A 57671-nucleotide genomic window follows, 5' to 3' on the forward strand; every position below is an offset into this window, starting at 1 on the left:
CCAAGGACCCCTACCCGTTCGACCCGGCGGCGGCGGAGAAGCTGCTCACGGACCACGGCTGGGTCTCGCGGGACGGCGTCATGCGGTGCGCGAAGCCCGGTGAGGGCGACGGCGAGTGCGGCAAGGGGATCAAGAAGGGGCAGCGGCTCAAGCTGGAGCTCCTCTCCCAGTCCGGCTCGACCGAGACCTCCAACACCATGCAGGTGATGAAGTCCGCGATGAGCAAGGTCGGCATCGACTTCGAGATCCGCCAGCAGCCGCTCAACACCGTGCTCGGCACCACCGTCCCCTGCAAGGAGACCGACGCCGCCTGCAAGAGCTGGCAGATGGGCTTCTTCGGTTCACAGGGCAGCTGGTACTTCCCGCCCGCCCCCAGCGGCGAGACGCTCTTCGCGACCAACGCCCCCTCCAACATGGGCAACTGGTCCGACCCCAAGACCGACCAGCTCGTCAAGGCCACCGAGTACTCCGGCGACCCGGCCGCCATGCGCGAGTACGCCCAGTACGTCGCCGACCAGGTGCCCGTCCTGTGGACGCCCAACCCCGCGTACCAGGTCTCCGTCATCCGCAACGACCTGCGCGGCGTCGGCCAGAACCCGACGCTCTCCCTCGCGCCCCAGGACTGGTACTTCGTGAAGAAGGGCGGCGAGGGCAAGTGACCCGCTTCCTCATCAAACGCGTCGGACAGGCCGTCATCGTCCTGTTCCTCGTCTCCATCATCGTCTTCGTCCTCCTGCACCTGCTGCCCGGCGGACCGGCCCGCGCGATCCTCGGACCGCGCGCCACCCCTGACGCCATCGCGCACTTCGACCACCAGCAGGGGTACGACCGTTCGCTGCCCGTCCAGTACGTGCAGTACCTCGGCCGGCTGCTCACCGGCGACCTCGGCGAGTCGTACAAGCTCAACCAGTCCGTCGCCTCGCTGATCGGCGAGCGGCTGCCCAAGACGCTCGTCCTGACCGGCCTGTCCATCGTGCTCGCCGCGATCCTCGCCATCCCGCTCGGCATCATCCAGGCCGTGCGCCGCGGCAAGGCCGCCGACTACGCGCTGACCGGCGCCGCCTTCCTCGCCTACGCCACCCCCGTCTTCTTCCTCGGCCTCGTCCTCATCCTGGTCTTCAGCCAGCAGCTCCAGCTGTTCCCCGCCGAGGCGCCACAGGCCGACACGATCGGCGGCATCCTCTCCAACCTGTCCGCGCTGGTGCTGCCGGTGGTCACGATGGCGCTCGGCATCATCGCCGCCTTCAGCCGCTATATGCGCTCGGCCGTACTGGACAACCTCAGCGAGGAATACGTGCGCACCGCCCGCGCCAAGGGGCAGTCCGAGGCCCGCATCATGGCCCGGCACGTGCTGCGCAACGCGCTCATCCCGCTCGCCACCCTCCTCGGCCTCTACCTCCCCACCCTCATCAGCGGCGCCCTCGTCGTCGAGTCGATGTTCAACTACCCGGGGATGGGGCTGCTCTTCTGGAACTCGGCGCAGGGCTCCGACTTCCCCGTACTGCTCGGCGTCACCCTCGTCGTCGGCGTCGCCACCGTCATCGGCTCGCTGATCACCGACATCGCGTACGCCGTCCTCGACCCCCGGATCAGGAGCGTCTCGTGACCGCCGCAGCCGTCGAGGCGACGCAGCCGGAAGCCGCCGTCGCCACCCCCAGCCTCGCCCGCCGCACGCTGAGCGTGTTCGCCCGCAACAAGCTCGCGCTGCTCGGCGCGGTGCTGCTCGTCGGACTCATCGCGTTCTGCTTCCTCGGGCCGCTGATCCACCACACCGACCAGGTGCACACCGACCTGAGCCAGGCCAACCTGGCCCCCGGCAGCGCCGGCCACCCGCTCGGCACCACCGACCTCGGCTACGACATGCTCGGCCGGCTCATGTACGGCGGCCAGACCTCCCTGGAGGTCGGTCTCGCCGCCGGCCTGCTCGCCACCCTCTTCGGCACCGTCTACGGGGCCGTCGCCGGATACTTCGGCGGCTGGGTCGACGCCACGATGATGCGCATCACCGACGCCGCCCTCGCCATCCCCGCGCTCTTCCTGCTCGTCGTCGTCGCCGCGATCATCACGCCCAGCAAGCTGGTGCTCATCCTGATCATCGCCTCGGTGGCCTGGCTCTCCCCGGCCCGCCTCATCCGCGGCGAGGCCCTCGCGCTGCGCAGCCGCGACTACATCCACGCCATGCGGCTGATGGGCGGCGGAGGCGGCAGGGCCGTCTTCAAGCACATCGTCCCGAACGCCATCGGCACGGTCATCGTCAACGCCACCTTCCAGATCGCCGACGCCATCCTCTACGTCGCCTATCTGTCCTTCCTTGGCCTGTCGATCCCGCCGCCCGCCGCCGACTGGGGCTCCATGCTCTCCTCCGGCATCACCTACACGCAGGTCGGCTACTGGTGGCTGATCTTCCCGCCCGGCATCGCGATCGTCCTCGTCGTCGCCGCCTTCAACTTCATCGGCGACGGCCTGCGCGACGCCTTCGACGTGCGGCTCCAGAAGAACTGAGGCAACCACCATGACCGACAAGCTCCTCGCCATCGAAGACCTGCACGTCGAGATCGCCTCCCGCGCCCGCACCGTGCACGCCCTCGACGGCGTCAACCTCGACCTCGCGCCCGGCGAGGCCCTCGGCATCGTCGGGGAGTCCGGCTGCGGCAAGACCATGACCGCGCTGTCCGTCCTCGGACTCCTCCCCAACGGCGGGCGCGTCACCGGCGGCCGCATCCTCTTCGACGGCGCCGACCTGGCGGCCGCCGCCCAGCCCGTCCTGCGCGACGTGCGCGGCAACACCATCGGCATGGTCTTCCAGGACCCGCTCACCTCCCTCAACCCCACCATGACGATCGGCGCGCAGGTCGCCGAGCCGCTGCTGCTGCACACCGGCGCCTCCAAGGCCGAGGCGTGGCGGAAGGCCGAGGAGACCCTGCGGCTGGTGGGCATGCCGCAGCCCGGCGAGCGGATGAAGAACTACCCGCACCAGCTCAGCGGCGGCATGCGGCAGCGCGTCGCCATCGCCATGGCCCTGGTCTGCGAGCCCAAGCTGCTCATCGCCGACGAGCCGACCACCGCCCTCGACGTCACCACCCAGCACCAGATCCTGGAGCTCATCGACGAGCTCCGGGAACGGCTCGGCATGGCGATGATCCTGGTCACCCACGACCTCGGCGTGATCGCCAAGCGGGTCGACAAGGTCGCCGTGATGTACGCGGGCAAGGTCGCCGAACGGGCGGACGTACGCCCCCTCTTCGCGGCCCCCCGGCACCGCTACACCCAGGCGCTCTTCGCGGCCCTGCCCGAGCGCGCCGCCGACGAGTCGCAGCCGCTGGCCACGATCCCCGGCCTGCCGCCGTCCCTGGTCGTACGGCCCACCGGATGCCGCTTCGCGCCGCGCTGCGGCTTCGCCACGGACGAGTGCCGGACGGCGGAGCCGGAGCTGACGGAGACCGGTGAGGACGCCGGGGAGCACGCCTTCGCCTGCTTCCACCCCGTCGACCCGGACACCGACCCCGTCGCCGAGGTCGTGCCGCCCGCGCCGGACGCCGCGCCCGTACGCACCGACGAGACGCTCCTCACGCTCCGCGAGGTCGCCAAGGAGTACCCGCTGAACAGCGGGCCGTTCGCCCGCCGCAAGGGCGCCTCCGCCGTCAGCGCGGTGGCCGGCGTCTCGCTGACCGTCAAGCGCGGCGAGACCTTCGGCATCGTCGGAGAGTCCGGCTGCGGCAAGTCCACGCTGGGCCGGATGGTCGTCGGGCTGGAGGCGCCGACCGGCGGGGAGATCCGCTTCGGGGGCCAGGACATCACCGCCCTCGGCCGCAAGGAGCTGCGCGCGCACCGCCGGGAGGTGCAGCTGATGTTCCAGGACTCGTACGCCTCCATGGACCCGCGGGCCCGCGTCGGCGCGATCCTGCGGGAGCCGCTCGTCATCCAGGGCATCGGCGACCGGGCCGCGCAGGACGCGCGGATCGCCGAACTCCTCGACGAGGTCGGGCTGCCGCGCGGGGCCGTGGACCGCTACCCGCACGAGTTCTCCGGCGGCCAGCGGCAGCGCCTGGGCCTCGCGCGGGCGCTGGCGCTCAGCCCGGCCCTCGTCGTCGCCGACGAACCCGTCTCCGCGCTGGACGTCTCCGTGCAGGCGCAGATCCTCAACCTGATGCGCGACCTGCAACGGGACAAGGGGCTGACCTATCTGTTCATCTCGCACGACCTCGCGGTGGTGCGGTACCTGGCCGACACGGTCGGGGTGATGTATCTCGGCAAGCTCGTGGAGACCGGCCCCGCCGAAGCGGTCTTCGGCGCGCCGCTGCACCCCTACACGCGCGGCCTGCTCGACACGGTCAACGAGCCCGACCCGACGTCCGAACCCACCGGCACCCCGCTCGGCGGCGAGACGCCGTCGGCCGCCGCGCCGCCGTCCGGCTGCCGGTTCCGTACGCGCTGCCCGATCGCGCAGGACGTCTGCGCGACCACGGAACCGCCGCCGGCGGAACCGACGGCGGTGGGCCACCGGGTGGCGTGCCACTTCCCGCTGGTACCGGCGGGCTCCGGCGCGGCGTAGGGACGTAAGGGGCGGTCTCCATGGGGGGCCGCCCCTTACTTGTACGGGCGCATCCGCCGAGCGGCCCGCGGCGTCGGCGAGCGGCCCGCGGCGTCAGCGTGATTCCGACCGGAGCCCCGACGTCCACTTCGTAACCGCCGCGTCGGTGCGAAGTCTTCCCCTGTCCACCTCCCGTCGCTACGGTCCCCCCGAGTCTCCAATGGCACAGCACTGGACCATTGGCCATCGACTGGGAGGTCGAGCTTGTCATCCGAGATAACGCGTAGACGCGCACTGACCCTCGGCGCGGGCGCCGCCGCCGTGGGTGCGGCCGGGTCGCTCCTGCCGCCGTCGCTCCAGCAGGCCCTGGCAGCCGAGCCGGAGGCACTGGCGGCGGCCGGGCACAGGGGCGGCAGGGCCGACGGCCTCGGCGACATCCGGCATGTGGTCGTCCTCATGCAGGAGAATCGTTCCTTCGATCACTACTTCGGAGCGCTGAGAGGCGTACGCGGCTACGCCGACCGCAACGCCGTCAAACTTCCCAGCGGCAAGAGCGTCTTCGAGCAGCCCGGACCGCTCGGCGTCGGGACCGTACTGCCCTTCGCCGTCCGCGACGCCGCCGCCGCGCAGAAGAAGGACCTCCAGTACATCGGGGCCCTCGACCACAGCTGGGAGGGCGGCGGCAAGGCGTGGCGCGGCGGCTGGATGGACGGCTGGGTCACCGCCAAGACCGCCGCCACCATGGCGCACTACGACCGCGCCGACGTGCCCCTGCACTACGAACTCGCCGACACCTTCACCGTCTGCGACGCCTACCACTCCGCCATCCACTCCTCCACCAGCCCCAACCGCAACCACCTGGTCAGCGGCTGGACCGGCTTCGAGCCGAACGGCGGCGCGCGGGCCGTCGGCAACGACGCGTACAACGAGGACACCCACCCCGGCTACGCCTGGACCACCTACCCCGAGCGGCTCCAGCGGGCCGGCCACAGCTGGCAGGTCTACCAGGAGTGGGACAACTTCACCGACAACAACCTGGAGTTCTACGCGAGCTTCAAGGCCATCGCCCGCAAGGCCCTCGCCAAGGTCGACGGCGCGCAGAACATGACCGCCTACTACGGCAAGCTGGCCGCCGCCGACACCGCCGGCCGGGCGAAGCTGGAGAAGCTGCTCGCCGAGGGCGTCGCCGCCCTGACCGCCGACGAGCGCAGCCTCTACCGGCGCGCCCTGCACCGCGGCGAACCGGGCTCCACCGCCACCGCCTTCGCCGCCGACGTCGCCTCCGGCAAGCTCCCGCAGGTCTCGTACATCGTGCCGTCGGCCGCCGAGTCCGAGCACCCCGGCTCGTCCTCGCCGATCGCCAGCGCCACCATCGTCTACAAGGTCCTCGACGCGCTCGGCAAGAACCCGGACGTCTGGCGGCACACCGCCCTCTTCCTCACGTACGACGAGAACGACGGCTTCTTCGACCACGTGCCGCCGCCTGTTCCGCCGGACGGAACGAAGGACGAGTTCTGGAAGAACCGCCCCGTGGGGCTCGGTATCCGCGTCCCCATGGTCGTCATCTCGCCCTGGACGGTCGGCGGTTACGCGTGCTCGCAGCTGTTCGACCACACCTCCATCACCCGCTTCCTGGAGCGCTGGCTGGGCGTCCGGGAGCCCAACATCAGCGAGTGGCGGCGCACCGTGTGCGGCGATCTGACGGGCGCCTTCGACTTCTCCCGCGGCCGTCCCCGGCCGGCTGTCGACCGCCCCGGCCCGATCCCCCCGTTCACCGGCCGCTGGAGCCCCAAACCTCCCGCCGACCAGAAGATGCCGCACCAGGAGGAAGGCGTCCGCCCGGCCCGGCCGCTGCCCTACCAGCCCGACGCGCACGGCTCGTACGACCGTGAGGCGGCCGTGTTCCGCCTCGCGCTGAGCAACACCGGCGCCGCCAGTGCCCACTTCGCGCTCTACCCGTACGCGGGGGAGTACGCGACGCCGCGCCACCGCGACGTCCTGGGGACGGCCACCTGGGACGTACCGGTCAAGAAGGGCGCGTACGACTTCACGCTCACCGGCCCCAACGGTTTCCGCCGCGAATACGCCGGGACCGACCGGGGCGCCGCCGCCGGACTGCACGTCAGCACCACCGTCGACACCCGGCGGCGCGAGCTGCACCTGACCCTGCACAACCGGGGAAGCGAGCCGCTGACGCTCACGCTGGGCGTCGAGGCGTACGGGCACGCGCACGCGCGCCCGCGTGCCGTGGCCCTCGCGCCCGGCCGCAGCCGCACCGTGCCCTACGAGGCGGCGCGGGCGCACGGCTGGTACGACCTGCTGCTCACGGTCGCGGAGGACGGCTCCTTCCGGCGCCGGCTGATGGGGCACATCGAGAACGGGAAGGAGTCGGTCACCGGCTGACGCGCCTTCCATGGACCGCCTGAGGACGGGCTATGGGCCGTCTGTGCGGGGACGCTCAGACGGCTCTCAGAAAGTACCCCTACGGTGTGCGGCCATGGACACGGACAGCACCAAGACGAAGACAGCCAAGACCGGCGCAGAGGCGGACGGCCCGGCCGACGAGACGCCCCTGGCCCTGAAAAAGGAGGAGGGTGCTGCCGAGGCAGGCATTTCCGAGGTCACCGAGGCGGAGCCCGATGCCGACGGGCGGAACAGCGCTGAGGACGCCGAGCACGCCGAGCAGGCCGACAACGCTGAGGACGCCGACGCGCCCGAGGAGGACGCGGCCGCGCGGCCGCCCTCCTCCGGCGTGTTCGCCGGGGCCTCGGCCGTCGTCTCCGCGGCCCTCGGCTTCGCCGCCCTGAGCGGCACCTGGCTCGGCACCCTGCTCGCCGAACGCAAGACCCTCACCGGCCAGATCAAGGTCCAGTCGGGCGGCTCGACCGACCAGATCGGCGCCGTCTACGGCGCCCCCTGGCACACCACCGCCCTGGTCAACGGCGGCTTCGCCCTCATCGCCCTGCTCCTGGCGGCCGCCGTGCTCGCCTCCCGCCCCCGCACCTCCCCGGCCGGCCCCCTCGCCCCCTGGGTCCGGGCCGTCGCCTGGGGCGGCGTGGCACTCGGCGTCATCGGCGTACTGATCTCCGCCGGCATGTACTTCGACCTCTTCGGCGCGCTTCCCAAGGTGCCCGCGACGAGCGGACGCTGAGCCGCCGAGCAGTCCTTTCCAAGGGGGCTTTCTAAGGCCCCTTCGGGGCGAAAGACGCGGCACTCGCCCGATGTGCCGGGTCTCCCTGGGGGACGACGCTTCTCGCACCGCGAGAAACCGTCCCACCAGGGAGACCACGATGTTCCCGTCACGCGCGCCATGCCCGTAACACCCGCCGCGACGCGGGCGACGGGCTCGGCGAGGGGGCGCGCTGGCGCACCGGCTGCGGTTGTTCAGTGCTCCGGAGAGCGCCTGAGCCGCGGCTCCTGGCGCCCCGGGTCCGGTCAGTGCTGCTGCGGCCGTATGACGACCTGGCCCGAGTCGAGGTCTATCGGGCCGTGGCCCGATGAGCCGTCGCCGACGTCCTCTCGGGTCAGCTCAAGGCGGTTCCGCTCCTCCTCGGTGTGCTTGCGGCCCGGAGCGAAGATGGCCTCGAAGATGTTGAACATCTGAACCCCCGTGGGATTGGTGGCCCCTCATACATTGTAGACGGGAGGCCGTCAAATGGGCCGGGTGCGCCGGGGGACGCACGTCGGACCAGGTCACAAGGGTGATCGCCGGAGTCAGCTGATCTTCAGGCGGAGGATGCGGTCGTCCTCGTCCGTCGGGTCGCCGCGGCCGTCGGTGTTGCTCGTCATGAGCCACAGGGCGCCGTCGTCCGCGGGCACCACCGTGCGCAGCCGCCCGTACTCCTTCTCCAGGAACGACTGGGGCCCGGCCGCCGGACGCGCGTCGTCCAGGGGGACGCGCCACAGGCGCTCGCCGCGCAGGCCCGCCATCCACAGGGAGCCCTTGGCGTAGGCGAGGCCGCTGGGGGACGCCTCCGAGGTCTTCCACTGCTCCACCGGCGGTACGTAGCCGCTCTTGTCGCTCTTGCCCTCCACCACCGGCCAGCCGTAGTTCTTGCCCGGCTCTACGAGGTTGAGTTCGTCCCAGGTGTCCTGGCCGAACTCACTGGCCCACAGCCGTTTGTCCGCGTCCCAGGCGAGGCCCTGCACATTGCGGTGGCCCAGGGAGTAGACCACCGAGTCGGGGCGGGGGTTCCCCTTCGCGGGGCGGCCGTCGGGCGTCATCCGCAGGACCTTCCCGCCGAACGACTTCTCGTCCTGCGCCAGGTCGCGCCGCCCGCTTTCGCCCGTACCGGCGTAGAGCATCCCGTCCGGGCCGAAGGCGATCCGCCCGCCGTTGTGGTTGGAGCCCTTGGGGATGCCCCGGAACACCGTGCTCGGGGCCCCGAGCCGGCGACCGGCCGGCTTCTTCTCGTCATAGGGCATGCGGGCGATGCGGTTGTCGGAGTCGGTGGTGAAGTAGGCGTACACCATGTGGTCCGAGGCGTAGTCCGGGGAGAGCGCGAGGCCGAGGAGGCCGCCCTCGCCCGCCGCCGCGACGCCCGGCACGGTGCCCAGCTCCGTCTGCTTCCCGTCCTCCGCCCCCACCCGGACGATCTTGCCGGTGTCGCGGGAGGAGACCAGCAGGTCGCCGCCGGGCAGCGGCACGAGCCCCCACGGCGACTTCAGCTTCGTGGCGACCGTGCGCTCCACCCGCACCGACCCCTCGGCGGGCGCGGCTGCCGCGGCCGGTGCCGAAGAGCCGTTCGCGGAAGGGGGCTTGACGCCCTCCGCGCCGGTGGCCTTCCGCTCGCCGGGGGAACCGTCGCCCCCCGGCGAGCAGCCCGCCGCGAGCAGCAGGGAGGCGGTGGCCAGCGCGGCGGTGACGGTGGGACGTCGCACGGTGGGTTCCTCTCGCCGGGGGCGGTGCACCAGGGCGCGGTCCTGTTCCTTATACACCGGGACACGCCAGGGCCCGCCCCGCGTCCCGCTCCGACGACCCCGTACGGGCCAAACGCGCCCGCGCGGCGCGCTCCGGCGTGCGCCCCCGGAACACTTCCGCCCGGCGGCCCACTCGAACGCGGCTCAGACCCAGGAGTCGCGCACCGGCGGCAGCGCCGAGATCTCCGCGAAGTCCTCATGCGTCAGCCGCAGTCCGGCGGCGCCCGCGTTCTGCACCGCCCACCGCTCCTTCTTCGTCCCCGGCACCGGCACCACATGCGGGCCCTGCGCCAGCACCCACGCCAGCGCCACCTGCGCCGCCGTCGCCCCGTGCCGCTCCGCGATCCGGCGCAGCCCCGCCACGATCGGCTGGTTCGCGGCCATCATCTCGGCCGTGAACCGCGGATGCCGGGCCCGTACGTCGTCCGGTTCGAACCCCTGGCCCGGCGTGAGCGTCCCGCTGAGGAAGCCGTTGCCCAGCGGCATCGCCGCCAGCACCCCGACGCCGCGCGCGCCGCACCACGGCACCAGCGCGTCCAGCGCCTCCGGCGACCACACCGACAGCTCCGCCTGCACACAGCTGACCGGAAAGATCTGCTGAAGCCGCGCCAACTGCCGGATCGTGGTGTCGTACAGACCGCCGCCCGACCGCCGGTGCGCCCGCGCACCCACGGCGCACAGCCCCAGCGAACGGACCTTGCCGGCCGCGACCAGCTCCGCCATCGCCCCCCAGGTCTCCTCGATCGGCACCTCGGGGTCCGGCCGGTGCAGCTGGTACAGGTCGATCGCGTCCGTCTGGAGCCGCCGCAGCGACGCGTCGCAGGCGCGTTTCACATAGCCGGGGCGGCCGTTGGAGACGATGTGCTGCTCGCCGACCAGCAGCCCGCACTTGGTGGAGACGAACACGTCCGAGCGCCGCTGCCGCAGCACCCGCCCCAGCAGCAGCTCGTTGGTGAACGGGCCGTACATGTCGGCGGTGTCCAGCAGGTTCACGCCCGCGTCCAGCGCCGCGTGCACGGCGCGCAGCGCGCCCTCGCCGCTCTGCTGCGAGGCGGTGTACGCCCAGTGCATGGGCATGCAGCCGAGGCCGATCGCGCCCACTTCGAGCGCCGACGCGCCGATTCTCCTGCGCTCCACCTGGCCTTACCCCTCCCGTTCCCGGCCACCCAAACTAACCTCTGCCGACCGGTCCGTTTCGCATAGCCTCATGTCATGAGTGCAGATGACAACGGCTTTGCCCGCCCGCTGGCCTGGCTCCCGCTGCCGGCCGCGGAGATCGACGGACTCCCCGAGGAGCTGGACTACGCGCAGTGGGACGGCGAGGCGGAGTACCCCACCGACCCGGCGCGCTGCGCGTTCTACGCCGTCCCGTACCTCAAGGCGCCCGATGTGTGCCTGCGGCCGCTGCCGGAGATGACGGGCGTACGGGTGGTGCAGACCCTCACCGCCGGCGTCGAGCACATGCTGCCCGCCGTCCCCGGGCTCCCGGCGGGCGCACGGCTGTGCAACGCCCGCGGCCTGCACGACACGAGCACCGCGGAGCTCGCGCTGACCCTGATCCTCGCCTCCCTGCGCGGCGTTCCGGACTTCGTGCGCGCCCAGGACGCGGGGGAGTGGCGGCAGCGGTTCCGGCCGGCGCTCGCCGACAAGACCGTGCTCATCGTCGGCTACGGATCGATCGGCAGCGCCATCGAGGACCGGCTCGCGCCGTTCGAGTGCGAGCGGGTGACGCGCGTCGCGCGCTCCGCCCGTACCACCGCGCGCGGGCCGGTGCACGCACTCGCCGACCTGCCCGAACTCCTTCCCGAAGCCGACGTCGTGGTCCTCGCGACGCCGCTCACGGAGGAGACCCGCCACCTCGCCGGCGCCGCCTTCCTGGGGCGCATGAAGGACGGCGCGCTCCTGGTCAACATCGCGCGCGGCAAGATCGTCGACACCAAGGCGCTGCTGGCCGAGACGGACAGCGGCCGGCTGCGTGCCGCGCTGGACGTCACCGACCCCGAACCGCTGCCCGCCGGACACCCGCTGTGGACCTCGCCCGGCGTGCTCGTCACGCCGCATGTGGGCGGCCCGTCGTCGGCCTTCGAGCCGCGGGCGAAGAAGATCCTCCGCGAGCAGCTGCGGCGGTTCGCGCAAGGGGATCCGGTCCTAAACGTCGTGGCGACCGCCACGTGAGGCCACGCACAGGTACCGTCCGCATGCACCCGGTATTCGTAACCCCGCTGGTAGTCACGCTGTGTAGATAAGCTATGTCCCTGAGTGACGAGTCTGGTGTATCGTCCCGAGCGGGGGCTGCGCCGAGCACCGTACGGCGGCAGCGAAGGACCGGAACTCAAGGGGGGCGACGGGCGATGCACGGCCTATGGACGAACCACCCGACGCACAGCGTTCACCCATCACGACTCTGCCGCGCGGCGGATCGGATCGCGCGACGCGGGACGGCCGCGCGGTGAGCGCCGCATCAGGCGTGGCGCTGCCCCGGCAGCCGGCGCGCGGCGGCACGGGGCTGCTGCCGCAGCTCCTCCTCGCCCTCGTCTGCGGCGGTTACGCCACGGGCGCGGCATTCGGCTGGGGGTCGCCCGAAGCCGCCCTGGCCATGGGCGACTTCGGGCTCAGCGGCGCCGCCGTGCTCGCCTCCGCCTCCTGCTTCTGGTACTGGCGCAGGCGCAGCAGCCGCTTTCGACCCGCCTGGCTCCTGTTCGCGGCCTCCTCCGGCATGGCCGGCTTCGGCAACGCCGTCTGGGGGTGGTACGAGGTCGTGCTCAAGGAGCCCGTGCCCAGCCCGTCGCTCGCCGACTTCTGCTTCCTGCTCTTCGCGCCGCCCGCCATCGTCGGGCTGCTGGTGCTCGCCAAGCGGCCGGTCACCCGCGCGGGCTGGGTCTGCCTGGCCCTGGACGCCTGGCTCATCGGCGGCTCGCTGCTCACCCTGTCCTGGAGCCTCGCGCTCGCCCACACCGCGCACTTCCAGGGCGAGAGCGTGGCCCAGGCGGCGCTCTCGCTCGCCTACCCGCTGCTGGACATCGTGCTGGTCTCGATGGTGCTGGCGCTGCACTTCCGCCGCTCGTCCGCCAACCGCTCGGCCATCAACACCGCCATCGCGGCGCTCGCCCTCACCGTGCTGTGCGACGCGCTGTTCACGTCGCCGCTGCTGCGCGAGCACTACCGCTCCGGGCAGATCCTCGACGCCGGCTGGTTCGCCGGCTCCATGCTGATGGCGTACGCGCCGTGGGTGGCCCGCGACGAGGCCGCGCAGCCTCCGTCGCCGGGCCGGGTGACCCACCACTCCGGACGGCCCATCGCGGGCTCCCTGGCGGCTCTCACGCCCTATCTCGCCGCCGCCGTCTGCACCCTGGGCATCCTGTACAACGTCCTCGACGGCCGCCGCATCGACCGCGTCGTGCTCTTCACCGGCTGCACGGTCGTGCTGGCCCTGGTGGTCCGGCAGGGCATCATGCTGCTGGACAACATCTCCCTCACCCAGGAGCTGGCCCACAAGGAGAACCACTTCCGCTCCCTGGTGCAGGGCTCCAGCGACGTCATCATGATCGCCGCGCCCACGGGAATCCTGCGCTACGTGAGCCCGGCCGCCGCGGGCGTCTACGGCCGCGACGCGGACGAGCTCATGGGCTCCGAGCTGGCGTCGCTGATACACCCCGAGGACCTCGGCCGGGTGGTCCACGAAGTGCGCCGGTTCCTCGCCGCGCCGCCGGACGAGGAGCCCAACACCCGTATCGAATGCCGCTTCCGGTCGGGCACCGGCGACTGGCTCAACGTCGAGTCGACGATCAACCGCCACCACGGCGGCCTCATCTTCAACAGCCGGGACGTCACCGAACGGGTGCGACTCCAGGCGCAGTTACAGCACAACGCCGAGCACGACCCGCTGACCGACCTGCCCAATCGGGCGCTGTTCACGAGGAAGGTCAAGCAGGCGCTGAGCGGTCGCCGCGCCACCGACGCGGGCACCGCCGTGCTCTTCATCGACCTGGACGGCTTCAAGGCGGTGAACGACACCGTCGGGCACCAGGCAGGCGACGAGCTGCTGGTCAGCGCCGCCCGTCGCCTCCAGGAGTCCGTACGGGCCGGGGACAGCACGGCCCGGTTCGGAGGCGACGAGTTCGCCGCGCTCATCCTGGGCGACGGCACCCGCGACCACGCGGCGCGCGAGTACCGCATGCACGAGATCGCCGACCGGCTGCGGCTGAGGCTCTCCCAGCCGTACAAGGTCGAGGGGGGCACGGAGGTCCGCGTCGCCGCCAGCATCGGCGTCGCCTTCGCCGAGCCGGGCACCACCCCCGGCGAGCTGATGCGCAACGCCGACCTCGCGATGTACCGCGCGAAACAGGCCGGAAAGGGCCGCGTCGAGATGTACGCGCCGCAGATGCAGGCCGACGTGGTGCGCCGCGCCGAGCTGGCCACCCGGCTGCGCACGGCGCTGCACGAGGGCGAGTTCGCCCTGCTGCACCAGCCCGTCGTGGAGCTGGGCAGCGGTCGCGTCACCGCGGTGGGCGCCCAGGCCCGCTGGCGCTCGGCCCAGGGCATCCTCTTCACCCCGGCCGAGTTCATGCGGGCCGCCGACGACGGCCGGGGCGGGGGCGGCGGCGCGCGCATCGCGGAGCTGGGCCGCTGGATGCTGGAGGAGGCGGTGGAGCAGGCCGCGCAGCGGTACCGCGCGGGACACAGCGTGCCCGTGTTCGTACGGCTGTCCGCGAGCCGGCTGATGGACAAGGCGCTGCCGCCCAAGAGCGTCGAGGCGCTGCTGACCCGGCACCGGCTGCCGTCCGGCGCGCTGATCCTGGAGCTGTCCGGGGGCGACCCGCGGGTGCCCCTGGACGAGCTGGAGCACCGCCTGGTGGCGCTGCGGCGGCTCGGCATGCGGATCGCCCTCGACGGCTTCGGCAGCGGGTACGCGGCCATCAGCGCGCTGCGGCGGCTGCCCATCGACGTGATCAAGCTGGACCGCGGGCTGGTCGACGGCGTCGTCGAGTCCGCCCGGCTGCACAAGATCACCTCCGGGCTGCTGCGGATCGCCGCCGACCTCGGCCTCCAGTCCGTGGCGGACGGCGTCGACCGGCCCGAGCAGGTCTGCGCGCTGCGCGCCATGGGGTGCACGCACGGACTGGGCATGGCCTTCTCCGGGCCGCTCGACGAGCACCGGCTGCGGCGCGCCCTGGAGCGCGGCGACTACCCGGTGCCGGGCGGGCTGTGGACCGAGCTGCCGGGGGAGCGGAACCACGCGCTGGTCGGTGCTCCGCTGCCGGTCAGGGCCGGCGTCTCGCGGGGCGCGGGGTCGCTCGCGCACCCGCCGTTGCGCTCACATAATGAGACCCCCGTCCCACCCACTTGACACTTTCGGGGCGACAGGGAGAGGGTCAGTCCCATGCGCACCCGAATTCTCGTACTTGGAAAGCGCGTCGGCTGAGCAGGGCCTCCACGAAAGGCCCTGCGGACTCCTCCCGGCGCGCTCCCCTCGCTTGCCTCACGGCACGAGGGGTTTTTTGTTGCACTGACACCTCGCAGATCCCCCCAAATCCCTCATCTTCGAGAAGAGAATGTCGATGACCGAGCAGGCCACCGGGGCCCATCATCCGCAGCCGCGAGCCCGTTCCGGCGGGGCGCAGCCCACCGCCGTCGAGCACGTCACGGGCGCGCAGTCCCTCATTCGCTCGCTTGAGGAGGTCGGCGCCGACACCGTGTTCGGCATCCCCGGAGGCGCGATCCTCCCGGCGTACGACCCGATGATGGACTCCGCGACGGTCCGGCACGTCCTCGTCCGCCACGAGCAGGGCGCGGGTCACGCCGCCACCGGATACGCGCAGGCCACCGGGAAGGTCGGCGTCTGCATGGCCACCTCGGGCCCCGGCGCCACCAACCTCGTCACCCCGATCGCCGACGCCCACATGGACTCGGTCCCGCTCGTCGCCATCACCGGCCAGGTCGCCTCCGCCTCGATCGGCACGGACGCCTTCCAGGAGGCGGACATCTGCGGCATCACCATGCCGATCACCAAGCACAACTGGCTGGTCACCGACGCCGCCGAGATCCCGAAGACCATCGCGGAGGCGTTCCACGTCGCCTCCACCGGCCGCCCCGGCCCCGTGCTCGTCGACATCGCCAAGGACGCGCTCCAGGCCCGTACGACCTTCGTCTGGCCGCCGCAGACCGACCTGCCCGGCTACCGCCCCGTCACCAAGCCGCACGCCAAGCAGATCCGCGAGGCCGCCCGGCTGATCAGCGAGGCCAGGCGCCCGGTGCTCTACGTCGGCGGCGGCGTCCTGAAGGCGCGGGCCACCGCCGAGCTGAAGGTGCTCGCCGAGCTGACCGGCGCGCCCGTCACCACCACCCTGATGGCGCTGGGCGCGTTCCCCGACAGCCACCCGCAGCACGTCGGGATGCCCGGCATGCACGGCGCGGTCACGGCCGTCACCGCGCTCCAGAAGGCCGACCTGATCGTGGCGCTCGGCGCGCGCTTCGACGACCGGGTCACCGGCAAGCTCGACTCGTTCGCCCCGCACGCCAAGATCGTGCACGCGGACATCGACCCCGCCGAGATCGGCAAGAACCGCGCCGCCGACGTGCCGATCGTCGGGGACGCCCGCGAGGTCATCGCCGACCTGGTCGTCGCCGTCCAGGCCGAGCACGAGGAGGACCACCTCGGGGCGGCCGCCCAGGACCGCTACGGGGCCTGGTGGAGCGACCTGAACCGGTGGCGCGAGACCTACCCGCTCGGCTACGACCTGCCCGAGGACGGCAGCCTCTCCCCGCAGCAGGTCATCCAGCGCGTCGGCGAGCTGGCCCCGGAGGGCACCATCTACGCGGCCGGCGTCGGCCAGCACCAGATGTGGGCCTCCCACTTCATCGACTACGAGCAGCCCGCGACCTGGCTCAACTCCGGCGGCGCCGGGACCATGGGGTACGCGGTGCCGGCCGCCATGGGCGCCAAGGCCGGCCGGCCGGACCGCACGGTCTGGGCCATCGACGGCGACGGCTGCTTCCAGATGACCAACCAGGAACTGGTCACCTGCGCGCTGAACAACATCCCGATCAAGGTCGCGATCATCAACAACGGCGCGCTCGGGATGGTCCGCCAGTGGCAGACGCTGTTCTACAACCAGCGCTACTCCAACACCGTCCTGCACAACGGCAAGACCAACGCCGGCCTCAGCTGCAACGTGGGCAGCAGCTCCGCCGAGACCCAGGGCACCCGCGTCCCGGACTTCGTGAAGCTCGCCGAGGCCATGGGGTGCGTGGGGCTGCGCTGCGAGAGCCCCGACCAGCTCGACGCGGTCATCGAGAAGGCCAACTCCATCAACGACCGCCCCGTCGTCGTCGACTTCATCGTCCACGAGGACGCGATGGTCTGGCCGATGGTCGCCGCCGGTACCTCCAACGACGAGGTCATGGCCGCCCGCGGCATCCGCCCGGACTTCGGCGACAACGAAGACGACTGAACCGCCGGGACCGCGCCGAAGCAGGCCGAAGAAGAAGAGAGACCGAGCCCATGACCAAGCACACACTCTCCGTCCTGGTGGAGAACACCCCCGGCATCCTCGCCCGGATCGCCGCCCTGTTCTCCCGCCGCGGCTTCAATATCGACTCGCTCGCCGTCGGCGTCACCGAGCACCCCGACATCTCCCGCATCACCATCGTGGTCAATGTCGAGACGCTGCCGCTGGAGCAGGTCACCAAGCAGCTCAACAAGCTCGTCAACGTCCTCAAGATCGTCGAGCTGGAGGACCACGCCGCGATCCAGCGCGAGCTGGTGCTGGTGAAGGTCCGCGCTGACAACGAGACCCGCTCCCAGGTCGTCGAGATCGTCCAGCTCTTCCGCGCCAAGACCGTGGACGTCTCCCCGGAGGCCGTCACCATCGAGGCCACCGGCGGCGCCGACAAGCTCTCCGCCATGCTCAAGATGCTGGAGCCGTTCGGCATCAAGGAGTTGGTGCAGTCCGGCACCATCGCCATAGGGCGCGGCGCCCGCTCCATCACCGACCGGAGCCTGCGCTCACTGGACCGCAGCGCCTGACCTGCCCCGTCCCGCGGCGCGCCGACCGCATCGCGAGACCCCCGAACCCACCACCCCCAGCCCGACGTACTGTGTGGGCAACCAGCTAGTTCCAAGGAGATACCCGAAGTGGCCGAGCTGTTCTACGACGACGACGCCGACCTGTCCATCATCCAGGGCCGCAAGGTCGCGGTTCTGGGATTCGGCAGCCAGGGCCACGCCCACGCGCTGTCGCTGCGCGACTCGGGCGTCGACGTCCGCGTCGGGCTGCACGAGGGCTCCAAGTCCAAGGTGAAGGCCGAGGAGCAGGGGCTGCGCGTGGTCCCCGTCGCCGAGGCCGCCGCCGAGGCCGACGTGATCATGATCCTGGTGCCGGACCCGATCCAGGCCAAGGTCTACGAGGAGTCCGTCAAGGACAACCTGAAGGCGGGCGACGCCCTCTTCTTCGGCCACGGCCTCAACATCCGCTACGGCTTCATCAAGCCGCCCGCCGACGTCACCGTCGCCATGGTCGCCCCGAAGGGCCCGGGCCACCTGGTCCGCCGCCAGTACGAGGAGGGCCGCGGCGTGCCGTGCATCGTGGCCGTCGAGCAGGACCCGGCCGACGAAGGGCTGGCGCTCGCCCTCTCGTACGCGAAGGGCATCGGCGGCACCCGCGCTGGCGTCATCAAGACGACCTTCACCGAGGAGGCCGAGACCGACCTCTTCGGCGAGCAGGCCGTGCTGTGCGGCGGCGCGTCCGCGCTGGTCAAGGCGGGCTTCGAGACCCTGGTCGAGGCGGGCTACCAGCCCGAGATCGCGTACTTCGAGTGCCTCCACGAGCTGAAGCTGATCGTGGACCTCATGTACGAGGGCGGCCTGGAGAAGATGCGCTGGTCGATCTCCGAGACCGCCGAGTGGGGCGACTACATCAGCGGCCCGCGGATCGTGAACGACCAGACCAAGGCCGAGATGAAGAAGATCCTCGGCGAGATCCAGGACGGCACCTTCGCCAAGAACTGGATGGCGGAGTACAACGCCGGCCTGCCGAAGTACAACGAGTACAAGAAGGCCGACGAGGACCACCTGCTGGAGACCACCGGCAAGAAGCTCCGCAAGCTCATGAGCTGGGTCGACGACGAGGCCTGAGGCCGTCGGCGCGGGTCCGGCGGACCCGCGCCGCAGCGCGCGCCGGGGCGGCGGGACCTCCCGCCGCCCCGGCGCGGACCCATGTGGTGAGGGGGCCGGCGGGTACGTCGTGGTGTGCCCGGTCCGGTGCGCACGGCGCCGATACGGCGGGCCCGGCCGTAGGCGCGTGCTCCGGGGCGCACGCGCGTTTCGTACGGCGCACCGCTACGTCCAAGTGATTTGGCCGGGTAGGCCAAACGCATCCCGCACCGCCGATACACTGCTCTGCAACAAGCGCGTCAGGCTCACAGCGTCGTGCGTCTTCCACGCGGCTGCGCCCCCCTTCACCGCCTTCGGCCGTCGGGACGGCCGTCCGCAAAGGACCAGTGAGGACTGATGACCACGTGAGCACGAAACCCGTCGTACTGATCGCCGAAGAGCTGTCGCCCGCCACCGTCGACGCCCTCGGCCCGGACTTCGAGATCCGGCACTGCAACGGCGCGGACCGCGCCGAACTCCTCCCCGCCATCGCCGATGTCGACGCGATCCTGGTGCGCAGCGCGACCAAGGTCGACGCCGAGGCCATCGCCGCCGCCCGCAAGCTGCGGGTCGTCGCGCGCGCCGGCGTCGGCCTGGACAACGTGGACGTCGCCGCCGCCACCAAGGCCGGCGTGATGGTCGTCAACGCGCCGACCTCCAACATCGTCACCGCCGCAGAGCTGGCGTGCGGTCTGCTCGTGGCCACCGCCCGCAACATCCCGCAGGCCAACTCCGCGCTGAAGAACGGCGAGTGGAAGCGCAGCAAGTACACCGGCGTCGAGCTGTCCGAGAAGACGCTGGGCGTCGTCGGCCTCGGCCGGATCGGGGTGCTCGTCGCGCAGCGGATGTCCGCGTTCGGCATGAAGATCGTCGCGTACGACCCGTACGTGCAGCCCGCGCGCGCCGCGCAGATGGGCGTCAAGCTGCTGACGCTGGACGAGCTGCTGGAGGTCGCGGACTTCATCACCGTGCACCTGCCCAAGACCCCCGAGACGCTCGGCCTGATCGGCGACGACGCGCTGCACAAGGTCCAGCCGCACGTGCGGATCGTCAACGCCGCGCGCGGCGGGATCGTCGACGAGGCGGCGCTGGCGACGGCGCTCAAGGAGGGCCGGGTCGCGGGCGCGGGCCTGGACGTGTACGCCTCCGAGCCGTGCACGGACTCGCCGCTCTTCGACTTCGACCAGGTCGTGGCCACCCCGCACCTGGGCGCCTCGACCGGGGAGGCGCAGGAGAAGGCGGGCATCGCCGTCGCCAAGTCCGTACGTCTCGCGCTCGCGGGCGAGCTGGTGCCGGACGCGGTCAACGTCCAGGGCGGGGTCATCGCCGAGGACGTGAAGCCGGGGCTGCCGCTCGCCGAGAAGCTCGGCCGGATCTTCACCGCGCTCGCGGGCGAGGTCGCGGTCCGCCTCGACGTCGAGGTGTACGGCGAGATCACCCAGCACGATGTGAAGGTGCTCGAACTCTCCGCGCTCAAGGGCGTGTTCGAGGACGTCGTGGACGAGACCGTCTCGTACGTCAACGCACCGCTCTTCGCGCAGGAGCGCGGCGTCGAGGTCCGCCTGACGACCAGCAGCGAGTCCACGGAGCACCGCAATGTGGTGATCGTGCGCGGCACGCTCGCCGACGGCGACGAGGTCTCCATCTCCGGCACGCTGGCCGGCCCCAAGAACCTCCAGAAGATCGTCGCGGTCGGCGACCACGACGTGGACCTGGCCCTCGCCGACCACATGGCCTTCCTGCGGTACGGGGACCGGCCGGGCGTCGTCGGCACCGTCGGCCGCATCCTCGGCGAGGCCGGCATCAACATCGCGGGCATGCAGGTCTCGCGGTCGGGCGAGGGCGGCGAGGCGCTGGTGGCCCTCACCGTCGACGAGTCGATCCCGGCGCCGGTGCTCGCCGAGATCGCCGTGGAGATCGGCGCGACGTCGGCCCGTACGGTCAATCTGAACGACTGATCCGCAGGTCGGCGCTGTGCGCGCCGGCGTGCTGCGGCAGGACTCGGCCCGGCCCCGCTGTTCGGCGGGGGCCGGGCCCAGTTGTGTGACCGGTCAACCATTCGCCCGAATGGGCGTACGGGCGGGTTTTCGGGACTGCCCCACAAAGGAGCCGCTGTGCGGCCGGCGGACGGCGCCGCGGGGGGTGCAGCAGTCGCCGCCCGGGTGGCGGCGGCGCGCAATGGGGAGAGCGCGCCCATAACTGTCGGAGCGTGCGGAAGGAGAAGAGTCGCCATGACCGCACCCCACGGCGAAACGCAACGAGACCTGTCCGGCATGAGCGTGGTCGACGCCGACGGCCACCGAGTGGGTTCGGTGCAGCAGGTCTACCGAGACGACAGGACCGGCGACCCGGAGTGGATCACCGTGCGCACCGGCCTGTTCGGGACGAAGGAGACGTTCGTGCCCCTCGCCGGGGCGCGACAGGCGGACGGCGAGCTGCGCGTCCCCCACAGCAAGGACACGATCAAGGACGCGCCGAGGATCGACGCCGACGGGCACCTCGATCCGGGCGAGGAGGACCGTCTCTACCAGCACTACGGGCTGACGCCGGGCGGCAAGAGCCGGGCAGGCCAGGGCGAGGCGGGGCACGGCAGGCACGCCGCGCCCGCCGGAGCCGCGGGCGCCGCGGGGATGGCCGGCGCCGCGGGCGGCGGCGGACGCGGTACGGGCGAGAGCGCCCAGGGCCGCGCCGACTCCGCCCAGTTGGCCGGCGCCGGAGCCCCTTCGCGCGGCCGGGACGCCGGATATGCCGGAGACACGGCCGCGGCCAAGGGCCAGGGCGAGGAGATGATCCTCTCCGAGGAGCGCGTGACCTGGGGCACCGAGGAGCGCGAGAGCGGCCGGGCCCATCTGCGCAAGCACGTGGTCACCGAGGACGTCTCGCAGACCGTGCCGGTGAGCCACGAGGAGGTCACCCTCCACCGCGAGGCCATCAAGCCGGGCGACCGCACCGCCGGCCGTACGGCGAACCTCTCCAACGGCGAGACGGAGGTCGTCCTCCACGAGGAGGTCGCCGTCGTCCGCAAGGAGACCGTCCCCGTGGAGCGGGTGCGGATGGACACCAAGAAGGTGAGCGGGCAGCAGGAGGTGCGCGCCCAGGTCCGTAAGGAGGAGGTCGAGTACGACGACGGCCTGAAGTCCAAGCACCAGGAGCCGGGCGACTCCGGCCGCCACCGCTGACCGCCGCTACGGGCGACCGGTCCGGTGGCGGGTTCCGGAACCGGGGCATCGGGCCCCGGCTCCGGAACCTTTCCGCGCCCGGGTCCGGCGCCTTTCCGTGCCTGGGGCCGGAGCCGGGCGCGGGGGCCGCCGCCGTATCCGGCCACCCCCGCACGGCGCAACTGCCCAGGCAGCACGCAACATGGCTGATCTACGCATAGCCGATCTCGGCCAGGAGGCTTCGACTGGAGGCGGACACCATGTCGCACCGCCTGGGAGGTCCCATGACCGAGGCCATCACCCGACCGATCGAGCCGCATACGCCGCCGTTCCCCGCCGACCGTACGTGTCCCTACCACCCACCTGTTGACTACGGACCGCTGAAGACCGCGGGGGCCATGCACCGCGCCACGCTCTACGACGGGCGCGAGGTGTGGATGGTCACCGGCCACGCCGAGGCCCGCGCCCTGCTCACCGACAATCGCCTCTCCACCGACCGGCGCAATCCGGCCTTCCCCGTCATCGCGCCCCGGGCCGAGTCCCAGAGCACGGTCGTCATCCCGCTGCTCGGGGTCGACGACCCCCTGCACGCCACGCAGCGCCGGATGCTCATCCCGAGCTTCACCGTCAAGCGCGTCACCGCCATGCGGCCGCAGATCCAGCGCATCGTGGACGGGCTGCTGGACGCGATGGCCGAGCGGGGCGGACCCACCGACCTCGTCGCCGCGTTCTCGCTGCCCGTGCCGTCCATGGTGATCTGCTCGCTGCTCGGCATCCCCTACGACGACCACGACTTCTTCGAGGAGTGCTCCCGCAAGCTGCTCACCGCCGAGACGGCCCCTGAGGCCGACGCGTTCCGCCACGAGCTGGAGAGCTACCTCCTCGACCTGGTGGCGAAGAAGGAGGCCGAACCGGGCGACGGTCTCCTCGACGAACTGATCGCCGACCGGCTCGCCGGAGGCGAGCTGGAGCGCGACGAACTGGTCATGATGGCCCTGCTCCTGCTCGTCGCGGGCCACGAGACCACCTCCAACATGATCGCCCTCGGCACCTACACGCTCCTCGAACACCCCGAGGAGCTCGACGCGCTGCGCGCCGACCCGACGCTCATCCCCGGCGCCGTGGAAGAGCTGCTGCGCTTCCTGTCCATCGCCGACGGCATGGTGCGCGTCGCCCTGGAGGACATCGAGCTCGAAGGCGGCGGCGTCATCAGGACCGGCGAGGGCGTCATCCTCAGCACCTCGATGATCAACCGCGACGAGGGCACGTACCAGGACCCCGACGGGCTCGACGTACGCCGCTCCGCGCGCCACCATGTGGCTTTCGGGTTCGGCGTCCACCAGTGCCTCGGGCAGAACCTGGCCCGCGCCGAACTGGAGATCGCGCTCACCGCCCTGCTCACCCGTTTCCCGACCCTGCGGCTCGACGTCCCCGCGGACCAGGTGCCCATCAAGCCGGGCAACACCTTGCAGGGCCTGTTCGCACTACCCGTGACCTGGTAAGGAAGTCCGGTGGCATGACCGATCAGGCACCACAGACCTTGCGCATCACCATCGATACCGACGTGTGCATCGGCTCCGGCCAGTGCGCCCTGACCGCGCCCGGCGTCTTCACCCAGGACGACGACGGATTCAGCGCCCTGCTCCCCGGCAAGGAGGACGGGGCGGGCGACCCGCTGGTGCGGGAAGCGGCGCGCGCCTGTCCAGTTCAAGCCATTTCTCTGACCGACGTGTGACAGGCGCGGTTCCGGGGAAGCGCCCGCCGGACGGGTACACCGCCCGTCCGGCAGCCGCACCCTAGAGCCGCGCCGCCTTGAGCGACATGTGGAGCAGCAGCCGGTCCTCGCCCTCGTCCAGGTCGAGGCCGGTGAGCTGCTCCACCTTCGACAGCCGGTAGTAGAGCGTCTGCCGGTGGATGCCCAACTGCGCCGCCGTGCGCCCCGCCTGCCCCGCGCAGTCGAGGAACACCTCGGCCGTGCGCGCCAGTTCGGCGTGCGAGCGCTCCAGCAGCGGCCGCACCACCCGGTCCGCCGCCCCGCCGGCCGGCAGCTCCGCGAGCACCCGGTACGGACCCACGCCGCCCCACTCCGCGACCGGTCCGAACCGCGCCTCCGCGCGCGCCGCGCGCGCCGCGGCGAGCGCCTCGCGCCAGGCGGCGGGCGCGTCGGCCAGACCCCGGCGCGGATCGCTGACGCCCGCGCCCGAACCGTGCGCCCGCGGCGAGCGCAGCAGCTGTTCGGCCGCCGCGCGCGCCGGGTCCAGGGCGGTCGGCGCCCGCAGCCGGACCAGCGCCGCGAGCCCCGCGGCCGGGCCCGGCTCCGTGTCCCGGTCCTTGGAACCGCGCCCCGCGCCGTCGGCCCGCCGGCCCCCGGACTCCGTCACGGCGCACGCGGCGAGGACGCCCGGCAGGCTGGGCAGCGGCGCGGCGTCCAGGTCCTCCCGGTCCCACGGGGTGATGGCCACCAGCGCGAGCGGGCCCTCGGCCGACTCCGGCAGCGCGCCCCGCAGGGCGTCGCGCGCCGCGTCCCGCCCGGCCGGGGCGCTGGTGAGCACGTCGCGCAGCAGCTCGCCGAGTTCGCGCCCGGCGCGCGCCTCCGCCGCGAGGAGCGTGCCGATGCGGGCGGCCGTCTCCATCGCCTGGGCGAGCCGCGGGTCCGGCGGGGCGCCGGAGCCGCCGAGTTCGAGGTCGGCGAGGTGGCCGTCGTCCAGCAGCCAGGCGTAGCCGTGCACGACGCCCCGGTGGCGTACGGGCAGGCAGATGCGGCCGCGGAACACCCCGGCCGCCGGGTCCGGCGGAATCCGCAGCGGGGTCTGCGCGCGGGAGATGCCGAACGCCTCGAACCAGGCCCGCACCGCCGCCGTGGACCGGCGCTGGAGGATCGAGCGGGTGCGGACCGGGTCCATGACCAGATCGAGGTCGTCGTCGCTGTCGTGCGCGCCGAAGGCGATCAGCGCGAAGTCCCGGTCCTCCAGCGTCGCGGGGGCGCCCAGCGCCGCCGAGATCTCGTCCACGAGCTGCTGATAGTCCCCGCGCATTCCGCCATGACTCCTCTCACATGCCCCACTGCGACGCCCGCGCCCCGTCCGCCTCACGTCGCCACTCCCCATTCTCATACATCTGTCTGAGATCCCGGACACGAAGGCGTGACAGCTGTCGATGGTCGCGACCCCGTATGAAACTTAAATTTCACGGTGGCTCACCTTGCCGTCGCGACGCGTTGCCGCGGCATTCGTCAACACCTGTCTTCCTGCGGAAACGGCCGTTCGACCGGGTCCGGGAAGCGCACATAACGTGGAGGTGCCCGTGCTGGGTCCTGTGCTCCTTGCCGCCGCACGCAGCGACAGCATCCGCCGTCTCGTCTCGGCCGCGCCGGTCACCCGCCCCGTGGTGGACCGTTTCGTCGCCGGCGAGCGGCTGGACGAATCGATGGCCGTCGTCCGTTCGCTCAACGATCGCGGGCTGGAGGTCACCCTCGACCACCTCGGTGAGGACATCACCGACCCGGCCGAGGCGCTCCGCAACCGCGACGCCTATCTGGCGCTGACCGAGGCGCTGGCCGGCCAGGGGCTCGGCGCGCGCGCCGAGATGTCCGTCAAGCTCTCCGCCTTCGGCCAGGCGCTCTCCGGCGGCCACGATCTCGCGCTCGCCAACGTCACCCCGGTCGTCGAGGCCGCCGCCGAGGCCGGCACCACGGTGACGCTGGACATGGAGGACCACACCACGGTCGACTCCACCCTCGCGATCCTCGCCGAGCTGCGGAAGCGCTTCCCCAAGACGGGTGCCGTCGTCCAGTCGTACCTCTTCCGTACCGAGGAGGACTGCCACGCGCTCGCCGGGGAAGGCTCGCGGGTGCGCCTGGTCAAGGGCGCGTACAAGGAGCCCGCCTCCGTCGCCTTCCAGGACAAGCGGGAGGTGGACCGCTCGTATGTCCGCTGCCTGAAGGTCCTGATGGCGGGCAAGGGCTACCCGATGGTCGGCTCGCACGACCCGCGGATGGTCGCCATCGCGCAGGAGCTGGGCCGCCGCTACGGGCGCAAGCTGGACGAGTACGAGTTCCAGATGCTCTACGGCATCCGGGCGGCGGAACAGGAGCGGCTGGTATCAGAGGGGCACCGGATGCGGGTGTACATCCCGTACGGCACCGACTGGTACGGATACTTCATGCGGCGCCTCGCCGAGCGACCGGCCAACCTGACGTTCTTCCTGCGCTCGCTGGCCACGCGCGGCTGAGCCCCACAGACCCGATACACCCGCTTCACACACCCGCCTCACACCCCCGATCGAAGGAGACGGCCACCATGGACGCCGTGACCCAGGTCCCCGCCCCGTACAACGAGCCGGTGCACGGCTACGCCCCGGGCTCCCCGGAGCGCGCCCGCCTGGAGGCCAAGCTCAAGGAGCTGGCCGAGAACCCCATCGACCTGCCGATGACGATCAACGGCGAGCGGCGGATGGGCGGCGGCGAGCGGTTCGACGTCGTACAGCCGCACAACCACAAGGCCGTGCTCGGCTCGTACAACAACGCCACCCGCCAGGACGCCCAGGACGCGATCGACGCGGCCCTGGCCGCCGCCCCGGCCTGGCGCGCGCTGTCCTTCGACGACCGCGCCGCGATCATCCTCAAGGCTGCCGAGCTGCTGTCCGGCCCCTGGCGCGAGACGATCGCCGCCTCCACGATGCTGGGCCAGTCCAAGACGGCGCAGCAGGCGGAGATCGACGCGCCCTGCGAGCTCGTCGACTTCTGGCGCTTCAACGTGCACTTCGCGCGTGAGCTGCTGAACGAGCAGCCGCTGGTCCAGCCGAACGGCGTGTGGAACCGGATGGACCACCGGCCGCTGGAGGGCTTCGTCTACGCGATCACGCCCTTCAACTTCACCGCCATCGCGGGCAACCTGCCCACCGCGCCCGCGCTGATGGGCAACGTGGTGGTCTGGAAGCCGTCCCCGACCCAGACGCACTCCGCGATCCTGCTGATGCAGCTCCTGGAGGAGGCGGGTCTGCCCAAGGGCGTCATCAACCTCGTCACGGGCGACGGCAAGGAGGTCTCCGAGGTCGCGCTGCCGCACCCGGACCTGGCGGGCGTCCACTTCACCGGCTCGACCGCGACGTTCCAGCACCTGTGGAAGTCGGTCGGCGAGAACATCGCCGGCTACAAGTCCTACCCGCGCCTGGTCGGCGAGACCGGCGGCAAGGACTTCATCGTCGCCCACCCGAGCGCCGACCCGAAGATCCTCAAGACCGCCATCACCCGTGGCGCCTTCGAGTACCAGGGCCAGAAGTGCTCGGCCGCGTCGCGCGCCTACATCCCGCGCTCCATCTGGGAAAACGGCTTCAAGGAGGAGCTGGCGGCCGAGGTCGACGGCCTCACGATGGGCGACGTCACCGACCTGTCCAACTTCATCGGCGCCGTCATCGACGACCGCGCCTTCGCGAAGAACAAGGCCGCCATCGACCGCGCCAAGTCCGACGCCACCTGCGAGATCGTGGCCGGCGGCACGTACGACGACTCGGTCGGCTACTTCGTCCGCCCGACCGTGATCGCCTGCTCCGACCCGGAGAACGAGGTCTTCAAGACCGAGTACTTCGGCCCGGTCATCGGGGTCCACGTCTACGAGGACGGCGACTTCGACGCGATGCTGGAGCAGATGGAGTCGGCCTCGGCGTACGCCCTGACCGGCGCCGTCCTCGCCAAGGACCGGCAGGTCGTGGCCGCCGTCTCCGAGAAGCTGCGCTTCGCGGCCGGCAACTTCTACATCAACGACCGGCCCACCGGCTCGATCGTCGGCCAGCAGCCCTTCGGCGGCGCCCGCGCCTCGGGCACCAACGACAAGGCCGGCTCCAAGTTCAACCTGCTCCGCTGGTCCTCCCCCCGCGCCATCAAGGAAACCCAGGTGGCCCCGACGGACTACCGCTACCCGCACATGGGCTGACGTTTTTCGCTGCCGCGCACGGACGGCCCGGCACCCCGCTCGGGGGTGCCGGGCCGTCCGTGTGTCGGTTAACCCTTACGCGGCGGTCCGGTGATCTCTTCGCCGATGACGAAGCCCTTGGCGGGGCCTTCGGGAATGGTCACCTCCGTGCCGTACGGGACGCGGGTCTCGGCGGCGTAGACCGCTTCGGCGGGGGAGGGGGCCGAGAGCACGGTGACGGTGCCGTGACCGTCGTGATCGTCGATAAGGACGTAGACGGGGATGCCGGCACGGGCGCAGGCCCGGCGCTTACGGACCCGGTCGCGCTGCGTGCTGTCGTGACCGGGCGAGACGACCTCGGCGATCAACTGGACGGCGGAAGCCTCGACGGCGATGCCGTCCTCGGCCTCGACCTCGCCGAGGTCTTCGGGGGCGATGAGGACGTCGGGAATCCAGACCTTCCGGTGGTGCACGACATTCGTGTCCTGGTAGGCGGCGTACTCGTTCTCGCCGAGGAACTTGTCCATGGCGCGGCGAAGCCGGTTGGTGACTTGACTGTGAGACACACGGCCCGTGGGCGACACCTCGATGAACCCCTCAACGATCTCGGCGCGGAAGCCCTCGGGGAGTTCCATGGTCTTCCATGCCTGCCACAGGGCCTCGTCCAGATCAGGTCCGGGCATCGCGGCCTCGGGCGTCTCGTATGCGAGAGCGGTCATGGTGCAGCACCTCCTCCTCAAGTGTGGGCGTCGGCGGCCTGGCGGCACAAGCGACACCGCCACGGTGCGGGGAGCGACGGTCCGGCGGCCGGTGATCGGCGGCAGATCATCTGATCGAGTGACCGAGCCGTCTCAGATAGTAGGAAGCCCAAGTAATTGTGCAGACAGCACGGTGATCCTGGCTTAACTTTGTAGGAGCCGACGTCTCGTCCCATCGGGCGATGGCGGTTGTGGCCCGGTGCGCGTGCGCAGGTGACCCCTGCTGTGCCGAGGCCCCCGCCCCTCCGGCGTTCATCCGATCTTCGACCGACCTTTTCCCTCGGGGTTCAGTAAGAGGAGACGTGAATCATGGCCGACACCGCTGTCCGCAGGACCCGTCGTATCGCCCGTGCCGCCGATGACGCCGACCGCAAGAACGCCGCCGCCGCGCTTCAGCGCGCACTCGACCGCCGCGACAACGGCGGGGTCACCGGGCACTGACAGGCGCTGAAAAAGGGGCCGGGCCCCTCCGGGTGGAGGAGAGCCGGCCCCTTGCGCGCGGACGTACCGGTACCGCTCAGTGGCCCCGGCCGTGCCCGTGGCCGCGTACCACGTCGAAGTGGTCCAGTCGGCCGCCGCTCTCCGCCAGAGTCGTCACGCGCATCCGCGGCCGGTGGCCCGGTTCGACCTCGACGGCGATGAAGGAGTAACCGGTGTAGCGGACGCGCGACCACTCCACGGTCTCCTTGTCCTTGCCGCCGCCCTTGACCCAGTGGTAGGTGGGCACGCTGTCGAGGTCCGCGACGTGGCCCTCGTAGCTGTCGGCCACCGGGAAGTCGTAGAGCGACTTGCCCGCGCCGCCCGCCGTCACGTACACGATGCCGTCGCGCGTGGAGTCGACCGTCTCGCCGATCGGGACCTTCTTGGAGACCTTGCCGCGGTGGATGGCATCGGTGCGCTCGTACACGTGGTTGTGGCCGTTGATGACCAGGTCCACCTGGTGCTTTTCGAACAGCGGCACCCACGCGTCGCGCACCCCGCCGTCGGAGGCGTGCGAATTGGTCGTCGAGAAGGCGCAGTGGTGGAAGAAGACGACGATGAAGTCGATGCCGCGCTGCGCCCGCAGCTGCCCGAGGCGCCGGTCGAGCCACTTGGTCTGGCGGCCCGCCGTGTAGCCGGTGTTGGCGGTGATCTCGTACGAGACGTCGTTGGCGTCCAGAGCCACGAAGGCGACGTTGCCGTAGGCGAAGGAGTACACGCCGGGAACGTCCACCGGGTCGATGCCGTTGTCCGGCAGCGTCCAGCGAGCGTTCTGGCCGCCGTAGCCGTGCGGGGAGTACCAGGCCTCCATGTCGTGGTTGCCGGTGGTCACCATCCACGGGACGCGCGCCGCGACCGTCTCGGTCTGCGCCAGGAACTGGTCCCATACGCGGGCGTCGTAGACGTCGCTGGTGCGGCCCGAGCCGGACGGGTCGGCGTAGCAGATGTCGCCGGCGTGCAGATGGAACGCCGGGTTCTGGCCGAGGATCAGCTGGTCGTTGGCGAGCGCGTCATAGGTGACGCCCTGGTCGCCGAAGGCGGTGAAGGTGAACTTCTCCGCGCGCGCCGGGGCGGTGGTGAAGGTGCCGATGGAGGAGAAGTTCCGCGGGTGCGCCGGGTCGAAGCCGTCGTGGCCGACGCCGTAGTAGTACGTGCGGCCGGGGCGCAGGTGGTCCAGCGCCGCGTGCAGATAGACCTGGTCGACGGCGGGCTGCTTCTTCGACAGGGCGGGCGTGTGCAGGTCCCGTACCTCGGCCTGGATCTTGTGGCTCAGGTCCCAGGGCTTGAGCCCGATCCGGATGAACGGGCGCCTGACCGCGAACGGCACCTGCCAGGAGACGCGCATCTGCGTCCTGGGGTCGGCCCCGAAGGCGAGGTGCCGGCCGAACGGCGCGACGAGATGGCCGCTCACCTTGGTCGTGGCGGACGAGGTGAGGAGGGTGGGCGAGGGGGCCGAGGCGGCGGCCGGCTGTGCGGCGTACGCGTTGGCGCCGCCGGTCAGCAGGCCCGCGCCCGCGACGGCCCCGGCGCTCGCGGCGCCCGCGCGCAGCATGCCGCGCCGGGTGAGCTTCGTCCGCAGGTACTCGTGCTGTTCGGGCATCGTCATACGCGCCGCGAGATGGTCGGGTATGCCGAACCGTGGTGTCTCCATGCATCACAACGTGTCAGGGAAGCCCGACCTCCATGCGTACTGCGGGTGAACGCCAGCCGACCGGACGACGGCCTGTCCGGATAGTGGACGACCCATGTCAACCGGCGGGACGCGGGAGTAGGGTCCCGGTATGTCTCGCAGCATTCGCCTCGCAGTGATCCCCGGTGACGGTATCGGCCAGGAAGTCGTGGCCCAGGGCCTCAAGGTCCTCACCGCCGCCCTCCCCTCCGACGTGAAGCTGGAGACCCAGGAGTACGACCTCGGCGCCAAGCGGTGGCACGCCACCGGCGAGACCCTGCCCGACGCCGACCTGGAGTCGCTGAAGAACCACGACGCGATCCTGCTCGGCGCGATCGGCGACCCGTCCGTCCCCTCCGGCGTGCTGGAGCGCGGGCTCCTCCTCAAGCTCCGCTTCGCCTTCGACCACTACGTCAACCTGCGTCCGTCGAAGCTGCTGCCCAACACGGCCACCCCGCTGGCCGGCCGCCCCGAGATCGACTTCGTCGTGGTGCGGGAGGGCACGGAGGGCCCGTACACGGGCAACGGCGGCTCGCTGCGCACCGGGACCCCCGCCGAGGTGGCCACCGAGGTCAGCGTCAATACGGCGTACGGAGTGGAGCGCGTCGTGCGCGACGCGTACGAGCGGGCCAAGGCCCGTCCGCGCAAGAAGCTGACGCTGGTTCACAAGAACAACGTCCTCGTCCACGCCGGCCACATGTGGAAGAAGATCTTCGACGCGGTGGGCGCGGAGTACCCCGAGGTCACCACCGACTATCTGCACGTCGACGCCGCGACGATCTTCTTCGTCACGCAGCCCGAGCGGTTCGACGTCATCGTCACCGACAACCTCTTCGGCGACATCCTCACCGACCTCGCGGCCGCCGTGACCGGCGGCATCGGGCTCGCCGCGTCCGGGAACATCAACCCGGGCGGCGACTTCCCGTCGATGTTCGAGCCGGTGCACGGCTCCGCCCCGGACATCGCGGGCACCGGCAAGGCCGACCCCACGGCCACCGTGCTGTCCACCGCCCTGCTGCTGCGGCACCTCGACTTCGAGGCCGAGGCCGTCCGGATCGAGGCCGCCGTCGCGGACGACCTCGCCGCGCGGGACGGCTCCGCCCGTACGACGGAGGAGATCGGCGACGCGCTCAGCGCACGAGTAGCGGGCTGACGCCCGCCGCACACCGCACAGCGACGGGCAAGGCCCTGTCGTCGAACCCGCGCCTGCCCCGCGCCGCCTGGCACGCACTCTCGCCGCGTTGTCGGGTTCATCCCGGTACGCCCAGTACAGGGATGACCCTCCGCCTTGCGAGAGCACGCACCAGACGACGCGGGGCCCGCCCTCCGGGCGAACGGCGGGGGTTCGACGACAGGGCCTAGCTCCCGCCGCTGTGCTACCGCGCGGTTGGGTGCGACCATCGACCCCAGGCCGCGCACACGTTTCCGTCCCCGGCCCCACCCGAGCGATAATCGGACGTGGGGCCGCGGTATTGAGGGGAAGCTCGGACGTCCTAGCAGTACCGGGACGGAGTGAGCGCGGTCCACCACATCTGAAACTGTGAAGGACTACCACTCATGACGACGCCCACGATCGAGCTCAAGCCCTCCTCGCACCCGCTGTCCGACGCCGAGCGGGAGCGCATCCTGGCGGCGCCGGGATTCGGCCGGTTCTTCACGGACCACATGGTGACGATCCGCTGGACCGAGGGCCGCGGCTGGCACGACGGACAGCTCGTGCCGTACGCGCCGCTCTCCATGGACCCCGCCAACATGACGCTGCACTACGCGCAGACGATCTTCGAGGGGCTCAAGGCGTACCGTCAGCCGGACGGCACCGTGGCCACCTTCCGCCCGCATGCCAACGCCGAGCGCTTCCAGTCCTCCGCCCGCCGCCTCGGCATGCCGGAACTTCCCGTCGAGACCTTCATCGAGGCGTGCGACGCGCTCGTCAAGCAGGACAAGGACTGGGTGCCCGGCAGCGGCGAGGCATCGCTCTACCTGCGCCCCTTCATGATCGCCACCGAGGTCGGGCTGGGCGTGCGGCCCGCCAACGAATACCTCTTCATCGTGATCGCCTCGCCGGCCGGCGCCTACTTCTCCGGCGGTGTGAAGCCGGTCTCGGTCTGGCTCTCCGAGGAGTACGTGCGGGCCACCCCCGGCGGCACGGGCGCCGCGAAGACCGGCGGCAACTACGCCGCCTCCCTGGTCGCGCAGGCGCAGGCCGCCGAGCAGGGCTGCGACCAGGTGGTCTGGCTGGACGCGATCGAGCGCCGCTGGGTCGAGGAGATGGGCGGCATGAACCTGTACTTCGTGTACGGGAACAAGATCGTCACCCCCGAGCTGACCGGCTCGCTGCTGCCCGGCATCACCCGCGACTCGCTGCTCAAGATCGCTGCCGATCTCGGGTACGAGGCCGGCGAGGGCCGCGTCTCCACCGACGACTGGAAGGCCGGCAACGCGGACGGCACCCTCACCGAGGTCTTCGCCTGCGGCACCGCCGCCGTCATCACCCCCGTCGGCTCCGTCAAGTCCGCCCGCGCCGACTGGACCGTCGGCGACGGCACCCCCGGCGAGGTCACCATGAAGCTCCGCGAAGCCCTGCTGAACATCCAGACCGGCGCCGCGGAGGACACCCATGGCTGGATGCACCCCCTGGGCTGACGATCGGCCGACACCGCGACCCGAGGGCCGTCCCCACAGCGCCGGGGCGGCCCTTTCGCGATGACCCGCGCCCCGACGCCTTCGCGGACCCGCGATCACGGGGCCGGGTTGTACGCATTCGGTCGCATTGACCGGCTCGCTCGTGGTGCGGTTGCATCCCCGTGGGCCTTCGGCGCAGGGCCGGGGGATTCGCGTGTTCCGGGGGGAATCATGTCCATCGCTGTACGAGCGGCACTCGGTACGGCCCTGGCGGGCGCGCTCACCGTGGCCGCCCTGCCCGCCATGGCCGCTGCGGATACTGACGTCACGCGCCATCCGCGTACGGTCAGAGCCAGCGTCGCCGCGGACGGCGCCCAGGGCGACGCCGCGTCGGGCGGGGGCGTGATCAGCGCGGACGGGCGGTACGTCGCCTTCTCCTCGCGCGCCACCAACCTGACCCCCGACCCGAACTCGCCGTTCCCCGACACCTTCGTCAAGGACCTGCGCACCGGCACGCTCACCTTCGTCCGGGACGGCCTGTACGGGCTGCGCATGAGCGCCGACGCGAGCTGCGTCGGCTTCAACGACTACGGCGGCCACGACATCCAGGGCATCGTCCACGACCTGAAGACCGGCAAGCGGGACGTGCTCGGCCAGGCGCGCGGCGGCTCCACCCTCACCTCGCTCAGCGATGACTGCCGCTACGCCGCCTACACCGACAAGCCGCACCACCCCGCAGACCCCAGAGCCGTGTACGTCCGCGACCGGAAGACCGGCGAGAACATCAAGGCGAGCCACGAACCGACGCCGGAACAGTTCGACATGACGGACGGGTCCATCAGCGGCGACGGCGAGACGATCGCCTACCAGACCCACCGCCGCCTCGGCGAGGGCGCCGACACCGACGACATCGTCGTCAAGGACCTCCGCACGGGACGGCTCCAGCAGATCGACGGCTCCCAGGACGCCGCCCCCGCGAGCCTCGTCCAGCTCAGCGGCAACGCGCGCACCGTCGCGTACAACGCGGGCCCGGACGCGTACGCACACGACCTGCGCACCGGCCGTACGGTCCGGCTCCCCGGCGTACAGGCCCGCGCCCTGAGCCCCGACGGACGCCGGCTCCTGTATGCGGACAGCGCGTCCAAACTCCACCTGCGCGACCTGCGCTCCGGCCGCGACCGGACCGTGGTCGACGCCCCCGCCTCGGCGGGTCCGGGGTCGCTGTCGGCGCACGCCGGGAGCCTCGCCTTCGGGTCCGGGGCCGACGACCTCGTGCCGGGGGACACCAACGGCTTCGCGGACGTCTTCGTGCGGCGGCTGCGGTAGGCACGCATGGTGCGGCACGCGTAAAGAAGCGTGATCGTTGCCGACCGGACTCTTGTCGTGGACAGGCCCGCTCCGCCACCGTGATCGACCATGGGACAGCACTGGAAGAAGATCTGGGTCGGCTCGGCCGGCAACATGGTCGAGTGGTTCGACTGGTTCGTGTACGCGACGTTCGCCGTGTACTTCGCGGACGCGTTCTTCCCCAAGGGCAACGACACCGCCAACCTCATGAACACCATGGGGATCTTCGCCGTCGGCTTCTTCATGCGACCGGTCGGCGGCTGGCTGCTCGGCCGGATCGGTGACCGCAAGGGACGCAAGGCCGCTCTCACCCTGACCGTCACGCTGATGTCCGCCTCCGCGATCCTCATCGCGGTGGCCCCGACCTACGCGGTCGCGGGCTACGGCGGCGTCGCCGTCCTCATGGTTGCCCGGCTGCTCCAGGGGCTGTCGGTCGGCGGCGAGTACGCGGCCAGCGCGACGTACCTCACCGAGGCGTCCGCGCCCGGCAAGCGCGGCTTCGCCTCCAGCTTCCAGTACGTGTCCATGACCGCCGGCCAGCTCGTCGGCCTCGGCCTGCAGATCGTCATGCAGCGGACCATGTCCGAGGACTCGCTGCACAGCTGGGGCTGGCGCGTCCCGTTCATCGTCGGCGCCGTCGGCGCCGCCATCGTCTTCTACCTGCGCCGCAACCTGCTGGAGACGGAGGTGTACGAGGAGGACGAGGACGACGCGGCCGAGGTCGCGCGGCGCGGCACGATCAAGGCGCTGCTGAAGCACAAGCGCGAGGCGTTCCTGGTGATCGCGCTGACGATGGGCGGCACGGTCGCGTACTACACGTACACGACCTACCTCACCAAGTTCCTCTCCAAGAGCGCGGGCATGGCCAAGCCGACGGCGTCCCTCGTCAGTTTCGTCGCGCTGTTCCTCTTCATGTGCCTGCAACCGCTGGCCGGCGCCCTCTCGGACCGCATCGGCCGGCGGCCGCTGCTGATCACCTTCGCGGTGGGCTCGACCTTCCTGACCGTGCCGATCATGACGCTGCTGAAGCACGCCGGCTCCTTCTGGCCCGCGCTCGGCCTCGCCCTCCTCGCGCTCGTCATCGTCACCGGCTACACCTCGATCAACGCCTGTGTGAAGGCCGAACTCTTCCCGACGGGCGTACGGGCCCTGGGCGTCGCCCTCCCGTACGCTATCGCCAACGCGCTCTTCGGCGGCACGGCGGAGTACGTGGCCCTCTGGTTCAAGAAGGGCGGCATCGAGTCGGGCTTCTACTGGTACGTGGCGGGGTGCGCGGCGGTGTCGCTGATCGTCTACCTCACGATGCGCGAGACCAGGGACATCGACCTGAAGCGGGTCGGCCGGGGGCCGGCCGAGTCGATGGAGCCGTCGGCTTCCACGGTCCCCGAACGGGCCTGACCATGGCCTCAATCGCCGGCCGGGCTTGTTCGGGTACGCGGTTCGCTGCGGCGCCGTGCCAGGGATGCCCTCAATCGCCGGCCGGGCTGGATTGCGTGCGTGCCGGTCGCTGATGGCGGGATGGATTGCGTGCGGCTGGTTGGATGGAAATCAGCCTGCCCGGCGTTTGAGGGCGGATCTCTGACCGGATGGTGAGACGGACCGGCGCGGCGCTGGACAGCTGTGCCACCATCGCACCGTGCTCTCGTTCGCCATGATTATTGGCAGCAGGCGCGCCGGTCCGCAGTGACCGCCCCGTACCACCCGAGTACGGCGCGGAAACCGTGTCTCAAGACCCGCGCGCAGACCTCTCGCACCCGCGAGAGGTTTTTTCGTTTCCCGGCACCCACCCCGCCGGAGGCGATCGGCGCGGAGGGCGCAGGGAGACGGTGGAGCCGGTCATTCCGGTAGACCGAGATCCCGACAGGAGTCACATCAGCATGACGGACGCACAGAAGGACGCACAGGACGCGCCCGACGACGCCTTCCACGTCTTCGACACCACGCTGCGCGACGGCGCGCAGCGTGAGGGCATCAACCTCACCGTCGCGGACAAGCTGACCATCGCCCGCCACCTGGACGACTTCGGCGTCGGCTTCATCGAGGGGGGCTGGCCGGGCGCCAACCCGCGGGACACCGAGTTCTTCCAGCGGGCGCGCGAAGAGATCGACTTCCAGCACGCGCGGCTCGTCGCGTTCGGCGCCACCCGCAAGGCGGGCGTACGGGCCGAGGACGACCCGCAGGTCGCGGCGCTCCTCGACGCCCGGACCCCGGTCGTCTGCCTGGTCGCCAAGTCGCACGACCGGCACGTGGAACTCGCCCTGCGCACCACCCTGGACGAGAACCTCGCGATGGTCCGGGACACCGTCTCGTACCTGCGCGGGCAGGGCCGCCGCGTCTTCGTCGACTGCGAGCACTTCTTCGACGGCTATTACGCCAACCCCGGGTACGCGAAGCAGGTCGTGCGCGCCGCCCACGAGGCCGGCGCCGAGGTCGTCGTGCTCTGCGACACCAACGGCGGCATGCTCCCCGCCCACGTCCAGGCGGTCGTACGGACCGTGCTCGCCGACACCGGCGCGCGGCTGGGCATCCACGCCCAGGACGACACGGGGTGCGCGGTCGCGAACACGCTGGCGGCCGTGGACGCGGGCGCGACCCATGTGCAGTGCACGGCCAACGGCTACGGCGAGCGGGTCGGCAACTCCAACCTGTTCCCCGTCGTCGCCGCCCTGGAGGTCAAGTACGGCAAGCGGGTGCTGCCGGAGGGCGGGCTGAAGGAGATGACCCGGATCTCGCACGCCATCGCCGAGGTCGTCAACCTCACCCCCTCCACCCACGAGCCCTACGTCGGCGTCTCCGCCTTCGCCCACAAGGCCGGGCTGCACGCCTCGGCCATCAAGGTCGACCCCGACCTGTATCAGCACATCGACCCCGAGCGGGTCGGCAACACCATGCGGATGCTGGTCTCCGACATGGCCGGCCGCGCCTCCATCGAGCTCAAGGGCAAGGAGCTGGGCATCGACCTCGGCGGCGACCGTGAGCTGGTCGGCCGGGTCGTGGAGCGCGTCAAGGAGCGGGAGCTGGCGGGCTACACGTACGAGGCCGCCGACGCCTCCTTCGAGCTGCTGCTCCGCGAGGAGCTCCAGAAGGGGAAGGAGGGGAGCGCGCCGCGCTACTACCGGGTCGAGTCCTGGCGCGCGATCGTCGAGGACCGCCCCGACGGCACGCACGCCAACGAGGCGACCGTGAAGCTGTGGGCCAAGGGCGAGCGGCTGGTGGCGACCGCCGAGGGCAACGGGCCGGTGAACGCGCTGGACCGGGCGCTGCGCGTCGGCCTGGAGCGGATCTATCCGCAGCTCGCGGAGTTCGAGCTGGTCGACTACAAGGTCCGCATCCTGGAGGGTCACCAGGGCACCGGTTCGATCACGCGGGTGCTGGTCTCCACCAGCGATGGGCGCGGCGAGTGGTCGACGGTCGGCGTCGCCGAGAACGTGATCGCGGCGTCGTGGCAGGCGCTGGACGACGCGTACGCCTACGGGCTGCGGCGCGCGGGGGTCGAGCCGCGGGAGTGAGCCGCGCGGGGTAAGGGGGGAGCGCGGTCCGCTCCCCCCTCACCCGTAGCTGGGCCCCAGCCCCGAGGTCAGCAGGTCGTACGCGCGGTCGGCGGCGGCGTGGGCCTCGGCCAGGACGGCTTTGGGGGTGGGGCCGTCGGACGAGTGCCGCCAGTTCTCGTGGGCGAGGTGCCGGTGGGCCAGCAGGATCTGGCCGGCCGCCAGCCGCGTCATCGACGCGTCTGCTCCCGGCGCGGCCGCCAGCAGCTCGGCCGTCAGCTCGTCCACGTCCCGGTTGGTGTAGCTCACCATGCGGGCCAGCAGGCTCGGGGTCGTATAGACCATGTCGGTGTAGGCGCGCACCGCCGGGTTCCCGCTCAGGCCCGTGATCGGGTCGAGGGCGTCCAGCCGCGCGTGGAGGTGGGCGCGCAGCGCCGCCAGGGGGGATACGCCCGGCGCGCGGTCGCGGACCACACGCGCCGATTCGCCCTGGTGGTCCGCGATGCGGTACAGGACCAGGTCCTCCTTGGCGGGGAAGTAGCGGAACAGGGTCGGCTTGGACACCTCCGCCGCGGCCGCCACGTCCGCCACCGACACCTGGTCGAAGCCGCGCTTCAGGAAGAGCTCGATGGCCGTTTCGGACAGCGCCCGCCGTGTGCGCTGCTTCTTGCGTTCCCGCAGTCCGGTTTCCTCGCTCACGCTTCCACCGTAGCAGATTTTGTAACCAAGATAAATTCGTTACCTGGTTGCTTTTTCTGTCCGGTCGGCGTTCCATTGACGCCATGACGACGGAGGGAAGCCGTATGAACACCGCAGTGCTGATCGTGGGAGCGGGGCCCACCGGACTGACGCTGGGCTGTTCGCTCGCCCGGGCCGGAGCGGCCGTACGGATCATCGACAAGACCCCGGAGTTCCACCGGGGTTCGCGAGGCAAGGGCCTCAACCAGCGCAGCCGCGAACTCCTCGCCGACCTCGGCCTCGACGAGGAGCTCACGGCGGCGGGGACCGAGCACATCGTGCTGCGCAAGTACCGCGACGGTGTGCCCGTCGCCGACACCCGCTCCTGGGACTCCATGGAGGCGCGGCCGGACGTCCCGTACTCCAGTGGTCTGCTCCTGCCGCAGTGGCGCACCGAGGAACTGCTGCGCGGCAAGCTCGCCGAGTACGGGGTGCGGGTGGAACTCGGCTGCGAGCTGACCGGCTTCACGCAGGACGAGCAGGGCGTGCGCGCCACGCTCGCCGACGGCCGGACCATCGAGGCCGACTATCTCGCCGGGTGCGACGGCGGCAAGAGCTTCGTGCGCAAGGCGCTGGGCGTCGGCTTCGAGGGGGAGACGGCGGCCGAGGAGATGATGGTCCTCGGCGATGTCGAGGTGGACGGGCTCGACCGGGGCTTCTGGCACCAGTGGTTCGGCGAGGGCGGCGGGATCATGCTCTGCCCGTTCCGCGGCACGTCGCACTGGCAGCTCCAGGGGGCGGCCGGCACGGACGAGCGGGGCAGGCTCCCCGAGCCGACGCTGGAGGTCTTCCAGGACCTCTTCGACCGGGTCGCCGGCGTTCCGGGCGTACGGCTCGCCAACCCCACGTGGCAGTCCACGTACCGCGTCAACGTCCGCATGGCCGACCGCTTCCGCGAGGGCCGGGTCTTCATCGTCGGGGACGCGGCGCACGTGCACTCCATCGCGGGCGGCCTCGGCATGAACACCGGCATCCAGGACGCCTTCAACCTCGGCTGGAAGCTCGCGCTGGTCATCGGCGGCCACGCGGGGCCCGGCCTGCTGGACACCTACGAGGAGGAGCGATTGCCCGTCGCGGCGTGGACGCTGAAGACCAGCAACGAGGGGCTGCGCAGGATCGTCGAGGGGGTTCCGGCGGGGCGTATCGGCACGGACGTGGGTGCGAACGCGGAGACCAGCACCCTGGGGGTCGGCTACCGCTGGAGCTCCCTGTCGGGCGGCGCGGGGGAAGAACGGGCGGCGGACGGCGACGGACTCGCGGCGGGCGACCGGGCCCCGGACGCGCCCTGCCGGGACGCGGCGACCGGCCGGCCGGTGCGGCTCTTCGAGAAGTTCGCAGGCCCCGGGCACACCCTGCTCGGCTTCGGTCCGCACAGCGCGAAGGTGCTGGCCAGGGCGGGGGAGGAGTACGCAGGTCCGCTGCGTACGTGCCTGATCGACGGGGGCCCGGAGGGGCTCGACGATCACGAGGGGCACGCGCGCGCGGCGTACGGGATGGAGGGCGACGGGGTCGTGCTCGTACGGCCCGACGATTACGTCGCGCTCCGGTTGACGGGGGACGCGCCGGACCGGGGCGCCGCGGTGGTGGACTACCTGCGGCGCCTCGGTCGCTGAGCGGCCCGCATCAGCTCTGGGGCGCGGCCTTGACGGCGGAGACGTCGAAGGTGAGCTTCACCTTGTCGCTGACCATGACGCCGCCGGTCTCCAGGGCCGCGTTCCAGGTCAGGCCCCAGTCGGAGCGCAGGATCTCGGCGCCGCCCTCGAAGCCGACGCGCTCGTTGCCGTACACGTCGGTGGCGGCGCCGTTGAACTCCAGGTCGATGGCGAGCGGACGGGTCACGTCCTTGATCGTCAGGTCGCCGGTGATCCGGTAGCGGTCGCCGCCCAGCCGCTCGGCCGAGGTGGAGCGGAAGCTCATCGTCGGGAACCGCTCGGCGTCGAAGAAGTCGCCGCTGAGCAGGTGCCCGTCCCGGTCCTTGATGCCGGTGTCGACGCTGGCGATCCGTACGTCGATGGCGGCGCTGGACCGGGCGGGGTCGGCGCCGTCGAGGGTCAGCGACCCCTCGTGTTCGGTGAACGCGCCGCGGACGTTGGTGACCATCGCGTGCCGCACGGTGAAGCCGATGCTGCTGTGCGCCGGGTCGATGGTGTACTCGCCGGTCAGTGCGGCGAGCGCCGGGTCCGCGTCGAGGACGGCGGTGCCGGCGTTGCCGGCGGGGGCGGTGGTGCTGCGTTTGCGGTTGAACAGAGCCATGGCTCCTCCTCGCGGTCTTGTTTAACGTTCAACGAGAATGACTGTAGCGCGACGTTGTTCAATGTTCAACAGAATGCGTCGTGCATCCGCTTCGAAGGCGGGCTCATCCGGTTTCGGGCGGCTCACCTGGTTTCAGGGAGGGCCGCCCGGTTTGGGAGAGGCGCGGGCGGGGGATGGGGGCACCTGTGCCGCCACCGCGCACTCCCTGGTCCCGGCGCGGCCTCCTGGCCGCGCTGAGCGCCGCCGCCCTCACCCTCCCCCTGGCTCAACAGGCCCACGCGGCAGATGAGTTCGAGGCGCTACGGACGCGCTGGCGCGACCTCATGCTCGGCACGGGCTTCGACCCCGCCGCCGAGCCGTACGCCACACGTCTCCAGCGGACCGGGACCTTCGCGCGGAGCTACCGCGCGAGCATGCGGCCCGCCGCCGCCTCGCTCTGGCCGGACGCCCCCTACGACCCGCCCGCCGGCATCACCCTCAGTTACAGCCGCCTCAACACCATGGCCCAGGCGTACGCCCAGCCCGGCACGGGCCTCACCGGCGACCCCGCGCTCGCCGCCGACATCGCGAACGGCCTCGGCCATCTGCACGACACGGTCTACAACGCGGCCACCGCCCGGTACGGCAACTGGTGGGAATGGCAGATTGGCAGCCCCCGCCTCCTCCTCGACACCCTCACCCTCGTGTACGGGCAGGTCCCCGAGGACCGGCGGGCGCAGCAGCTCGCCGCCGTCGACCACTTCGTCCCCGACGCCATGCTCGGCGACTACACCGGGACGAGCACCGGCGCCAACCGCGTCGACCTCTGCCGCGTCGTCGCCCTGCGCGGCATGCTCGGCGCGGCCCCCGCGAAGCTCGCGCTCGCCCGCGACGCCCTGTCGCCCGTCTTCCCGTACGTCACCAGGGGCGACGGCCTCTACGCCGACGGCTCCTTCGTCCAGCACACGTGGGTCGCGTACTCCGGCACGTACGGCTATGTCCTCCTCGACGGCCTCGGCCGGCTCTTCACCCTGCTGCGCGGCTCCCGCTGGGAGGTGATCGACCCCCGGCGGCAGGTCATCCACGACAGCGTCGAGCGCGCGTACGCCCCGCTCCTCCACAACGGGCTGATGATGGACAGCGTCTCCGGGCGCGCCGTCAGCCGTGGCGTGCAGAGCGCCGACCCCGACCGGATTCTCCAGAGCGACCACCAGCGCGGGCATCTGCTGCTGGCGGCCGTCGCGCTGCTCGGCGGCGGCGCGAGCGCGGCGGAGCGCGAGCGCTGGCACGCCATGATCAGAGGGTGGATCGCCCGCGACGCCGGCGGCGCCGTCCTCGGCGACCCGCAGTTCGGCGTCGCCGACCTGGCCCGGCTCGCGGCCGTCGCCGGGGGCCAGGGAGGGGCGGCGGCCGAGCCCGTGGGCCACCGGCTGTTCGCCGCCATGGACCGCGCCGTGCACCGCCGCCCCGGCTGGGCCGCGAACATCGCCATGGCCTCCGACCGGATCGCGTACTACGAGAACGGCAACGGCGAGAATCCGCACGGCTGGCACACCGGCGCCGGAATGCTCTACTGGTGGGGCGCGACGCACGGCGGCGACCAGTACACGGACGCCTTCTGGCCGACCGTCGATCCGTATCGGCTGCCCGGAACCACCGTCTCCGCCAAGCGGCTCGCCGACAACGAGGGCGGCGGCTGGGGCGCGCCCAAGCCCGCCGTGACGTGGGTGGGCGGCGTCACGGACGGGGAGTTCGCGGCCGTGGGACAGCATCTGAAGGGGCTGTCCAGCACGTTGGAGGCGCGGAAGTCCTGGTTCTGCCTCGCGGACGCGGTGGTCTGCCTCGGCGCGGGCATCACCGGCCGCGACGGCGTCCCCGCCGAGACCATCGTCGACAACCGCAACCTGGGCGCGGAGGGCGAGCCCCAATTCACCGTCGACGGCGTGCCCCAGCCGTCGGAGCTGGGCTGGAGCAGATCGTTCCGCCGCGTCCGCTGGGCGCACCTGGCCGGCCACGGCGGCTATGTCTTCCCCGGCGGCGCGCCGCTGCGCGCGCTGCGCGAGGCGCGTACGGGCTCCTGGCGCGACATCAACTCCGGCGGCGTGCCCGATCCCCTCACCCGCCGCTACCTCACCCTGCGGCTCGACCACGGCACGGACCCGACCGACGCCGTGTACGCCTATGTGCTGATGCCCGGCGCGAGCCCCGGCGCTCTCGCGGCCCGCGCCGCCGACCCCGGCCGGCTGACGGTCCTCGCCAACTCCCGCGACCGGCAGGGGATCTCGGCGCCCTCGCTCGGCATCGTGGCGGTCAACTTCTGGCGCGCCGCCACCGCCGGCCCGCTCACCACGACGGCCCCCGCGAGCATCCTGACCCGCCGCCACGGCCGCGCCACCGCCCTCCACCTGGCCGCCCCGACCCGGGACGGCGCGCCTTTCGAGGTCACCTGGGCCCGGCCCGTACGCCGGGTGACCGCCCACGACCCCGCGGTCGAGATCCTGGCCACGGGCCGCGCACTGCGCCTGCGCGTCACACCGGGCACGGCCTGCGCGACGCACTCCTGCACGGTCGAGACGGGCGGATAGCCGCGGATCACCGCTGTGCCAGCAGTCTGCTGGCAATGCGACTAGTCTTGTCGCATGGCCACTCTCTACGTCCGGGACCTGTCCGACGAGGCGCTCGCCGAGCTGAAGATACGGGCCGCGCGGAGCCGGCAGTCGCTCCAGGCGTACGCCCGGACGCTGCTGGAGGAGGAGGCGGCGACGCCCGCGCTGGAGGACGTCGTCGCACGGATCGGACGGCGGGCGACGGCCCGTCTCTCCACGGCGGACGTCCGGGCCGACATCGAGGCGGGAAGGCGTCACGAGTGATCGTGCTGGACGCCGGGGCGATGGTCATGCTGCTGGCCGACGCGGGGCCGGTGGGGGCCGCCGTCCGCCGTCGCGTGGCCGGTGAGAAGATCATCGCGCCGTATCTGATCGACGTCGAAGTGGCCTCCGCCCTCCTCGGGCGGCACCGGGGCGGAAAACTCACCGACGCGGAGCTGGACGAGGCGTGGGACAGCTACGCGTTGCTGCCCGTACGGCGGCTGGAGCACCTCCCCGTACTGCCCCGCGTGCGCGAGCTGTACGCGAACGTGTCAGCCTATGACGCCACTTACGTCGCCCTCGCCGAGGGATACGAGGCGCCGCTGGTGACCACCGACGGACGGCTTGCCCGGTCAGGGCGGGGGAAGTGCGCGTTCGAGGTGTTCGACGAGGCGGCGGTGGGCGTCGGTCGGGGCTGAGAGCGGGCGGGGGGTCAAGCTCGGCTTCCTACGGCTCGGTGCGCCGAGCTTTGTGGAGTACCAACAGATCGCAACCCTGATTCCGGAACGGCGGCGGGGGCCGCGCTGTGTACTTCTGTGCTGCCTGCCCACGAAATCGGGCTCGACGTTGTACGAAAGCAACATGTAGTTCCATGGCCCCGGCCACGTACCGTCGATGTCATGAGCAATCTCGAAGGGGCGCCCGTAGAGGCGAGTGACGTCCGTGGGCGCGTCGCCGAGCTGCACGCGATCCGTGAGCAGGCCCGTCGCGGGCCCAGCGACCGGGCGACCGAGGCCCAGAAGGCCAAGGGGAAGCTGACCGCTCGCGAGCGCATCGACCTGCTGCTGGACCCGGGCTCCTTCAACGAGGTGGAGCCGCTGCGCCGGCACCGCGCCACCGGGTTCGGCCTGGAGGCGAAGAAGCCCTACACCGATGGTGTGATCACGGGCTGGGGCACCGTCGAGGGCCGCACCGTCTTCGTCTACGCACACGACTTCCGGATCTTCGGCGGCGCGCTGGGCGAGGCCCACGCGACGAAGATCCACAAGATCATGGACAAGGCGATCTCCGCGGGCGCGCCCCTGGTGTCGCTCAACGACGGCGCGGGCGCCCGTATCCAGGAGGGCGTCTCGGCGCTCGCCGGCTACGGCGGCATCTTCCAGCGCAACACCCGCGCCTCCGGCGTCATCCCGCAGATCTCCGTGATGCTCGGCCCGTGCGCGGGCGGCGCGGCCTACAGCCCGGCCCTGACCGACTTCGTGTTCATGGTCCGCGAGACCTCGCAGATGTTCATCACCGGCCCGGACGTGGTCCAGGCGGTGACCGGCGAGAAGGTCACGCAGAACGGGCTGGGCGGCGCGGACGTGCACGCCGAGACGTCGGGCGTGGCGCACTTCGCCTACGACGACGAGGAGACCTGCCTCGAAGAGGTGCGCTTCCTGCTGTCGATGCTGCCGCAGAACAACCGGGAGAACCCGCCGGTCGCCGAGTCCGAGGACCCCGTCGACCGGCGCGGCGAGGCGCTGCTGGACCTCGTGCCCGCCGACGGCAACCGCCCGTACGACATGCGCAAGGTCATCGAGGAGCTCGTCGACGACGGCGAGTCCCTGGAGGTCCACGAGCGCTGGGCCACCAACATCCTGTGCACCCTGGCCCGCCTCGACGGCCAGGTCGTGGGCATCGTCGCCAACCAGCCGCAGTCGCTGGCCGGCGTGCTGGACATCGAGGCGTCCGAAAAGGCCGCCCGGTTCATCCAGATGTGCGATGCTTTCAATATCCCGATCGTCACCCTGCTGGACGTCCCGGGCTTCCTGCCCGGCGTCGACCAGGAGCACGGCGGGATCATCCGGCACGGCGCCAAGCTGCTGTACGCGTACTGCAACGCCACCGTGCCGCGGATCTCGGTGATCCTGCGCAAGGCGTACGGCGGCGCGTACATCGTCATGGACTCCCAGTCCATCGGCGCGGACCTGACCTACGCCTGGCCGACCAACGAGATCGCGGTCATGGGCGCCGAGGGCGCGGCCAACGTGATCTTCCGCAAGCAGATCGCCGAGGCGGACGACCCCGAGGCCATGCGGGCGCGCATGGTCAAGGAGTACAAGTCCGAGCTGATGCACCCCTACTACGCCGCCGAGCGCGGCCTGGTCGACGACGTCATCGACCCGGTCGAGACCCGCCAGGTCCTCATCAGGTCCCTGGCGATGCTCGCCGCCAAGCACGCCGACCTGCCGTCCCGCAAGCACGGCAACCCGCCGCAGTAAGCCGCAGCAATGGAGACGAAACCGGACATGAGCACTCCCACAGACGCCGTCGTTCGCGTGGAGAAGGGCGAGGCCGACGCCGAGGAGCTGGCCGCCGTCACCGCGGTCCTCCTCGCCCGCGCCGCCGCCACCCAGGACCGCGCGACCCTGCCCCGCCCCCGCCGCACCACCGCGGGCTGGCGCCGCCTGGAGCGCACGCCCGGCTTCCGGGCGCCGCACAGCTGGCAGGGTTGACCCCAGGGTCACCCCATGGCTACGCACGGAGCCCCGCACACGCGATGTGTGCGGGGCTCCGTGCGTATCGGGGAGGGGGCCGTTCAGGCGCTCGCCGGCTCCGGTTCGGCCTCCTTCGGCGGCGCCTCGGGCTCCGTCCGGGCCGAGCTGCCCTCCGGCAGCTTGAGGAAGACCATGGTCAGCACGGACGCGAGCACGTACAGCGCGGCGAAGATGATGACCACCCCGGCGGGGCCCACCGACCCCAGGAAGAGGCTGACGATCGCGGGGCCGACGAAGGCCGCGCCGCCCGCGCCCAGGTTGAGCAGGGCCATCGCGCCCGCCTTGTTCTCGGGGGCGAGGTTGGGGACCAGCGCCGAGATGGGGACGAACCCGGCGAGCGCGATGCCGTAGAGCATCCCGACCGCGATGGCCACCCAGTAGCGGTCGCCGACGGCGAGCGGCACGAAATACAGCATCAGGGTGGTGACCGCGCACCCCAGGCCGCCGAACGTCGCGATCGTCCGCTGCCAGCCGATCCGGTCGCCGATCGCGCCGAAGACCAGGTTGAAGATCACGTTGGTGCCGTAGATGACGGCCAGCAGGGTCAGCCAGCCGCCCTCGCCGAAGCCGATCCGGTCCCCGAAGAAGGTCGGTAGGAAGACCAGGAAGCCGAACTCCGGCGCGGTGTTGATGATGCGCACCACGCAGGCGACGGCGACGCGGGGGTTCTGCCAGATGATGGCGAGGCTCGACGTCAGCCGCTGCACGGGCTGCGCGTCGGGCGGGGCGAGCCGGGTGAAGCCGGTGCGCTCCCGGACGCCGATCATGCAGATCACACCGCCGAGCGCGATGATGCCGAGCGCGATCCACAGGGTGGCGAACTGGCCGAAGAGCGGGTTGGTGGTCCCGGCGACCAGTGAGCCGAGGGTCGGCAGGCCGCCGGTGAAGGCGACGTAGAACCAGCCGACGGCGGTGCCCAGCCGGGCCGGCGGGGTGGTGGCGGTGATCCACACCAGGAAGCCGAAGGCGAAGAGCGGATAGCCGAAGCCGCGCAGCCCGTAGAAGACCAGCATCAGCGGGTAGTTCTCGCCGCCGAGGGCGAAGGCCAGATAGAGGACGTCGAAGACGATCCAGACCACGAGGCCCAGCTGCATCACCCGGCGCGGCCCCCAGAGGTCGGCCAGGGCGCCCGAGAGCCAGGACGCCAGCATCACCGTGATGCCGTACGCGGTGATCACATACGAGGCGCGCACCTCGGTCCCGGCCCCGTGATCGGCCATGAACGGCGCGATGAACCCGGACTCGACGCCGTCTCCGACCATGAAGAGCAGAACCCCGAGGAAGCCGAAGGCCAGGGGTTTGGGGATGCCCATGCGGTCGAGGAGCGACCGGGTGGCACCGGCCGGGGGGTGGGTGCTGACCATGTTGTGCCTCCGACGGAGCGGCGAGTTGGGGAACAGGGGCGCGAAGGGATGTGAGGGGACGGGGCTGAAAGCATCATGGTTCCTGTTAATTTCACACGCAAGATGTGAAGCAGAGATTTCTTGCGGCGGGGGAGAGGCGGGGGTCGGCCAGGTCGTCTTGGCTGGTGGAGACGGTATGTATCGGTAATTTCAGGGGGATTCGGGTGCTCGGTCCGGGCTGGGACATTCTTGCGAGGGGGTGACAGGCGTGCGAGATCGGTGTTAAATCAAACAGCAGCGACGCGTAGGAGTGTGAAGTCATGAGCAGTGCATCCCCCGGTCCCGACGGCGACGCCGCCACCTTCCGCGAGGACTGGATCGAGGGCCTGGCCGACGCCTACGCCCGAACGGTCCGCCGCGTCCCCGGCGCCTTCGGAGTCGTCGGCCGGCACGCGCCCCGCCCCGGCAAGGTGGCCGTCGTCATCGGCGGCGGCTCCGGCCACTACCCGGCCTTCGCCGGCCTGGTCGGCCCCGGCTTCGCCGACGCCGCCGCGATCGGCGACGTCTTCGCCAGCCCCAGCGCGGAGCAGGTCTACCGCACCGCCCGCGCGGCCGACGGCGGCGCCGGTGTGCTGTTCACCTACGGCAACTACGCGGGCGACGTCATGCACTTCGGGCTCGCCGCCCGCCGCCTCGCCGCCGAGGGCGTCGACACCCGTACGGTCCTGGTCACCGACGACGTGGCCAGCGGACCGGCCCCGGTGGAGGGCGCCCCCGTCGACCCGTCCAAGGACCGCCGCGGCGTCGCCGGCGACTTCTTCGTCTTCAAGACCGCCGGGGCGGCGGCCGACCGCGGCGACGACCTGGACTCCGTCGCCCGCCTCGCGCGCCGCGCCAACGCCGCGACCCGCACCTTCGGCGCCGCCTTCGCCGGATGCACGCTGCCCGGCGCGAGCGAGCCGCTGTTCACCGTCAACGAGGGCACCATGGAGCTCGGCATGGGCATCCACGGCGAGCCCGGCCTGCGCAGCACCAAGCGGCTCGACGCCGAGGAGCTGGCCGAAGCCCTCGTCGAGAACCTGCTCCCGGACCTCCCCGGCGTCGGCGACGGCCGCGTCGCGGTGCTCCTCAACGGCCTCGGCCGCACCAAGTACGAGGAGATGTTCGCCTGTTACCGCCATGTGCACCGGCGGCTGGCCGCGGCCGGGCTGCGGCCCTTCCGCCCCGAGGTCGGCGAGTTCGTGACCTCCTTCGACATGGCCGGCCTCTCCCTGTCGCTGATGGTCCTCGACGACGAACTGGCCGAGCTGTACGACGCTCCGTGCGACACACCCGCCTTCCGCCGGACGCCCGGCGCGCGCGACGTCCGCGACGCCGACGCGCGGCCGGAGCCGGAGTCCGTACCGTCGGCCGCGCCCCAGGCCGTCCCCACCGGCGCGGACGGCCCCGTCACCGCCGCCCTCCAGGCGGGGTACGAACTCGTCGCCGAGCACGAGGACGAGCTGGGCCGCCTCGACGCGGTCGCCGGCGACGGCGACCACGGCATCGGCATCGTCCGCGGCCTGCGCGCGGCGGTCGCGGCGGCGCGGGCGGCGGAGCCGGTGTCCGCGACCGGGCCGGGGGAGCGGTCCGCCGACCCTGCCGCCGCGGGGGCGACGCTGCTCGCCGCGGGGCTCGCGCTCGCCGACGCCTCCGGCGGCGCCTCCGGGGCGCTGTACGGCGCGCTGCTCGCCGAGACCGGCGCGGGCCTCACCCGCGCCGCGCGGTCCGGGAAGCAGCCCGGGGAGCAGCGGATCAGCACGGAGACGCTGGCCGACGCGGTGGACGGCGCGTTCGACGCCGTCGTCGAACTGGGCGGGGCCCAGGTGGGGGAGAAGACGCTGCTCGACGCGCTCGACCCGTTCCGGGTGCGGCTCCGCGCCGAGGCGGGCTCGGGCACGGAGCCCGCCGCCGCGTGGGCGTCCGCCGCCTTGGACGCCACCCGCGCCGCCGAGGCCACCGCCTCACTGACCCCCGCCAGGGGCCGCGCGGCCCGGATGGGCGCCCTCGGATACGGCCACGCGGACGCCGGCGCCACCTCGCTCGCCCTCCTGCTCACGGCCGTCGGCCGGTCGCTGGCACCGTCGCTGGACCCCGCATGAGCGCCGGAGCGACGGCCGGGAAGGACGCCGGTACGGACGCCCGCCCCGTCGTCGGCGTCTCCCTCAAGCTCTATATGGGGGTCGCCGAGACCCGGCGCTGGCTCGCCGAAGTGGCCGAGCTGGCCCGCGAGGCGACCGGCGGGCCGGCCGTCGAGCTGTTCGTGCTGCCCTCCTTCACCTCGCTCGGCGACGCCCGCGAGCTGCTGGCCGGCACCGGTGTCGCCTATGGCGCGCAGGATCTGCACTGGGCCGACAGCGGCCCCTGGACCGGCGAGGTCTCCGGCGGGCAGCTCGCGGAGCTCGGCGCCTCCTACGTCGAGGTCGGCCACGCCGAGCGCCGCCGCCACTTCGGTGAGGACGACGGGATCGTGGCGGCCAAGACCGCCGCCGCCGTCCGCCGCGGCCTGACGCCGGTGATCTGCGCGGGCGACGCCACCGCGGGCGCGCTGGACGCGGCCATCGCCGAGACGCTCGGCCAGGTCGACGCGGCGCTCTCCGGCGCCGACGGCGGCGAGGTGGTCATCGCCTACGAACCGGTGTGGGCCATCGGCGCGGACCGCCCCGCGCCCGCCGCCCACGTACGGGCCGTCACCGCCGCCATCCGGGGCCGCCTCGCCGAGCGGGGCGTCCGCGGCCGGGTCATCTACGGCGGCACCGCGGGGCCCGGCACCTTCACCGAGCTGACCGCGCCGGACGCGGACGGCGTACGGGCGCCGCTCGACGGCCTGTTCCTGGGCCGCCTCGCCCACGACACCGCCAACCTCCGCAAGGTACTGGCCGAAGTGGCGTCCCGCCCGCCGGCCGGAGCCCCCTGACCCCGCTCCACCCACCCCACCCGCCCCCGAACCACCAAGGACGGACGATGCCCGAGAAGACCATCGCCATCGGAGCCGACGACGCCGGCGTCCCGATGAAGGACGAGCTGAAGAACTACCTCGTCGAGCACGGATACCAGGTCGAGGACCTGTCCGCCGCGCCCGACGAGGACTACCCCGACGTGGCCCAGCGGGTGGCCGAGCGGGTGGCCGGGGGTACGTACGACCGCGCCGTGCTGGTCTGCGGCACCGGCATCGGCATGGCGATCACCGCCAACAAGGTGCCGGGCGTGCGCGCCGCGCAGATCCCCGACACGTACAGCGCGGAGCGCGCCCGCAAGTCCAACGACGCCCAGATCGCGTGCTTCGGCGTGCGCACCCTCGGCGTCGAGAGCGCCAAACTGTGCCTGGAGCACTGGCTGGGCTCGGAGTTCGCGGGCGGCGGCTCCGCGCCCAAGGTGGAGAAGATCAAGCAGGTCGAGTCCCGCTACCACAACGTCGCCTGAGCCCACTGCTCTCCGCGGGCCCACCGCGCACCCTGGGCCCACCGCGCACCCTGGGCCCACCGCGCACCTCGGGCCCTCCGAACCCCACGGGCCCGTCGCACCACTGGTATCACCGCATACCCGGTACCCCCGCAATTCCGGTACCACCCCGAACGTCAGGAGCCGTCATGCGAGCCGTAGTCATCGAGGAACCCAACAAGCTCAACATCACCACCATCGCCGACCCCACCCCCGGCCCGGACGACGTCATCGTCAAGGTCGCCGCGGTGGGCCTGTGCGGCACCGATGTGCACATGCTGGCGGGGGAGTTCGGGCCGACGCGCTACCCCGTGGTGCCGGGCCACGAGTTCTCGGGCGAGATCGTCGAGACCGGCTCGGCGGTCACCGGCATGGCCGTCGGCGACCAGGTCGCGGCGGACCCGGCCATCTACTGCGGGGCGTGCTACTGGTGCGCCAAGGGCCGGGGCAACCTCTGCGCCGACTGGCGCACCATCGGCATCACGCAGGACGGCGCGTGCGCCGAGTACGTCAAGGTCCCGGCCCGCAACATCCACCACCTGCCCGCCGGGCTCGAACCGCGCCACGCCACCCTGATCGAGCCGCTGTCCACCATCGTGCACGGCCTCGACGTGGTGGACCCCGACTTCGGCGACAACTTCCTGATCTACGGCGCGGGCACCATGGGGCTGCTCTACCTCCAGAGCGCGAAGCGCGCCGGAGCCGCCACCGTCGAGGTGGTCGACCTCAACGAGGAGCGGCTGGCCGTCGCCCGCAAGCTCGGCGCGGACTCCGTCGCCACCAGCGCCGACGCCCTGCCGCGCGCCGGCAGCGGCGGCTGGGAGGTCGTCGTGGACTGCACCGGCGCGGTGCCCGCCATCGAGGACGGCTTCGGCCGGGTGCGCCGGGGCGGCACGTTCCAGCAGTTCGGCTGCGCGCCCGACCAGGACCTGGCGCGGTTCTCGCCGTTCCGCATCTACAACGACGAGATCCGCGTCGTCGGCAGCATGGCGATCCTGCACAGCTACGGCCGCGCCCTCGACCTGCTCGCCCAGGGGCTGATCGACTCCGACACCATGATCACCCACGGGTTCCCGCTGGACGGCTACGCGGAGGCGCTGGAGACCTTCGGCAAGGGCACCGGCCGCAAGATCCAGATCATCCCCGGCCTGGCGGCGGGCACGACGGCCTGACCCGGGGGCCCCGGCCCGGACCCAGGACGCCCGGCCCGGGTCCAGGACGCCCACCCCGGGCCCAGGACGCCCGCCCCGGCCCAGGGCTCCGCGTCCTGGCCCCGTGGCCGCCGCGCGGCCGTAAACTCTTCGGGATACCCGTACGCCTGTCCTGCCAGGGAAGGAACAGCTGTTGAGCGACAGCGACAGCTACCGAACGTCCGACCGGAGCGCGGAGGCCGAGCGGATCATAAAGCTGAGCCCCAAGGAGCGCCGCAAGATGATCGCGGACCGGGTGCTCCAGCGGGGCCAGGTCTCCATCGAGGACCTGGTGCGCGTTCTCGGCGTCAGCCAGATGACCGTGCACCGGGACCTCGACTCCCTGGAACACCAGGGCTGGCTGCGGAAGGTACGGGGCGGGGCGACGGCCGCGCCCAGCGCGCTCTTCGAGAGCAACGCCCGCTGGCGCGGCAGCACCCGGCTGGAGGAGAAGCAGGCCATCTGCGCCACGGCCCTGGAAGGCGCCGAGCCCGGCCAGGCCGTCATCGTGGACGACTCCAGCACGGTGCTCTCCTTCGCCACCGGGCTCTCCGCGCGCGGCGCCTTCACCGTGATCACCAACTCGCTCCAGGTCATCAACGAGCTCTCCGACGAGCCGGAGATCCAGGTGATCGCCCTGGGCGGCGTCTACCACGCCTCGTTCAACGCCTTCGTCGGCATGTTCACCGCCGACATGGCCCGCTCCCTGCGCGCCGACGTCGCCTATATCTCCGCCTCCGCCGTCGACAACGGCCACTGCTACCACCAGTCGCAGGAGGAAGTGCTGGTCAAGCGGGCCCTGCTGGAGGCGGCGCGGCGCCGCGTGCTCCTGGTGGACCACTCCAAGTTCGGCCGCCAGGCCCTCTACCAGCTCGCCCCGCTCACCGACTTCGACGCTGTGATCAGCGACGAGCAGCTCCCCGCGGAGCACCAGGAGGCGCTGCGCACCCTGGGCGTACGCCTGGAACTGGCCGCGCTGCCGGGGTGACGCGGAGCCGCCTGACCGCGGGCCCCGCGGAGGAGCCGCCCACGCCGACAGCGCCGCCTCACCCGCCCAAGCAGCCCCGTACCGCCTCGATCAGCCGGTTGGCGCGGGCGTCGCCGTGACCGATCATGCGGTTGGCGACGTAGCCGAAACCCACCCCGAACTCGTCGTCGCCGAACGCGAACTGGCCGCCCGCCCCGTCGTTTCCGAAGCTGCGCGCGCCCAGCAGCGGGCGGAAGGCGGCCGAGTCGAGGAGGAAGCCCGAGCCCCAGCGGGCGCCCGCGTCGAAGCCGAGCCAGGAGCTCCCCGCCGAGACCTCGCGGACCGCGTCGGTCACGGTGTCCCGCGTGAGCAGCCGCTCGCGGCCGTCGACGCCGGTGGCGGCGGCCGCGTACAGCGTGGCGAGTCCGTTCGCGGAGGCCACCGCGCCCGCGCCGGGCAGCTCCATCGCGTGCAGCGCCGGGTCGTTCCAGCCGTGCGGCTCGTCGAGACCGGGGAAGGCCAGCGCGCCGTTCATCGTGACGATGCGGGTGAGCAGGTGCTCGGGCCCCGGCATCGGGGGCCGCCCCGCGGCCTCGACGAGCCGGGCGACGTGGGGGGCTTCGGCGGCGGGCAGGCCGAGCCAGGCCCGCAGCCCGAGCGGGTCGCCGACGGCCTGCCGGATGTACGCGCCCGGAGTGAGCCCGGTGACGCGCCGGACGACCTCGCCGACGAGGAAGCCGAAGACGTGGCCGTGGTATTCGTACGCGGCGCCCGGCTCCCACAGCGGCCGCTGCTCCTCGATGGCGCGGATCACCGGCGTCCAGTCGGCGATCTCCTTGAAGGGGACCGTCCGGTCGAGGGCGGCGAGCCCGGCCCGGTGGCCGAGGACCATGCGGCAGGTGATGGTCTCCTTGCCGTGCCGCGCGAACTCGGGCCAGTACCGGCTCACCGGCGCGTCGAGGTCGAGGCGCCCCTCCTGCGCGAGGAGATGGGCGGCCAGGGCGACGAATCCCTTGGCGCAGGAGAAGACCGGAACGAGGGTCTCCGCGTCCCACGGCCGCCCCGTTTGCTCGTCCGCGACGCCGCCCCACAGGTCCACGACCTTGCGCCCGTCCACGAACACCGTTACCGCCGCGCCGAGTTCGGGGAACTCGGCGAAGTTCCGCGCGAAGGTGTCGGCGACGGCCCCGAAGCGCTCGTCGGCCCATCCGCTGTGCTGCCCCATGACGTCCGGTCCTCCGTGGTGTGGTGCGCGGGGCGGCAGGGGCGTGCGCCCCGCGCCCCATGGTCGTCGGCTGGGCCACGCTACGGTCGCGCCCACCGCTGTGACCAGCGATTTTTTACGGGCGTGTGCAACCGGCAGCGCGATCGCGACCGGCACCCCGCGCACCCTGAAGCACCCCGAAGCGCCGCACGCGGGCGTCGCGTCCCGTGCTCAGTGCGCGTTGTCGGTCGGGCGCAGGTCGCGGGGGATCAGGGCCCAGGCCATGGCGGCGGCGGCCAGCGCCAGGCCGGCGGCGGCGAGGAAGGCCGGGGTGATCGCGCCCGTATAGGCGCTGGAGACGGTGTGCAGCAGGGCGTCGCCCGCCGGTCCGCCGAGCTGATGCGCCACATGGGCGGCCTCGCCGATGGAGTCCCGTACCGAGTCGGCCGTCGCCCCGTCGAGGCCGAGGGCGGGCAGCCCGTTGCGGTAGAGGGCGGTGGCCAGGCTGCCGAGGATGGCGACGCCGAGGGCCGCGCCCAGCTCGTAGCAGGTCTCCTCGATGGCGGCGGCGCCGCCCACCTCGTCGGCGGGTGCGGCCGCCATCAGCGTGACGGACGCGACGGTGGTCGCGACGCCGACCCCGAGCCCCAGGACCGCGAGGCCCACGGCGAGGGCCGGATAGCCGATGTCGGTGGCCCGCTGGACGGTCCACGGCAGCGCGAGCCCCACGGCCATCACGACCAGCCCGGCGCCCAGGACGTGGCGGATGGGGAAGCGCTGCATCAGGGCCGGTGTGACGACGGAGGTGGCGATCAGTCCGAGCGGCGCGGGCAGCAGCCGCAGGCCCGCGGTGAACGGGGTGAAGCCGTGCGCGTACTGGAGCCACTGCGTGGCCAGGAAGAGCACCGCGCCCATGCCGACCATGCCCAGGAAGATGGCGGAGGCGGCGACCGAGAAGGAGCGGTTGGTGAACAGCCGCACCTGGAGCAGCGGGTTCTCCAGCCGCAGCTGGCGGCGGACGAAGACCGTCAGCGCGACGGCGGCCAGCAGCAGGAGCGCCCACGGCAGCGCGGAGGCCGGGCCGCTCTTGCCGAGCTGCTTGATGCCGCCCGCGAGGGCGAGCATGCCGACGACGGACTGGCCCACGCCCCACCAGTCCCAGCGGCCGCTGCGCGGCGAGGACGACTCGGGCAGGAACCAGCCGCCGAGCGCGATGATCACGGCGGCGACCGGCAGGTTGAGCAGGAACGCCGACTGCCAGCCGAAGTCCTGGACGAGCAGGCCGCCGATGACGGGGCCGAGCGCCATGCCGCCGCCGAAGACGGCCGCCCACACGGCGAACGCGAAGGCCCGCTCACGGGCGTCGGTGAAGACGTTCCGCAGGATCGACAGCGTGGACGGCATGATCGCCGCGCCGCCGACGCCCAGCAGGGCGCGGGCCGCGATCACATGCCACGCCTCGGTGGAGAAGACCGCCAGGAGCGAGGCGAACGCGAAGATCGAGAAGCCCGTGAGGAGCATCCGCTTGCGCCCCCAGCGGTCTCCGAGCGCCCCGGCGGTGACCAGCAGGCCGGACAGGGCCAGCGCGTACACGTCGATGATCCACAGCTGTTCCACCGAGCCGGGCTGGAGGTCGGCGACCAGGGAGGGGAACGCGACGTTGAGGATCGTGGTGTCCATCGCGATCAGCAGCAGGCTTCCCGACAGGATCGCGAGGACCAGCCAGCGCCGGGGGTCCGGCTGTCCGGTCGCGGGGCGGCGGGCGGCGGTGTGCATGAGGTTCCGTTTCGAGGCGCGGTGGATTCACGCGGGTGCGATACGTGAATGCCTCTGATGATACATACGCGTCTCATTCGAAGGGTGTGATTCTCAAGGGGGCGGAGGTGTTCCGGTTCTTGCGTGCGCCTTCATTGGATGCCATGCCGTCGCGGGGCGCATCTCGGCGGAGGGGGCGGTGGTGACGAGTGGCCGAGAACGGGCTTGGTATAGACCAAGCGGTGGCGGGAGCATCGTGGACGTCGACAGACCGCCCACGAACCTGGAGTTGCCCATGCCTACGCGCATCTCACGCATCGCCGTCGTCGCCGGATCCGTCCTGCTGGCCGCCGCCGGGGGGACCGCCACCGCCTACGCCCAGCAGACGCCCGAGCCCAAGAACTGCGTGCTGAACCTCGACTCGGGGAGCAAGCGCTGCTTCACGACCTTCCGTGAGGCCATCGCCTTCTCGACGAACGGACAGGTCGCCGACGCCCCCGTGTCGGCCAAGGGCGCCGCGCACGACGAGAAGTTACTCGACAGGCTCCGTACGTCCTCCACCGGGAAAGGAGCGCTGACGGCCCAGTTAGGCATCCTCTACAAGGACTCGAACTACCGAGGATCCTCCCTGGTGCTCAACGCCGGGAGCGGCTGCAAGAGCGGCAACGGCCGGGACTACTCCGGTGAGCTGGTGGACTGGAACGACAGCGTCAGTTCCGTCTCTCCCGTCGCCTGCTGGATCGAGCTGTTCGCCGACGCGCACCAGTCGGGCGACCATGAGGAGTACCACGACTCCACCGCGTACGTCGGGAACCGCATGAACGACCGGGCGAGCTCGTACGCCCTCCTGTAGCCCTTCGACACGGGCACAGCCTCCCGCCCGGCCCGCCCGGACCTCAGCGTCTCGGCGTCCGGCCGGGCCGGGCACTCCCCGCCGGCCCCGGCTCAGGGCTTCCGCGCCACCAGCAGATCCACCACGTACGTCTCCTCCACCATCCCCTCCGGGAAGAGCCCGCCCAGCACCGCCCGCTCCTCGGCCAGGAACCGGGCCGTCCTGTCCTCGTCCAGGACGAGGAACGCCGAGTGGCTGGTGATGTTGGCGAGGTGGGTGTCGAGCGGGACGGTACGGCTCCATTGCAGCAGCCTGCGGGTATAGGGAAGTTCCGCCAGCCCCGAGAGACGGCCGGCGCGGATGTCGTCCGGCCGCTCGCGACCCTTGGGCTCGATCCCGCAGGCCCGCGCGACGCGCTCGTCCTGGGCGACGGCCCACGGTATGGCGGCGGAGTCCGTGTTCCACCACAGCGCGAGCGCGCCGCCCGGCCGCAGCACCCGCAGCGCCTCCGGCACGGAACGCGCGGTGTCGGTCCAGTGCCAGGACTGGG

47 protein-coding genes (2 of these 47 only partly in view) are annotated in these 57671 nt (G+C 71.8%); 35 read left to right on the top strand and 12 right to left on the bottom strand.

Translation table 11 applies throughout. From position 1 onward, the window contains the following. From AB0I49_RS23700 to AB0I49_RS23725, 6 genes are all read left to right on the top strand, one after another. Positions 1-659, top strand: partial view of a peptide ABC transporter substrate-binding protein gene (locus tag AB0I49_RS23700; RefSeq protein WP_363229038.1) — the 3' end only. The gene continues 1141 nt to the left of window position 1, outside the view; the window shows 659 of its 1800 coding nt (coding positions 1142-1800); its start codon lies off the left edge, out of view; its stop codon occupies positions 657-659. After that, the gene (locus AB0I49_RS23705; protein WP_363229039.1) at positions 656-1606 is read left to right on the top strand and encodes an ABC transporter permease; all 951 of its coding nucleotides are present in this window, start codon (positions 656-658) and stop codon (positions 1604-1606) included. Before AB0I49_RS23700 ends, AB0I49_RS23705 begins: the two co-directional genes overlap by 4 nt. Next, positions 1603-2502: an ABC transporter permease gene (locus AB0I49_RS23710; RefSeq protein WP_363229040.1), complete on the top strand. Its 900-nt coding sequence runs from the start codon at positions 1603-1605 to the stop codon at positions 2500-2502. The genes AB0I49_RS23705 and AB0I49_RS23710 overlap by 4 nt, the downstream gene beginning before the upstream one ends. A gap of 10 nt (positions 2503-2512) precedes the next feature. Further along, positions 2513-4552: an ABC transporter ATP-binding protein gene (locus tag AB0I49_RS23715; RefSeq protein WP_363229041.1), complete on the top strand. Its 2040-nt coding sequence runs from the start codon at positions 2513-2515 to the stop codon at positions 4550-4552. Between the two features lie 243 nt (positions 4553-4795). Then, positions 4796-6934, top strand: a complete 2139-nt coding sequence (locus tag AB0I49_RS23720; protein WP_363229042.1) for a phosphocholine-specific phospholipase C — start codon at positions 4796-4798, stop codon at positions 6932-6934. 94 nt (positions 6935-7028) lie between these two features. Beyond that, positions 7029-7682, top strand: a complete 654-nt coding sequence (locus AB0I49_RS23725) for a hypothetical protein (protein ID WP_363229043.1) — start codon at positions 7029-7031, stop codon at positions 7680-7682. Positions 7683-7966: 284 nt separating this feature from the next. On the opposite strand, the gene AB0I49_RS23730 is transcribed toward AB0I49_RS23725, so the two are convergent. The 3 genes from AB0I49_RS23730 to AB0I49_RS23740 form a co-directional block, all read right to left on the bottom strand. Next, positions 7967-8131, bottom strand: a complete 165-nt coding sequence (locus AB0I49_RS23730; protein WP_363229044.1) for a DUF6191 domain-containing protein — start codon at positions 8129-8131, stop codon at positions 7967-7969. 114 nt (positions 8132-8245) lie between these two features. After that, entirely contained in the window at positions 8246-9412 is a 1167-nt protein-coding gene (locus AB0I49_RS23735; protein ID WP_363229045.1) for a PQQ-dependent sugar dehydrogenase, read from the bottom strand. Between the two features lie 183 nt (positions 9413-9595). Next, positions 9596-10588 (bottom strand): aldo/keto reductase, encoded by a 993-nt coding sequence (locus AB0I49_RS23740; RefSeq protein WP_363229047.1) that lies wholly within the window; start codon positions 10586-10588, stop codon positions 9596-9598. Between the two features lie 75 nt (positions 10589-10663). Between AB0I49_RS23740 and AB0I49_RS23745 the strand changes: the two genes are divergently transcribed. The 9 genes from AB0I49_RS23745 (at position 10664) to AB0I49_RS23785 (ending at position 23495) form a co-directional block, all read left to right on the top strand. Then, complete coding sequence (locus AB0I49_RS23745) at positions 10664-11626, top strand: 2-hydroxyacid dehydrogenase (protein WP_363229048.1); 963 nt, start codon at positions 10664-10666, stop codon at positions 11624-11626. 187 nt (positions 11627-11813) lie between these two features. After that, positions 11814-14798 (top strand): EAL domain-containing protein, encoded by a 2985-nt coding sequence (locus AB0I49_RS23750; protein ID WP_363229049.1) that lies wholly within the window; start codon positions 11814-11816, stop codon positions 14796-14798. A 205-nt stretch (positions 14799-15003) separates the two neighbouring features. After that, positions 15004-16902, top strand: a complete 1899-nt coding sequence (locus AB0I49_RS23755; protein ID WP_363229050.1) for an acetolactate synthase large subunit — start codon at positions 15004-15006, stop codon at positions 16900-16902. A 50-nt stretch (positions 16903-16952) separates the two neighbouring features. After that, positions 16953-17477: an acetolactate synthase small subunit gene (gene ilvN / locus AB0I49_RS23760; RefSeq protein ID WP_363229051.1), complete on the top strand. Its 525-nt coding sequence runs from the start codon at positions 16953-16955 to the stop codon at positions 17475-17477. A gap of 108 nt (positions 17478-17585) precedes the next feature. Continuing rightward, positions 17586-18584: a ketol-acid reductoisomerase gene (ilvC, locus tag AB0I49_RS23765; protein WP_363229052.1), complete on the top strand. Its 999-nt coding sequence runs from the start codon at positions 17586-17588 to the stop codon at positions 18582-18584. A 383-nt stretch (positions 18585-18967) separates the two neighbouring features. Beyond that, complete coding sequence (gene serA, locus AB0I49_RS23770; protein WP_363229053.1) at positions 18968-20560, top strand: phosphoglycerate dehydrogenase; 1593 nt, start codon at positions 18968-18970, stop codon at positions 20558-20560. Between the two features lie 273 nt (positions 20561-20833). Then, the gene (locus AB0I49_RS23775; protein WP_363229054.1) at positions 20834-21781 is read left to right on the top strand and encodes a PRC and DUF2382 domain-containing protein; all 948 of its coding nucleotides are present in this window, start codon (positions 20834-20836) and stop codon (positions 21779-21781) included. A 263-nt stretch (positions 21782-22044) separates the two neighbouring features. Continuing rightward, complete coding sequence (locus AB0I49_RS23780) at positions 22045-23262, top strand: cytochrome P450 (protein ID WP_363229055.1); 1218 nt, start codon at positions 22045-22047, stop codon at positions 23260-23262. Between the two features lie 38 nt (positions 23263-23300). Further along, positions 23301-23495 carry a ferredoxin gene (locus tag AB0I49_RS23785; RefSeq protein WP_363229092.1) on the top strand — a complete coding sequence of 65 codons (195 nt, stop codon included), beginning with the start codon at positions 23301-23303 and terminating at the stop codon, positions 23493-23495. A gap of 61 nt (positions 23496-23556) precedes the next feature. On the opposite strand, the gene AB0I49_RS23790 is transcribed toward AB0I49_RS23785, so the two are convergent. Continuing rightward, a complete protein-coding gene (locus AB0I49_RS23790) occupies positions 23557-24795 on the bottom strand; it encodes a helix-turn-helix domain-containing protein (protein ID WP_363229056.1) in 1239 nt (412 codons plus the stop codon). 268 nt (positions 24796-25063) lie between these two features. On the opposite strand from AB0I49_RS23790, the gene AB0I49_RS23795 reads away from it, so the two are divergent. Both AB0I49_RS23795 and pruA read left to right on the top strand, forming a co-directional pair. Beyond that, positions 25064-25990 carry a proline dehydrogenase family protein gene (locus tag AB0I49_RS23795; protein ID WP_363229057.1) on the top strand — a complete coding sequence of 309 codons (927 nt, stop codon included), beginning with the start codon at positions 25064-25066 and terminating at the stop codon, positions 25988-25990. Between the two features lie 68 nt (positions 25991-26058). Beyond that, positions 26059-27690, top strand: coding sequence for an L-glutamate gamma-semialdehyde dehydrogenase (pruA, locus tag AB0I49_RS23800; RefSeq protein WP_363229058.1), 1632 nt, complete (start codon positions 26059-26061; stop codon positions 27688-27690). Positions 27691-27758: 68 nt separating this feature from the next. Here pruA and AB0I49_RS23805 read toward each other — a convergent pair whose 3' ends face one another. Beyond that, entirely contained in the window at positions 27759-28388 is a 630-nt protein-coding gene (locus AB0I49_RS23805) for a Uma2 family endonuclease (protein WP_363229059.1), read from the bottom strand. A 348-nt stretch (positions 28389-28736) separates the two neighbouring features. Between AB0I49_RS23805 and AB0I49_RS23810 the strand changes: the two genes are divergently transcribed. Further along, the gene (locus AB0I49_RS23810; RefSeq protein WP_363132195.1) at positions 28737-28868 is read left to right on the top strand and encodes a hypothetical protein; all 132 of its coding nucleotides are present in this window, start codon (positions 28737-28739) and stop codon (positions 28866-28868) included. A 76-nt stretch (positions 28869-28944) separates the two neighbouring features. Here AB0I49_RS23810 and AB0I49_RS23815 read toward each other — a convergent pair whose 3' ends face one another. Beyond that, a complete protein-coding gene (locus AB0I49_RS23815; RefSeq protein WP_363229060.1) occupies positions 28945-30558 on the bottom strand; it encodes a metallophosphoesterase family protein in 1614 nt (537 codons plus the stop codon). A gap of 130 nt (positions 30559-30688) precedes the next feature. Between AB0I49_RS23815 and AB0I49_RS23820 the strand changes: the two genes are divergently transcribed. The 5 genes from AB0I49_RS23820 to cimA all read left to right on the top strand — a co-directional run bounded on the left by AB0I49_RS23820 (position 30689) and on the right by cimA (position 38054). Further along, complete coding sequence (locus tag AB0I49_RS23820) at positions 30689-31729, top strand: 3-isopropylmalate dehydrogenase (RefSeq protein ID WP_363229061.1); 1041 nt, start codon at positions 30689-30691, stop codon at positions 31727-31729. Between the two features lie 404 nt (positions 31730-32133). Continuing rightward, complete coding sequence (locus AB0I49_RS23825; RefSeq protein WP_363229062.1) at positions 32134-33219, top strand: branched-chain amino acid aminotransferase; 1086 nt, start codon at positions 32134-32136, stop codon at positions 33217-33219. Positions 33220-33429: 210 nt separating this feature from the next. After that, positions 33430-34524 carry a protein TolB gene (locus tag AB0I49_RS23830; RefSeq protein WP_363229063.1) on the top strand — a complete coding sequence of 365 codons (1095 nt, stop codon included), beginning with the start codon at positions 33430-33432 and terminating at the stop codon, positions 34522-34524. Positions 34525-34614: 90 nt separating this feature from the next. Beyond that, the gene (locus AB0I49_RS23835) at positions 34615-35943 is read left to right on the top strand and encodes an MFS transporter (protein ID WP_363229064.1); all 1329 of its coding nucleotides are present in this window, start codon (positions 34615-34617) and stop codon (positions 35941-35943) included. 479 nt (positions 35944-36422) lie between these two features. Further along, positions 36423-38054, top strand: coding sequence for a citramalate synthase (cimA, locus tag AB0I49_RS23840; RefSeq protein WP_363229065.1), 1632 nt, complete (start codon positions 36423-36425; stop codon positions 38052-38054). 39 nt (positions 38055-38093) lie between these two features. On the opposite strand, the gene AB0I49_RS23845 is transcribed toward cimA, so the two are convergent. After that, a complete protein-coding gene (locus AB0I49_RS23845; protein ID WP_363229066.1) occupies positions 38094-38732 on the bottom strand; it encodes a TetR family transcriptional regulator in 639 nt (212 codons plus the stop codon). A gap of 104 nt (positions 38733-38836) precedes the next feature. On the opposite strand from AB0I49_RS23845, the gene AB0I49_RS23850 reads away from it, so the two are divergent. Then, on the top strand, positions 38837-40384 hold the full coding sequence (locus tag AB0I49_RS23850) for an FAD-dependent monooxygenase (protein WP_363229067.1): 1548 nt from the start codon (positions 38837-38839) through the stop codon (positions 40382-40384). A 10-nt stretch (positions 40385-40394) separates the two neighbouring features. On the opposite strand, the gene AB0I49_RS23855 is transcribed toward AB0I49_RS23850, so the two are convergent. After that, positions 40395-41024 (bottom strand): YceI family protein, encoded by a 630-nt coding sequence (locus tag AB0I49_RS23855; protein ID WP_363229068.1) that lies wholly within the window; start codon positions 41022-41024, stop codon positions 40395-40397. A gap of 185 nt (positions 41025-41209) precedes the next feature. Between AB0I49_RS23855 and AB0I49_RS23860 the strand changes: the two genes are divergently transcribed. The 5 genes from AB0I49_RS23860 (at position 41210) to AB0I49_RS23880 (ending at position 46308) form a co-directional block, all read left to right on the top strand. Next, a complete protein-coding gene (locus tag AB0I49_RS23860) occupies positions 41210-43588 on the top strand; it encodes a polysaccharide lyase 8 family protein (protein ID WP_363229069.1) in 2379 nt (792 codons plus the stop codon). Between the two features lie 54 nt (positions 43589-43642). Next, positions 43643-43873 carry an antitoxin gene (locus AB0I49_RS23865; protein ID WP_363229070.1) on the top strand — a complete coding sequence of 77 codons (231 nt, stop codon included), beginning with the start codon at positions 43643-43645 and terminating at the stop codon, positions 43871-43873. After that, the gene (locus AB0I49_RS23870; protein ID WP_363229071.1) at positions 43870-44289 is read left to right on the top strand and encodes a type II toxin-antitoxin system VapC family toxin; all 420 of its coding nucleotides are present in this window, start codon (positions 43870-43872) and stop codon (positions 44287-44289) included. Before AB0I49_RS23865 ends, AB0I49_RS23870 begins: the two co-directional genes overlap by 4 nt. Positions 44290-44490: 201 nt before the next feature. After that, positions 44491-46074 carry an acyl-CoA carboxylase subunit beta gene (locus tag AB0I49_RS23875; protein WP_363229072.1) on the top strand — a complete coding sequence of 528 codons (1584 nt, stop codon included), beginning with the start codon at positions 44491-44493 and terminating at the stop codon, positions 46072-46074. A 27-nt stretch (positions 46075-46101) separates the two neighbouring features. Beyond that, positions 46102-46308 (top strand): acyl-CoA carboxylase subunit epsilon, encoded by a 207-nt coding sequence (locus AB0I49_RS23880; RefSeq protein WP_363229073.1) that lies wholly within the window; start codon positions 46102-46104, stop codon positions 46306-46308. An 83-nt stretch (positions 46309-46391) separates the two neighbouring features. On the opposite strand, the gene AB0I49_RS23885 is transcribed toward AB0I49_RS23880, so the two are convergent. Continuing rightward, entirely contained in the window at positions 46392-47714 is a 1323-nt protein-coding gene (locus tag AB0I49_RS23885) for an MFS transporter (protein ID WP_363229074.1), read from the bottom strand. A 299-nt stretch (positions 47715-48013) separates the two neighbouring features. Here AB0I49_RS23885 and AB0I49_RS23890 point away from each other — a divergent pair, with 299 nt between their 5' ends. From AB0I49_RS23890 to AB0I49_RS23910, 5 genes are all read left to right on the top strand, one after another. Further along, complete coding sequence (locus AB0I49_RS23890; RefSeq protein WP_363229075.1) at positions 48014-49834, top strand: dihydroxyacetone kinase family protein; 1821 nt, start codon at positions 48014-48016, stop codon at positions 49832-49834. Beyond that, positions 49831-50649 (top strand): triose-phosphate isomerase family protein, encoded by an 819-nt coding sequence (locus AB0I49_RS23895; protein ID WP_363229076.1) that lies wholly within the window; start codon positions 49831-49833, stop codon positions 50647-50649. The genes AB0I49_RS23890 and AB0I49_RS23895 overlap by 4 nt, the downstream gene beginning before the upstream one ends. 47 nt (positions 50650-50696) lie before the next feature. Next, on the top strand, positions 50697-51155 hold the full coding sequence (locus AB0I49_RS23900; protein WP_363229077.1) for an RpiB/LacA/LacB family sugar-phosphate isomerase: 459 nt from the start codon (positions 50697-50699) through the stop codon (positions 51153-51155). A gap of 167 nt (positions 51156-51322) precedes the next feature. Beyond that, a complete protein-coding gene (locus AB0I49_RS23905; RefSeq protein ID WP_363229078.1) occupies positions 51323-52345 on the top strand; it encodes a zinc-dependent alcohol dehydrogenase family protein in 1023 nt (340 codons plus the stop codon). A gap of 172 nt (positions 52346-52517) precedes the next feature. Beyond that, entirely contained in the window at positions 52518-53351 is an 834-nt protein-coding gene (locus AB0I49_RS23910) for a DeoR/GlpR family DNA-binding transcription regulator (RefSeq protein ID WP_363229079.1), read from the top strand. Positions 53352-53409: 58 nt separating this feature from the next. On the opposite strand, the gene AB0I49_RS23915 is transcribed toward AB0I49_RS23910, so the two are convergent. Together AB0I49_RS23915 and AB0I49_RS23920 are read right to left on the bottom strand one after the other, a co-directional pair. Further along, the gene (locus tag AB0I49_RS23915; RefSeq protein ID WP_363229080.1) at positions 53410-54555 is read right to left on the bottom strand and encodes a serine hydrolase domain-containing protein; all 1146 of its coding nucleotides are present in this window, start codon (positions 54553-54555) and stop codon (positions 53410-53412) included. Positions 54556-54765: 210 nt separating this feature from the next. Continuing rightward, positions 54766-56310, bottom strand: a complete 1545-nt coding sequence (locus tag AB0I49_RS23920; protein WP_363229081.1) for an MFS transporter — start codon at positions 56308-56310, stop codon at positions 54766-54768. Positions 56311-56584: 274 nt separating this feature from the next. Between AB0I49_RS23920 and AB0I49_RS23925 the strand changes: the two genes are divergently transcribed. Next, on the top strand, positions 56585-57142 hold the full coding sequence (locus tag AB0I49_RS23925) for a hypothetical protein (protein ID WP_363229083.1): 558 nt from the start codon (positions 56585-56587) through the stop codon (positions 57140-57142). 92 nt (positions 57143-57234) lie between these two features. Here AB0I49_RS23925 and AB0I49_RS23930 read toward each other — a convergent pair whose 3' ends face one another. Then, positions 57235-57671 carry the 3' portion of a methyltransferase domain-containing protein gene (locus tag AB0I49_RS23930; protein WP_363229084.1) on the bottom strand. The gene runs 325 nt beyond the window's last position, so the window shows 437 of its 762 coding nt (coding positions 326-762); its start codon lies off the right edge, out of view; it ends in the stop codon at positions 57235-57237.

It is taken from the genome of Streptomyces sp. NPDC050617 (genome assembly GCF_040654795.1).
Lineage (GTDB): Bacteria > Actinomycetota > Actinomycetes > Streptomycetales > Streptomycetaceae > Streptomyces.

Coding starts and splice junctions, on each gene's coding strand:
- AB0I49_RS23715 (WP_363229041.1), top strand. CDS start 2,513: ATGACCGACAAGCTCCTCGCCATCGAAGACCTGCACGTCGAGATCGCC.
- AB0I49_RS23725 (WP_363229043.1), top strand. CDS start 7,029: ATGGACACGGACAGCACCAAGACGAAGACAGCCAAGACCGGCGCAGAG.
- AB0I49_RS23730 (WP_363229044.1), bottom strand. CDS start 8,131: ATGTTCAACATCTTCGAGGCCATCTTCGCTCCGGGCCGCAAGCACACC.
- AB0I49_RS23745 (WP_363229048.1), top strand. CDS start 10,664: ATGAGTGCAGATGACAACGGCTTTGCCCGCCCGCTGGCCTGGCTCCCG.
- AB0I49_RS23750 (WP_363229049.1), top strand. CDS start 11,814: ATGGACGAACCACCCGACGCACAGCGTTCACCCATCACGACTCTGCCG.
- AB0I49_RS23755 (WP_363229050.1), top strand. CDS start 15,004: ATGTCGATGACCGAGCAGGCCACCGGGGCCCATCATCCGCAGCCGCGA.
- ilvN (WP_363229051.1), top strand. CDS start 16,953: ATGACCAAGCACACACTCTCCGTCCTGGTGGAGAACACCCCCGGCATC.
- AB0I49_RS23775 (WP_363229054.1), top strand. CDS start 20,834: ATGACCGCACCCCACGGCGAAACGCAACGAGACCTGTCCGGCATGAGC.
- AB0I49_RS23780 (WP_363229055.1), top strand. CDS start 22,045: ATGACCGAGGCCATCACCCGACCGATCGAGCCGCATACGCCGCCGTTC.
- AB0I49_RS23790 (WP_363229056.1), bottom strand. CDS start 24,795: ATGCGCGGGGACTATCAGCAGCTCGTGGACGAGATCTCGGCGGCGCTG.
- pruA (WP_363229058.1), top strand. CDS start 26,059: ATGGACGCCGTGACCCAGGTCCCCGCCCCGTACAACGAGCCGGTGCAC.
- AB0I49_RS23805 (WP_363229059.1), bottom strand. CDS start 28,388: ATGACCGCTCTCGCATACGAGACGCCCGAGGCCGCGATGCCCGGACCT.
- AB0I49_RS23810 (WP_363132195.1), top strand. CDS start 28,737: ATGGCCGACACCGCTGTCCGCAGGACCCGTCGTATCGCCCGTGCCGCC.
- AB0I49_RS23815 (WP_363229060.1), bottom strand. CDS start 30,558: ATGGAGACACCACGGTTCGGCATACCCGACCATCTCGCGGCGCGTATG.
- AB0I49_RS23820 (WP_363229061.1), top strand. CDS start 30,689: ATGTCTCGCAGCATTCGCCTCGCAGTGATCCCCGGTGACGGTATCGGC.
- AB0I49_RS23825 (WP_363229062.1), top strand. CDS start 32,134: ATGACGACGCCCACGATCGAGCTCAAGCCCTCCTCGCACCCGCTGTCC.
- AB0I49_RS23830 (WP_363229063.1), top strand. CDS start 33,430: ATGTCCATCGCTGTACGAGCGGCACTCGGTACGGCCCTGGCGGGCGCG.
- AB0I49_RS23835 (WP_363229064.1), top strand. CDS start 34,615: ATGGGACAGCACTGGAAGAAGATCTGGGTCGGCTCGGCCGGCAACATG.
- cimA (WP_363229065.1), top strand. CDS start 36,423: ATGACGGACGCACAGAAGGACGCACAGGACGCGCCCGACGACGCCTTC.
- AB0I49_RS23850 (WP_363229067.1), top strand. CDS start 38,837: ATGAACACCGCAGTGCTGATCGTGGGAGCGGGGCCCACCGGACTGACG.
- AB0I49_RS23855 (WP_363229068.1), bottom strand. CDS start 41,024: ATGGCTCTGTTCAACCGCAAACGCAGCACCACCGCCCCCGCCGGCAAC.
- AB0I49_RS23865 (WP_363229070.1), top strand. CDS start 43,643: ATGGCCACTCTCTACGTCCGGGACCTGTCCGACGAGGCGCTCGCCGAG.
- AB0I49_RS23875 (WP_363229072.1), top strand. CDS start 44,491: ATGAGCAATCTCGAAGGGGCGCCCGTAGAGGCGAGTGACGTCCGTGGG.
- AB0I49_RS23880 (WP_363229073.1), top strand. CDS start 46,102: ATGAGCACTCCCACAGACGCCGTCGTTCGCGTGGAGAAGGGCGAGGCC.
- AB0I49_RS23885 (WP_363229074.1), bottom strand. CDS start 47,714: ATGGTCAGCACCCACCCCCCGGCCGGTGCCACCCGGTCGCTCCTCGAC.
- AB0I49_RS23890 (WP_363229075.1), top strand. CDS start 48,014: ATGAGCAGTGCATCCCCCGGTCCCGACGGCGACGCCGCCACCTTCCGC.
- AB0I49_RS23895 (WP_363229076.1), top strand. CDS start 49,831: ATGAGCGCCGGAGCGACGGCCGGGAAGGACGCCGGTACGGACGCCCGC.
- AB0I49_RS23900 (WP_363229077.1), top strand. CDS start 50,697: ATGCCCGAGAAGACCATCGCCATCGGAGCCGACGACGCCGGCGTCCCG.
- AB0I49_RS23905 (WP_363229078.1), top strand. CDS start 51,323: ATGCGAGCCGTAGTCATCGAGGAACCCAACAAGCTCAACATCACCACC.
- AB0I49_RS23915 (WP_363229080.1), bottom strand. CDS start 54,555: ATGGGGCAGCACAGCGGATGGGCCGACGAGCGCTTCGGGGCCGTCGCC.
- AB0I49_RS23920 (WP_363229081.1), bottom strand. CDS start 56,310: ATGCACACCGCCGCCCGCCGCCCCGCGACCGGACAGCCGGACCCCCGG.
- AB0I49_RS23925 (WP_363229083.1), top strand. CDS start 56,585: ATGCCTACGCGCATCTCACGCATCGCCGTCGTCGCCGGATCCGTCCTG.